Source organism: Vallitalea maricola (genome assembly GCF_036985595.1).
Taxonomy (GTDB): Bacteria; Bacillota; Clostridia; order Lachnospirales; family Vallitaleaceae; genus Vallitalea; species Vallitalea maricola.
Genome location: NZ_BTPU01000036.1, coordinates 57,672 through 103,220, shown reverse-complemented (window position 1 = coordinate 103,220; position 45,549 = coordinate 57,672). Strand labels below are relative to the sequence as shown.

General features: G+C 29.9%; 44 protein-coding genes (1 of these 44 cut by a window edge). 5 read left to right on the top strand and 39 right to left on the bottom strand.

Translation table 11 applies throughout. The annotated features are described in order from the left end of the window. Positions 1-12: 12 nt before the first annotated feature. The 24 genes from AACQ14_RS12480 to AACQ14_RS12365 all read right to left on the bottom strand — a co-directional run bounded on the left by AACQ14_RS12480 (position 13) and on the right by AACQ14_RS12365 (position 23,026). Positions 13-582: a type I restriction-modification system subunit M N-terminal domain-containing protein gene (locus tag AACQ14_RS12480; RefSeq protein ID WP_339363924.1), complete on the bottom strand. Its 570-nt coding sequence runs from the start codon at positions 580-582 to the stop codon at positions 13-15. A gap of 588 nt (positions 583-1,170) precedes the next feature. Next, positions 1,171-1,497: a hypothetical protein gene (locus AACQ14_RS12475; protein ID WP_339363923.1), complete on the bottom strand. Its 327-nt coding sequence runs from the start codon at positions 1,495-1,497 to the stop codon at positions 1,171-1,173. Positions 1,498-1,937: 440 nt separating this feature from the next. Beyond that, positions 1,938-2,222 carry a hypothetical protein gene (locus AACQ14_RS12470; protein ID WP_339363922.1) on the bottom strand — a complete coding sequence of 95 codons (285 nt, stop codon included), beginning with the start codon at positions 2,220-2,222 and terminating at the stop codon, positions 1,938-1,940. Next, on the bottom strand, positions 2,212-2,838 hold the full coding sequence (locus AACQ14_RS12465; protein WP_339363921.1) for a hypothetical protein: 627 nt from the start codon (positions 2,836-2,838) through the stop codon (positions 2,212-2,214). The genes AACQ14_RS12470 and AACQ14_RS12465 overlap by 11 nt, the downstream gene beginning before the upstream one ends. A 677-nt stretch (positions 2,839-3,515) precedes the next feature. Further along, positions 3,516-5,348, bottom strand: a complete 1,833-nt coding sequence (glmS, locus tag AACQ14_RS12460) for a glutamine--fructose-6-phosphate transaminase (isomerizing) (RefSeq protein ID WP_339363920.1) — start codon at positions 5,346-5,348, stop codon at positions 3,516-3,518. 12 nt (positions 5,349-5,360) lie between these two features. Next, positions 5,361-6,713 carry a phosphoglucosamine mutase gene (gene glmM, locus AACQ14_RS12455; protein WP_339363919.1) on the bottom strand — a complete coding sequence of 451 codons (1,353 nt, stop codon included), beginning with the start codon at positions 6,711-6,713 and terminating at the stop codon, positions 5,361-5,363. A 352-nt stretch (positions 6,714-7,065) separates the two neighbouring features. Further along, the gene (locus AACQ14_RS12450) at positions 7,066-8,373 is read right to left on the bottom strand and encodes a CdaR family protein (RefSeq protein ID WP_339363918.1); all 1,308 of its coding nucleotides are present in this window, start codon (positions 8,371-8,373) and stop codon (positions 7,066-7,068) included. Next, on the bottom strand, positions 8,366-9,232 hold the full coding sequence (gene cdaA / locus AACQ14_RS12445) for a diadenylate cyclase CdaA (protein WP_339363917.1): 867 nt from the start codon (positions 9,230-9,232) through the stop codon (positions 8,366-8,368). Before cdaA ends, AACQ14_RS12450 begins: the two co-directional genes overlap by 8 nt. A 336-nt stretch (positions 9,233-9,568) precedes the next feature. Continuing rightward, entirely contained in the window at positions 9,569-10,510 is a 942-nt protein-coding gene (locus AACQ14_RS12440) for a hypothetical protein (RefSeq protein WP_339363916.1), read from the bottom strand. Between the two features lie 32 nt (positions 10,511-10,542). Next, positions 10,543-10,920, bottom strand: a complete 378-nt coding sequence (locus AACQ14_RS12435; RefSeq protein WP_339363915.1) for a hypothetical protein — start codon at positions 10,918-10,920, stop codon at positions 10,543-10,545. 41 nt (positions 10,921-10,961) lie between these two features. Then, positions 10,962-12,206, bottom strand: coding sequence for a putative glycoside hydrolase (locus AACQ14_RS12430; RefSeq protein ID WP_339363914.1), 1,245 nt, complete (start codon positions 12,204-12,206; stop codon positions 10,962-10,964). A gap of 377 nt (positions 12,207-12,583) precedes the next feature. Further along, a complete protein-coding gene (gene lysS / locus AACQ14_RS12425) occupies positions 12,584-14,080 on the bottom strand; it encodes a lysine--tRNA ligase (protein ID WP_339363913.1) in 1,497 nt (498 codons plus the stop codon). A 73-nt stretch (positions 14,081-14,153) separates the two neighbouring features. Continuing rightward, positions 14,154-14,630 (bottom strand): transcription elongation factor GreA, encoded by a 477-nt coding sequence (greA, locus tag AACQ14_RS12420; protein ID WP_339363912.1) that lies wholly within the window; start codon positions 14,628-14,630, stop codon positions 14,154-14,156. Between the two features lie 295 nt (positions 14,631-14,925). Beyond that, positions 14,926-15,870 carry a hypothetical protein gene (locus AACQ14_RS12415; RefSeq protein WP_339363911.1) on the bottom strand — a complete coding sequence of 315 codons (945 nt, stop codon included), beginning with the start codon at positions 15,868-15,870 and terminating at the stop codon, positions 14,926-14,928. A gap of 72 nt (positions 15,871-15,942) precedes the next feature. Next, positions 15,943-16,914: a tRNA dihydrouridine synthase DusB gene (gene dusB, locus AACQ14_RS12410; RefSeq protein ID WP_339363910.1), complete on the bottom strand. Its 972-nt coding sequence runs from the start codon at positions 16,912-16,914 to the stop codon at positions 15,943-15,945. Positions 16,915-16,922: 8 nt separating this feature from the next. Next, positions 16,923-17,693 (bottom strand): type III pantothenate kinase, encoded by a 771-nt coding sequence (locus AACQ14_RS12405; protein ID WP_339363909.1) that lies wholly within the window; start codon positions 17,691-17,693, stop codon positions 16,923-16,925. Between the two features lie 159 nt (positions 17,694-17,852). Beyond that, a complete protein-coding gene (locus tag AACQ14_RS12400) occupies positions 17,853-18,440 on the bottom strand; it encodes an ECF transporter S component (protein WP_339363908.1) in 588 nt (195 codons plus the stop codon). Positions 18,441-18,676: 236 nt separating this feature from the next. Continuing rightward, positions 18,677-19,438 carry a CPBP family intramembrane glutamic endopeptidase gene (locus AACQ14_RS12395; protein ID WP_339363907.1) on the bottom strand — a complete coding sequence of 254 codons (762 nt, stop codon included), beginning with the start codon at positions 19,436-19,438 and terminating at the stop codon, positions 18,677-18,679. 22 nt (positions 19,439-19,460) lie between these two features. Continuing rightward, the gene (locus AACQ14_RS12390) at positions 19,461-19,766 is read right to left on the bottom strand and encodes a Dabb family protein (protein ID WP_339363906.1); all 306 of its coding nucleotides are present in this window, start codon (positions 19,764-19,766) and stop codon (positions 19,461-19,463) included. A gap of 34 nt (positions 19,767-19,800) precedes the next feature. Continuing rightward, positions 19,801-20,127 carry a DUF6145 family protein gene (locus AACQ14_RS12385; RefSeq protein ID WP_339363905.1) on the bottom strand — a complete coding sequence of 109 codons (327 nt, stop codon included), beginning with the start codon at positions 20,125-20,127 and terminating at the stop codon, positions 19,801-19,803. A gap of 28 nt (positions 20,128-20,155) precedes the next feature. Further along, entirely contained in the window at positions 20,156-21,136 is a 981-nt protein-coding gene (locus AACQ14_RS12380) for a biotin--[acetyl-CoA-carboxylase] ligase (protein ID WP_339363904.1), read from the bottom strand. 103 nt (positions 21,137-21,239) lie between these two features. Then, positions 21,240-22,175 carry an ornithine carbamoyltransferase gene (gene argF, locus AACQ14_RS12375; protein ID WP_339363903.1) on the bottom strand — a complete coding sequence of 312 codons (936 nt, stop codon included), beginning with the start codon at positions 22,173-22,175 and terminating at the stop codon, positions 21,240-21,242. Between the two features lie 240 nt (positions 22,176-22,415). Next, a complete protein-coding gene (locus tag AACQ14_RS12370) occupies positions 22,416-22,703 on the bottom strand; it encodes a DUF6809 family protein (protein WP_339363902.1) in 288 nt (95 codons plus the stop codon). A 140-nt stretch (positions 22,704-22,843) separates the two neighbouring features. Further along, a complete protein-coding gene (locus AACQ14_RS12365) occupies positions 22,844-23,026 on the bottom strand; it encodes a ribbon-helix-helix protein, CopG family (RefSeq protein WP_339363901.1) in 183 nt (60 codons plus the stop codon). Between the two features lie 420 nt (positions 23,027-23,446). On the opposite strand from AACQ14_RS12365, the gene AACQ14_RS12360 reads away from it, so the two are divergent. Then, entirely contained in the window at positions 23,447-24,292 is an 846-nt protein-coding gene (locus AACQ14_RS12360) for a hypothetical protein (RefSeq protein ID WP_339363900.1), read from the top strand. Between the two features lie 63 nt (positions 24,293-24,355). On the opposite strand, the gene AACQ14_RS12355 is transcribed toward AACQ14_RS12360, so the two are convergent. Together AACQ14_RS12355 and AACQ14_RS12350 are read right to left on the bottom strand one after the other, a co-directional pair. Next, on the bottom strand, positions 24,356-24,955 hold the full coding sequence (locus AACQ14_RS12355; protein WP_339363899.1) for a TetR/AcrR family transcriptional regulator: 600 nt from the start codon (positions 24,953-24,955) through the stop codon (positions 24,356-24,358). Between the two features lie 14 nt (positions 24,956-24,969). Further along, entirely contained in the window at positions 24,970-26,346 is a 1,377-nt protein-coding gene (locus AACQ14_RS12350) for an MATE family efflux transporter (protein WP_339363898.1), read from the bottom strand. A gap of 334 nt (positions 26,347-26,680) precedes the next feature. Here AACQ14_RS12350 and AACQ14_RS12345 point away from each other — a divergent pair, with 334 nt between their 5' ends. Continuing rightward, entirely contained in the window at positions 26,681-27,376 is a 696-nt protein-coding gene (locus tag AACQ14_RS12345) for an ABC transporter ATP-binding protein (protein ID WP_339363897.1), read from the top strand. A gap of 2 nt (positions 27,377-27,378) precedes the next feature. Continuing rightward, the gene (locus tag AACQ14_RS12340) at positions 27,379-28,944 is read left to right on the top strand and encodes a putative ABC exporter domain-containing protein (protein WP_339363896.1); all 1,566 of its coding nucleotides are present in this window, start codon (positions 27,379-27,381) and stop codon (positions 28,942-28,944) included. Positions 28,945-29,114: 170 nt separating this feature from the next. On the opposite strand, the gene AACQ14_RS12335 is transcribed toward AACQ14_RS12340, so the two are convergent. Next, positions 29,115-31,232 carry an RNA degradosome polyphosphate kinase gene (locus AACQ14_RS12335; RefSeq protein WP_339363895.1) on the bottom strand — a complete coding sequence of 706 codons (2,118 nt, stop codon included), beginning with the start codon at positions 31,230-31,232 and terminating at the stop codon, positions 29,115-29,117. Between the two features lie 360 nt (positions 31,233-31,592). Between AACQ14_RS12335 and AACQ14_RS12330 the strand changes: the two genes are divergently transcribed. Next, a complete protein-coding gene (locus AACQ14_RS12330; protein WP_339363894.1) occupies positions 31,593-33,416 on the top strand; it encodes a sensor domain-containing diguanylate cyclase/phosphohydrolase in 1,824 nt (607 codons plus the stop codon). On the opposite strand, the gene AACQ14_RS12325 is transcribed toward AACQ14_RS12330, so the two are convergent. The 9 genes from AACQ14_RS12325 to AACQ14_RS12285 all read right to left on the bottom strand — a co-directional run bounded on the left by AACQ14_RS12325 (position 33,411) and on the right by AACQ14_RS12285 (position 42,692). After that, positions 33,411-34,592, bottom strand: coding sequence for a patatin-like phospholipase family protein (locus AACQ14_RS12325; protein WP_339363893.1), 1,182 nt, complete (start codon positions 34,590-34,592; stop codon positions 33,411-33,413). The genes AACQ14_RS12330 and AACQ14_RS12325 overlap by 6 nt on opposite strands. A 12-nt stretch (positions 34,593-34,604) precedes the next feature. Continuing rightward, positions 34,605-35,630, bottom strand: a complete 1,026-nt coding sequence (locus AACQ14_RS12320; protein WP_339363892.1) for a lysylphosphatidylglycerol synthase transmembrane domain-containing protein — start codon at positions 35,628-35,630, stop codon at positions 34,605-34,607. A gap of 2 nt (positions 35,631-35,632) precedes the next feature. Further along, a complete protein-coding gene (locus tag AACQ14_RS12315) occupies positions 35,633-36,157 on the bottom strand; it encodes a YkoP family protein (protein WP_339363891.1) in 525 nt (174 codons plus the stop codon). A gap of 32 nt (positions 36,158-36,189) precedes the next feature. Continuing rightward, entirely contained in the window at positions 36,190-36,891 is a 702-nt protein-coding gene (locus tag AACQ14_RS12310; protein WP_339363890.1) for a polysaccharide deacetylase family protein, read from the bottom strand. A gap of 37 nt (positions 36,892-36,928) precedes the next feature. Next, positions 36,929-38,053, bottom strand: coding sequence for an MGDG synthase family glycosyltransferase (locus AACQ14_RS12305; RefSeq protein WP_339363889.1), 1,125 nt, complete (start codon positions 38,051-38,053; stop codon positions 36,929-36,931). Further along, positions 38,043-39,179: an MGDG synthase family glycosyltransferase gene (locus AACQ14_RS12300; RefSeq protein ID WP_339363888.1), complete on the bottom strand. Its 1,137-nt coding sequence runs from the start codon at positions 39,177-39,179 to the stop codon at positions 38,043-38,045. Before AACQ14_RS12300 ends, AACQ14_RS12305 begins: the two co-directional genes overlap by 11 nt. A 126-nt stretch (positions 39,180-39,305) precedes the next feature. Next, positions 39,306-41,141: an LTA synthase family protein gene (locus AACQ14_RS12295; RefSeq protein ID WP_339363887.1), complete on the bottom strand. Its 1,836-nt coding sequence runs from the start codon at positions 41,139-41,141 to the stop codon at positions 39,306-39,308. A 154-nt stretch (positions 41,142-41,295) separates the two neighbouring features. Next, the gene (locus AACQ14_RS12290) at positions 41,296-42,225 is read right to left on the bottom strand and encodes an SPFH domain-containing protein (protein WP_339363886.1); all 930 of its coding nucleotides are present in this window, start codon (positions 42,223-42,225) and stop codon (positions 41,296-41,298) included. Positions 42,226-42,257: 32 nt separating this feature from the next. Next, positions 42,258-42,692: an NfeD family protein gene (locus AACQ14_RS12285; protein ID WP_339363885.1), complete on the bottom strand. Its 435-nt coding sequence runs from the start codon at positions 42,690-42,692 to the stop codon at positions 42,258-42,260. A 475-nt stretch (positions 42,693-43,167) separates the two neighbouring features. Between AACQ14_RS12285 and AACQ14_RS12280 the strand changes: the two genes are divergently transcribed. After that, positions 43,168-44,091, top strand: coding sequence for a tetratricopeptide repeat protein (locus AACQ14_RS12280; RefSeq protein ID WP_339363884.1), 924 nt, complete (start codon positions 43,168-43,170; stop codon positions 44,089-44,091). A 177-nt stretch (positions 44,092-44,268) separates the two neighbouring features. Here the strand turns inward: AACQ14_RS12280 and AACQ14_RS12275 are convergent, their stop codons facing one another. The 3 genes from AACQ14_RS12275 to AACQ14_RS12265 all read right to left on the bottom strand — a co-directional run. After that, positions 44,269-44,700 (bottom strand): flavodoxin, encoded by a 432-nt coding sequence (locus tag AACQ14_RS12275; protein ID WP_339363883.1) that lies wholly within the window; start codon positions 44,698-44,700, stop codon positions 44,269-44,271. A 16-nt stretch (positions 44,701-44,716) separates the two neighbouring features. After that, positions 44,717-45,322, bottom strand: a complete 606-nt coding sequence (locus tag AACQ14_RS12270; protein ID WP_339363882.1) for a DUF3793 family protein — start codon at positions 45,320-45,322, stop codon at positions 44,717-44,719. A 135-nt stretch (positions 45,323-45,457) separates the two neighbouring features. After that, a protein-coding gene (locus AACQ14_RS12265; protein WP_339363881.1) for a TrmH family RNA methyltransferase crosses the window boundary here: on the bottom strand, positions 45,458-45,549 show its end. It continues 694 nt past the right edge of the window; the window shows 92 of its 786 coding nt (coding positions 695-786); its start codon lies off the right edge, out of view; its stop codon occupies positions 45,458-45,460.

Sequence of the window (45,549 nt, the reverse complement as noted above, 5' to 3'; positions counted from 1 at the left end):
ACTAAGAATTTACTATATATAGAACTCTCCTGCTTTTTTTCCTGCATTTGCAGCAAACATGCCTATTAGATATTCATAAATAAAACCAATTACGTCATAATCCTGTTTGCCATCCATAGGTATATCTTTAATCAAATGAATCAATCCACTAATAGCCTTTGTCTGTGAAGAAGCACTATCTCCCAATTTGCTTAAACCAGTCTGCAATGTATCAAAAATACCTTCGTAGACATTTTTATGTGCAGAACTAATTAGTCGACTAAAGGCAGATAATGCATCTCTAACATTAGAAACATCAAAGTCTCTGCCCATATTAATCCATGTAGAAAACAAATCGTCATAAGCTATAAAGTAACCTAGCTCGTCTTTAATGTAGTCCATCGTTTCACTATCATCTTCTGAAAGTTTTTTTATATTTTCATCAGAAAAATCATTATTTTTTGCATATTGTATTTCTTTATCCGATAGATATTTATAAAAAATAAATCCTAAGATATAATCCTTATATTCATTCGCTTCTATTTTGGAACGCATTTGATTAGCAGATTCCCATATTTTTGATGCCAATTGTTGTTTGTTCATTAATCTTCTACCTTTCCTTTTCTATCTTTTCTATATAGTAGATATAATTTTCTAAAACTTATTGTTGTTTTACTTAACTTTTTTACTATTATATATTTATCACTCACAACCCGCTCGTCTTTCGGCTTTTGAGCATTTTTATGTATTGTGGAATCTGAAGCATGTTATCCTGCATACTTTTTGCTTCTTAATAACTATTTTATTCGTTTATACACAATTAGTCAACGTAATTTGTAGTTAGTCTATTTTATTGTTGTGATGATTTTCAAAATCTATTTTTCACCAGCCAGCTTTATCAATATATGGTAAAAACTCTAAATGAACGCAAAAAATACCCATCTACTGAGATAGTAACTGGATATTTTTTGATAAAAGTTCTTGTGATATTTTCTGATTTAATATATTTTTTTAAGCTCTAACTATAAATCTGTGAAATGGAAATTTCATCAAAATTCTCACAGGTATTCCTTTTATAGTAATTTAACTCTATTACTAGTATGCATAGTTGTTAACTATGCAAAAAATAAACATCATCTTCACCACTCCATGCATCAAAACCGACAAACTTCTGATGCCTATATTGAAATTTTAGTTTTTAGCTTTCCATTCATCAATAGTCTCATTTATCATCAGTTTCATAAGTTCTCTATTTTCCGATGAAAAGGGAAGGCTTGCTACAAATTTTATAAAAAATCCTAATTGTTCTGGGTGAGTGAACACGGAGTAGATACCTTCTATTGTATCATATATACCTTTGATAGGTGAAGTGACACCACCAAAAAATAATCCTGCTCTAAATTCTTGATCTTGTTCTTTTTTACTGGAACCATAGACTAATTTTGCCCATTCCATAAAAGCTGTTTTTTTTAACTGTTCAAAATCACCTTTTTGAAATTGGTATATGAAAACCATCATCTAATTGATTAGCTAATGAAAAAAGTTCATTTAATTAATCATTTCATTAATAGCTTGTCTGCATTTCACATCATAATCAAGATTATCTGTAATATTCCTAAACTCATATTTTATTTATTTATAATTATTTTATACTTTCTATATAATTTATTTATTTTGATAATTAAATCAATGTTTATGTTTATTCTTAATATTTGATAGCTGTTTTTAAGGATGAACATATTAATTTAACGTTAAACTAAATAAGTCATTTATAATTTCAAGTAATCTATTTAATAAGTGAATTAGTTTTATTGCATTAAAAAAGAAGTCAATATGGATTATCATATCAACTTCTTTTAGTATAATCACTATTCACTTAGAATTGTACTCTATTTACATCATGATATATTATGTAATCCTAGTTTTTAAATGAGTTTAGTAGCAATACTATATTATTTTTAAATCTTTTTTTTGTTTTTAAAAAACATACTTATAAAAAAACATATACCAAGTATTAAAAAAGCTATTGATATTTTGTTATCTAAAAAAGTAGGACTAGTTTTAAAATCAACTATTTTACTAAATATAGGTGGAAAATTAGCTGGTCCATCTCCTAAATTAATTAATGCTTGGCATCTTGTTTCCCAAATTTGAACATACAGAAATCTTTCAAATTCATAAATCATTCCACTAATTACTATAGATATAAATCCTAAAATTAATTTAATATTTTTATCGCACACTTACAATAGCCTCTCCCTCTTCATTTATATAAAAAGTTGCTTCAAGATTATCAGAATAAGAACCATCTAATGTATAGGTAAATGTAACCATTGATTCTTCTTCTGCAGATGCCATAAGTTCAGCCTTTGTATTTACAGAACCAAAAATACTTTTGAAACCTACCTCACCACTTATAACTAAGGTTTGAGCTGCTTTTACTGTCATTTTTTGCTCAATACCTGTACTACCAGTATTTCCTTTGTAATCTATTGATATACGATGTTTTCTATTATTAACTTCTTCAAAGGTATATGATGTAATTGTACAATTTCTTGAACCAGGTGCTACTTCATCTATACCTACAACACTTACTTTACCAGTTCTATCTTTGTAAAGATCAGCCATTAATTGAGGTTTTACATATACACCCTCTAATTCTACTCCATCAATTTTTAATGGTATTTTCTTACTAAATCTCATACGATAATGAGTTCCAAATGTATCCCCATAAGGAACAACTATATCATTTGAAACAAATTGTGAATCAGCTTTATTTAAATTATATTCTGTCGCAAAGCATAAGTTACTACTGAGTAATACTAATGAAATTGTTAAAATACTTATTATTTTTTTCATAAAAATTCTCCTTTCATTTTTAAATATTTCGAACTATTTGATTATATCACTAAATTTCTAAAAAATTTGTAGAATTTTGTGGTTAAAAAACACTTTTATTTTATTACTACACATTATATGAAATCTATTTATATGGAACAACAAATTTCATAGGAATATATCTTGTAAAATAGTAACATTAAAATCCTTCTTAATTTTATATAAAAAGGGCAGAAAAATAGCTAACAGTAAGATGCCTTCGCACTTATCTATTAGCTTATACTTTCTACCTAATCTTAAACGTTAATTATTACCTTATACTTTAAATCTCTTTTCTCATACACTTCTAAATAATTTTGTAGTCGTTAAATATAGTTGGTAACTATTACCCCCTTATAAACTGCATAAATGCGTTTACAATTATTTACTGTTGTTAAATATAGTTGGTAACTTTCTAATCTTTTTAAATATGGTATATACAATATTTTAAATTAATGATATTATAAAGTATATTATCACCTTTTAATCATAAACAATATACATACGTCATCTCTTAATTATTTTTTTTCATTCACGTAATTATTTCTAATGGACTGTTAATATTTTAGTTACCAACTATATTTAACAGTTACCGATTTTATTTAACAATTACCAACTTTATTTAACAACTACAAATTTTCGTATTTATTTCAATCTCCCTACTCCACCGTAACACTCTTAGCCAAATTCCTAGGCTTATCAACATCATTCCCAAGCCCCACAGAAATATAATAAGCAAATATCTGTTGTGGAATATTTTCAAGTAGTGATGTAAACATCCAATGAGTTCTTGGAACATATATTACATCATCTGCAATTTTACCAATCTCATCATTACCTTCTAGAGCTATTGCTAATACCTTAGCTCCTCTAGCTTTTACTTCTTTTATATTACTTACTGTCTTTTCAAAAAGCTCTTCGTGACCTGTTAGTCCAACTAGTAATGAATTATCTTCTATAAGTGCTATTGGACCATGCTTCAACTCACCAGCAGCATAAGGCTCTGCATGAAGGTAAGCTATCTCTTTTAACTTCAATGCACCTTCCATTGACACAGCATAATCAAGACCTCTACCAATGTAGAATACATTCTTGGAATTAATATATTTATCAGCTAATTCTTTAATTGTATCTGCCTGTTCTAATACCGTACCTACTTTATCAGGTAGTTCATATAACTCTTCTCTTAACTCTAGGAATTCATCCTTAGATATCTTTCCAAGTTCCATAGCTATCTTAATTGATAGTAGATACATAGCACATAATTGAGCCGAATATGCTTTCGTAGATGCTACAGCAATTTCTGGTCCTGCAAGAGTATATAACACATCATCAGCATCTCTTGATATTGTTGAACCAACTGCATTAACTATACCAATAACATATGCCCCTGCTTTCTTAGCAAGTCTAAGAGCCGCAAGTGTATCAGCTGTTTCACCTGATTGTGAGACAACAATCATCAAGGTGTTTTCATCTAGTATTGGTTCTCTATAACGAAATTCTGATGCTACCTCTGCTACTACTGGTATTCTAGCTACTCTCTCAATTAGATATTTTCCTACTAAGCCTGTATAGGAAGCTGTTCCACAGGCAACTATATATATCTTGTTAATTTTCTCAAGAACCTCTTTTGACATGTTAATGTCATCTAGGACTATATCATTAACGTCAAGAGGTAATCTTGGAGTCAAAGTGTCTTTTACTACTCTTGGCTGTTCAAATATCTCTTTTAACATGAAATGGTCAAAGCCTTCTTTTCTAGCAGCTTTCAAATCCCATGTAACATTGTATATCTCTTTTGTTACTTCATTTTTATCTATATCTATTATCTTTACATTATCTTTAGTTACAATTGCGATTTCCTTGTCTTCTAATAAATATACGTCTCTTGTATGTTCTAGAATGGCAGGAATATCAGATGCTATATAGTTCTCACCTTTACCTATTCCAATAATCAATGGACTATCTTTTCTGACAGCAATTATTTTATCTGGTTCGTCATTGCAGATGACACCAAATGCATAAGAACCTTCTATTTTATCCATAGCTTTCAAAACAGCATCTAAAAGATTATGGTTTTTGCTATAATAATAGTCTATCAACTGTACTGCTACTTCAGTATCTGTTTCTGATACAAACTTTTGCCCTTTTGATTCTAGTTTTTCTTTTATTGTCATGTAGTTTTCTATAATCCCGTTATGAACCAATGATATAGTATTAGTACTATTCATATGTGGATGAGAATTAATGTCTGAAGGTTCACCATGAGTAGCCCAACGGGTATGACCTATACCTAAGTTACCATGTAACATGTTATTGTTCAATCTCTCTTCTAGATTGATTAATCTTCCTTTTGTCTTGACACATTTAATTTTATGATCGTAAATGGATACACCTGCTGAGTCGTATCCTCTATATTCTAAGCTTTTCAACCCATCAATCAAAATGGGGGCAGCTTCTTTATCTCCAATATAACCAACAATTCCACACAAAATATTTACCTCCTAATTATTAAGTCTACTCTCGATCAAGCTAGCTAATGCTTCTGCTTCATCAGCTAATACCTCTTTGTCTTTTCCTTCAATCATTACTCTAACTAATGGTTCAGTACCAGAAGGTCTTATCAATACTCTTCCTTCACCATCAAATTTTGCTTCTAGTTTCTCTATTTCACTTTTTATTACTTCATCTTCTAAATAACTGTATTTGTTACCATTGCTTACTTTTGCATTTACTAGTACTTGTGGTAATACTTCCATGACATTAGCTAATTGGGATAATTTTTTATCTGAGTGCTTGAGTGCTTCTAATAGATGAATTGCTGTTAAAAGTCCATCACCTGTTGTATTTTCTTCTAAGAATATAATATGTCCTGACTGTTCTCCACCTAGATTGTAGCCTTGTTCTATCATTTTCTCTAATACGTATCTATCGCCAACTTTTGTTTGCTCTATATGTATGTTCTTTTCTTTTCCCATAATAAACAATCCTAGGTTACTCATTACAGTTGCAACAACGGTATCTTTTTTCAATAATCCTTTGTTTTTCATGTATAGACCACAGATAGCCATAATCCTATCTCCATCTACCATATTTCCAAGTTCATCTACTGCAAGACATCTGTCAGCATCACCATCAAAAGCAAGACCTATATCAGCACCTACTTGTTTCACAAAATGTTGTAAGTCTTCCATATGAGTTGAACCACATTTCTTGTTTATGTTAGTTCCATCAGGCTCATTATGAATGATGAATACTTCTGCACCTAGTTGTCTTAGTGTTTCTGGTGCAGATACATATGATGCACCATTAGCACAATCAATAACTATCTTGATTCCTTCTAAGTCAATGTCTATTACACTCTTAGCATAATCAATATAATCTGTTATGCTTTCTCTCTTATGCTTTACTCTTCCTATCTTAGTTCCTGTAGGGAATTCTAGTTTCTCACTGTTATTCAAAATAATATCTTCTATTTCTTCTTCTAGTGCATCTGATAGTTTGTATCCTTTACTATTGAAGAATTTTATTCCATTGTATTCTACAGGATTATGAGAAGCGGATATTACTACTCCTGCATCTGCATTATATAATCTTGTTAAATATGCTACCGCTGGTGTAGGCACTACGCCGATAGTCACTGCGTTGGCTCCAACTGAACATATACCTGAGATAAGAGCTGCTTCCAGCATTTCTCCTGATATACGTGTATCTCTTCCTATTAATATAGTTGGCTTGTGTTTTTTCTCTTTAGTAAGTACGCAAGCACCTGCCTGCCCTAATTTGTATGCCATCTCTATAGTAAGTTCTTTGTTAGCAATTCCTCTCACACCGTCGGTTCCAAATAATTTACCCATTATTATATTCCTTTCATATGATATATGTTTTATCTATTCTTTAGTTTATCTGATTACAAAATTTTAATTAGGAAAATATTAGTATTATTTTGCCTCTTTACACTTTTACAATTATATCACTCCCTATATTTGCCTTCAATAAATTATGTAATAAATAGCTTTTTGTTTTAGGTCTGGTATATACCACTCTCTAAAGTGGTATATATTATAGTAATATGTAATAATCATTATTTTTGTTACTTGGCTTAATGTAAAAACTTTTCCTGTAATACAGAAAAGGGACTGTCTAATAATACATCTTAACAAGCTTGTAGCCATAAAAATGTATTATTAGACAGCCCCATATAAAATATTAATTGTTAACTGTTGTATCATCTACAGGTTCATTGATTTCAGTATCTTCTCCCATGTCAGCCGCATTATCCTGGATGTTTTCAGTTAAATCACCTTGATCTTGTTTAGTTAATTCTATTACGACTTTTGGTATTTCAGTAACAAGTTCAACAGTTCTTGGGTATGTAAGAGTCAAAGTGACTTCATGTCGCCCTTCCTCCAAGTTATTAAGATTTATCGTAGGATTAAGATTGTATACTGTAATTCTGTTCAGATCATCTTGGATTCCTCGAAACTTAACCTTAATGTCTTCTGTATTAACTATAGATATATTTAGATTCTCTGGTAATCTTTCTATACTTATATCATGAGTTAATATCACTACCTCTTTTTCTTCAACTTTGTCTACATTCAATTTAACTGTAACCATGTTGGTGTTTTGATACCTTGATACTCCTACTGGCAGTACTGTAGCTAAATCAATTTCTTTGTTAACATCAGCAGTAACATTATTAAGTGGCACTTCTAAAACTAGATTATTTATTTTATCAATAGCCGATTCTGTTCCAACAAGAGTTACCTTATTAGGAATAACTTCACTTCCAGTCAATTTGTATCCAGAAGGTAAACTACCAGTGGTCTTAACAAGAACATTGACTTCTTTCAATTTCCTGATAGGAACCTGATAACTAACTTCTTCTATACTCTTCTCTATGTTACTAACTTCATTACCTTCTTTGTCCAATAGTCTTATTTTACCAACAGATGTAACGTCATTAGTAGCACCATCAATGCCAAGGGTTACTTTAACTTCTTTTACTTGAGCCATCTTAGATTCTGGCCCTTCTATTTCAACAGTATTTGGAGTAATGATAGGATCTAGATGAATATATGATTCCTTAGGATTACCCTCAAATTCATACGTTATCTTTCTACTTTCTGATTTAACATTTTCTCTTGATATTCTCATATCGTTAGGACTTTTCTTAACAACTGTAATTCCTTCAATAGGTTTTATATCAATAACTAATGAATCAGTAAATGATAAGTATTGCATATCAACTGTAGCTATTATATCTTCTTTATGAAAACGTTCAATTATTGTACGTTTCCCTCCTAGGGTAACATCCACATATTGACCTTCTATAAAATTGATATATTGATTTTTGGACGTGATTATCTCTTCATTAAGAACTTTTACAGGAATATGCTTAAAATCCTTAGTTATATATGGATCTTCTACTCTTACAATAGCAAACCAAACAAAGAAGGCTATTACAATTGATGCAATTTTCCATCCTACGTTTCTTGTAAATACATTACCCATTTCTTTGTCTACCTTTCCAAATTTTAAATTTCTTTATGTCAGCTGTCTTCTTTTGATAGACTAATTTATTTTTCAAATAATCACTATCTACATTTCTAATTATATTACCACCTAATGCCATTGATACATTTCCTGTTTCTTCTGAAATTATGATAACTATACAGTCAGAAACTTCAGTTATACCAACTGCTGCTCTATGCCTTGTGCCTAACTCTTTACTTAGACTCATATTATCTGAAAGAGGTAAGTAGCATGTTGCAGCAACTATCTTATTATTACGAATTATAATTGCCCCATCATGAAGCGGAGTATTGTGTTCAAATATATTTATAAGTAATTGACTTGTTATAGTTGCATTCAATGGAATTCCAGTTCGTTCATATTCTCCAAGTTTTACTTCTCTTTCAACAACTATTAATGCTCCTGTTTTGAATTTTGCCATCTCTTCTGTTGCTGTTACAATTTCTTCTATTGCTTTTAATGAAATCTTCTCTTTTTTATCTTTCTGCTCTTCAAATATTAAGAAAGTAGAGAAAAAATTTCTTCTACCAAGCTGTTCTAATGCACTTCTAAGTTCTGGTTGAAATACAATTAGCAAGGCTATGATTCCAGTATTTATGGTTTTAACAAATATAAAAGTTATAGTATTAAGTTCGAGAATCATTGATATGAATGCAATAATAGATATTATTAATAAACCTTTAAAAAGTGTCCAAGCTCTAGTACCTCTAACCCATTTTAAAAGTTGATATATCACAAATGCAATCAAAGCTATTTCAATTACATCTTTTACGCCTATTATAGGTAAATCAAATCGTATCATTTTTAAATTTTGCCAAAAGTTATTCAAATCTTCCAATATTACACCCTCTTTAACCATGCTTCTATCAATCTTAGACTATTCATTCTACCAATATTAACCTATACCTTATTTTAAAAATAAATTCATTAAATTATTTTAATATTATAAGGCCAATGGGCGTATATAATTGATACTTCTTCTAGTTACAAAAGATTAACTTATATGTAACTTATTATATCATTATTTATACTTTATAAAAATAGATTTTATAAAATTTTTTCAAAAATATATTCTATAACTTGCTTTTAGAAAAATGTTATATTTTTAGAAAAAAACGAAGAGTCATAAGACCGCTTCGTCATGTTAATTCATTATTTATTAATAGATTTCATATTATTTTGTTATATTATTTATACGCTTAACTTTCTTAATCTGTTTTCCAATCTTAATCTTAGGTATAGCTTTCACGTAATAGATGTAATCATCATCTTCAAACTGCACTTTCTCAGCTCTTGTATAGTTTAAACATACTTTTAAGAATTGACAAGCAGAAACAAAAACTATCGATAATATAGAACCCAATACAACTCCTATTATGCTGATATCAGTCTTCAATATAATAGTTCCAATGGTAAATCCTAACAAGTTAGTAATACTACCTGCTACAATGGCAATGTACCATACATAATCTATTTCTAAACGGCTTACAAAATATGTAATCAACATAACTGCAATAAATATAATAATTGTTAACATCATAGCTTTGTCATTAAGCAGTGAATCTGTAATTGATTTGTACATACTCATAAGTGAATCTGGTAAATCTGTTAGATCTGCTGCTTTTATTGATAAAATAGTTGGCATGTGACTTGAAAAAAAGTAGACACCAACCCCAATGCAAACTGGTACTATTGCTATTGGACCAACAAATAATCCTGCAAAAATAGGTACTACATATGGCATTCCTAGTGAAAAGAGCAGTGGAACTGCAACTATGAAATAACCCATTCTAGGGAATATCCTAATATACATCAAGTATATTATTATCATCATTACAAAAATTATTGCTAAAGCTTCAATTGAAACATAGAATAAATGAGTACTAATTATAAATATTAATAAGAGTACTAACCAATTGCCAGGAATAAAACTAGCTACTGCCGCTAGTAATATATTCACTACTGGTTTATTAAGTACCTTTGCAAAATTCAAAAACCCATTTAATCTAATAAATACCATTAATGCCAATATAAATCTAGTTATAGGCACTATAAATCTTTCATATCGTTTGTACAGTGTTATGAGCACTTCCCTTATCTCATAAAGCTTAGTCATAACTAAAATTTCCTCCTTGAATAAAATCTACACTACTTATACTCATCCAGCTTGCTAAGTAGCTTTTTATATTTTCCAATTCTTATTTCAGCGCTTCTATATCTTTTCCTATAAATGATTGTTGAAATGATTGTGTAAATTGCTAGTACAACAACTAATATTACAAGATACTTAATACCTATACCAATATAATTTATATCTCCTATACTATTGAGATCTCTAGAGACTCTTCTCATTAAGTCCCCGCCGAATATAATGCACATTGCTACCAAAACGCCTAATCGTGTTTTAAAGTTATTGTAGGATATATAATTTGACTTAAAATGCCCATTTACAGAGAAATCTTCTTTTCCTACATTTTTTTCGTATATAGCAAGATTAGTCATAATCTTTACTTTTTCTTTATTCACAAGTACTCACCCCGTTTCAATAAAGTAGCTGTTATGAAGCACTATTGCTCTTTTAATAATGCATCTTTATTATATTTTGAACCAGCATGCCATAAAATCCATTCTTCAAGACCTGCATCATATGTTGCTTGTATCTGAGCACGTATTTCTTCTGGACCATAAGACTTATAATTTGGTTTTCTTAGATAAGATGCTGTAAAGGCTTGAAGCCAAGGTCTTACTATAGCTGCTTTCTTACCATTTAATTCTTTATATTTTTCATTTGATGCTGTCATTGAACCTAGTATTGTCTCATATGGATATAAGTCTGAATGTTTATCTCTTGGTATTCCAAAGAAACCTTTTCCATAATGTGAAGGATATACCATTGGGCAGATGACATCTAATTTTTCTGCCATATCTAAGTAATCTTGTCCTATAGCTTTTGCATCTACTTTACTTGTAATAATAGTACCAAATACATCAGCTGATACTTTGACATTATATGGTTCTAATTCTTTCATTGCATATGCTACAAACTCAGAGATTACTTCCATCCTTGTTTTATTTTCAGCATCCACGCCAAAATCTGCATTATTCAAGCTTCTTGTAGCTTCAAATCTTATATAGTCAAATTGAATTTCTTTGAATCCAACTTCTGCAGCTTTTTTAGCAACATTAAGGACATAATCCCAAGTATCTTTATTATAAGGATTAAGCCATGATACTTTATCGTACATCCAAAGACTGCCGTCTTTATTCTTAATAGCAAGATCTGTTATTTTTTTTGATGACCAAGGATCTTTAAATGCTACGATACGTGCTATTGGATAGATATCATTTTCATATAGTCTATCCATGACAACATTAATGTCTTTCATATATTTTACTTCTGCATTAATTTCATCTGATTGTGGATTATCCATATCAAATGTAATTCTACCTGAATCATTTTTAACATCTATAACAAACGCATTTACCTCTGTAGTATTAGCTATATCTATTAAGGTATTGAATCTTTCCTTACTGCTTACTGCAGATGCATTTACATATAGCCCCTTTACTTTTGGCGCTTCGCTATACAAATTATAGCTGACCCCAGGACTTTCTAGATAATCGTTGAATCCAACTTCCAGAGTTTCTACTGTTGATTCTCCTGGTTTAATAATACTACTGATAAAGTTATTTACATCACCATCTTTATTAGTTAAGTATTTATATACAAATGGAGCACAAATTATCAACGCTATTAATAAAATCAAGAACCAATATTTTCTTGTATTACGTTGTCTCTTACGATAAGCCATTCATTCATTCCCTCTTTTCAATTGATTTATTATTTTCCTCAGTTAAATATCTCAGTCATGAATATAGTATTATTTAGATTATAGCACATAAAAAAGTTATTTTCGACACTTTTTTAGTAGATAAATTACTTTATTTATATTATAACACTCATTAGATTTCTTAATCATATTTATTGCTAACTTATTCCAAATAATGATATTATTCTTCTGATTCATATAAATATTACGTAATTTATAACTTCTATCACTATATTATTAAATACAAAGCTTATGTAAATAACTTATACAGTATACCATAACATGATTAGGTATGTAAACAAACCATGTTTATTACAGGACAATAAAAAAACCTCATAATAGAGGCTTTTTATTTATATCTACTCTTTATTTTTCATTGTTGGGAATAATAATACGTCTCTGATTGAATATGAATTAGTTAATAACATAACCAATCTGTCGATACCTATTCCAAGTCCTCCTGTTGGAGGCATTCCATATTCTAATGCAGTAAGGAAATCTTCATCGATCATGCTGGCTTCTTCATCTCCAGCTGCACGAAGTTCTTCTTGTCTCTCAAATCTTTGTCTTTGATCGATTGGATCATTCAACTCTGAGAAGGCATTAGCAAATTCTCTTTTTGTAATAAATAATTCAAATCTCTCAGTATAATCTGGTTTCTCAGGCTTTCTCTTAGCAAGAGGTGAGATTTCTACTGGGTGATCAATTATGAATGTTGGTTGAACAAGATGTTCTTCAACATATTCCTCAAAGAAAAGATTGAGGATATCACCTTTTTTATGGTGTTTTTCAAATTCTATATGATGCTTTTTAGCTAATTCTTTTGCTTGTTCATCTGTTTCTATTTCATCAAAATCAACATTAGCATATTGCTTAACTGCATCTAACATTGATAGTCTTGCAAATGGTTTACCAAGATCTATTTCTACCTCATCATATGTAACAGTAGTAGTTCCTAATACATTCTTAGCTACTGTACGAATAAGTTCTTCGGTTAAATCCATCATGCCATGATAATCTGTATATGCTTCATATAATTCAAGTAATGTGAATTCAGGGTTATGTCTTACTGATAATCCTTCATTTCTGAATACTCTACCGATTTCATATACTCTCTCAAATCCACCTACAATTAATCTCTTTAATGGTAATTCAAGAGCAATTCTCATGTACAATTCCATATCAAGAGCATTATGATGTGTAATGAATGGTCTTGCGGATGCTCCTCCTGATATTGTATTAAGTACTGGTGTTTCTACTTCTAAGTATCCTCTATTATCAAGTACATTCCTAATTTCTTTTATAATCTTGGATCTAGTTATGAAAGTATCCTTTACTTCTGGATTAACAATTAAATCTAGATATCTTTGACGATATCTTGTATCAGTATCTTTTAATCCATGATATTTTTCAGGTAAAATCTGTAAACTCTTTGATAGTAAAGTTACTTCATGAGCTTTTATTGATATTTCACCTTTTTGAGTTCTGAATACTTCACCTTTTATACCAACAATATCACCTAAGTCATAATGTTTGAATTCGGCATATTCTTCTTCACCAATTGCATCTTTTCTCACATATGATTGGATTTGTCCATTTCTATCAGCTATGTGACAGAAAGAAGCCTTTCCCATAACACGTTTAGTCATGATTCTACCTGCAATTGTAACTTCTTTGCCTTCTAACTCCTCAAAACCATTGATAATTTCATTACTATGATAATCCACACTAAATTTAGTGAGTTCAAAAGGATTTTTTCCTTTTTCTTGTAACCCAGCTAGTTTATCTCTTCTAATTTTTAGGAGTTCATTAAGGTCCTGTTCTTTGCCTTGGTTGTTACTATTATTATCTGACACTTACAAGTCCTCCTTGTATATTATTGTTTACTCTTTTGTTTATATAATTTTTTATTATATTCATGTTTATATTTTATCTATGAATGTCTAACACTTTTAGTTTTACAACCCCATAAGGAGTTTCAGCTTCTACTAAATCACCTATTTTTGAACCAATTAAGGCACTTCCCACTGGTGATTCATTCGATATTTTATATTTTAATGGATCTGCCTCTGTTGAACCTACAATTGCATAGTCAATTTCTTCTTCAAATTCTAGATCATATATCTTCACTTTGCAACCTACACTAATGGTATCTAATGATATTTCTTCTTCGTCAATTACTTCAGCGTTTTTAAGTATTTTTTCAAGTTCTATTATTCTAGATTCAATTTCGCCTTGTTCTTCTTTTGCCGCATCATATTCTGCATTTTCAGATAAATCACCTTGAGCTCTGGCTTCTTTTATCTTTTCTGCAACATCTTTTCTTCTTACTACTTTTAGATTCTGTAATTCGTCTTCTAATTCCCTTAATCCACTATATGTTAGTATTACTTTTTTGTCAGGCATCTTGCTACACCCTTCCTCTTAATATATTTTATATAATAATAAAACTAGTAATATATGAACTATCTTTATATGTCTAGTTCAATATGATTACCTTGTTTATCAAGATAAAACATTTAATTAATATATATTAATAAATTAATTAATTAAACGTATATATCAATTTATTAATACAACATACAATCTTAATGACTCCCCAATACAATATTTCTAATTTTTGTAATGTTATATTATTCATATTCAAGGTATTATAACTTAATAATAACAAGTTGTCAATATAAAAATAGTTCAGAAAAGCTTAAGACTGCAATTCTTCCCCCCTCTGATATATATTACCAATTGTAACATGATATTTGCTCTTGATCTTATCCAGTCTTTCATACATATTTGTTTTATAGCCATATAAGAACATGCTTCTTAACATTCTATTCTCATTAAGTAAAATACCATGTAGTAATTCTTTGCTCATCAAATGATTATCAACATACATATCAACACCGGTTATTATATTAATATCATTTCTTTTTATTAGTATATTCTTGACTTTATCATCATCTGATACGAAATCAATAATATATGAACCTTCATCAAAGGAGTAGAATATTTTATCCTTATCGCCATTGCAATTAATAATTATATCACTTGATATTTCTTGATTTACATTATAATTGGTTATCCCAACAGCTAGACCTGTTTCATCATATATTTCATCAACTCTTTCTTCAAATATCTCGGGCTTCGAAGTTACTATAGTCAATGAATTAATTCCTTGATATATATTATCAATAATAAATCTTGTTTTACTATTATCTCCATCTATTATAACAAAATTCATATCTTTTAATTCTTTATTAATCAAATTTATTATTTTTTTTATCACTTTATCAATGTACAACAACTGAACAGCTTTTTCGTCACCTATAATTGATTCAAAGTAATCCCTATAGTCCTTAAGCTCTTTTGATATGACTAAGGTATTGATATTATAGATTAAATGCCTTCTGTTAAATTCGTCAATAATTACTTTCGTGTACTCTTCTTCAATCAATTCTTCTTCTGTAATAGGTAATTTTATGTCTAGTCCTAAATTACCCAAATAATCAATTTCTGTTATATTAAGGGGAAGCTTTTTTATTATATAATTCCTTATCATTTTTTTGGGAAAGAATCTAATGAATGGGTTACGAAAATTAATGTCTCCGATTTCTTTATTACAACTTATGATTGCATATTTTTTATACATATAACTCACTTCAAATTATGTTTTAGTATAACTTATTAACATAATCGAGTTTTTATACATGTTTTTTTATAATCAGATAAATTTTATTTCTGCTATTTTTTCTTTTAGTTCCTCCATAGATTGGGTACTATTGATTTCTCTTCTTATATGGGCAGAACCATGTAATCCTTTTGTATACCACGAAATATGCTTTCTCATTTCTCTAATAGCTGTGTAGGTGCCTTTATATTCTGACAGCATTTCTAAGTGTCTGTTGATGGTATCTACAATTTCATCTATTGTGGGATTAGGTAGTACCTCTCCAGTTTCTAGATAATGTATTATCCTGCTGAATATCCAAGGGTTACCTTGTGCTCCTCTTCCAATAAGTATACCATCGCAACCAGTTTCGTCTAATAATCTCTTAGCATCCTCTGGGGCAAAAACATCTCCATTGCCTAATACCGGTATTGATACTGTATCTTTAACTTGTTTTATTATATCCCAATCAGCTTTTCCACTATAATATTGTTCTCTGGTTCTTCCATGTACTCCAATAGCAGCAGCTCCGTTTTCTTCAGCTATCTTAGCTACTTCTACAGCATTGATATTACTTTCATCAAAACCTTTTCGAATCTTGATTGTTAATGGTTTATCGATGGCTGTAGAAACCTTCTTCACTATTTCTCCAATTAATCTGGGATTTTTCATGAGCGCTGAACCTTCACTATTATTAACCACTTTTGGTACTGGACATCCCATATTGATATCAATTATGTCTATAAGAGGATTATCTTCAGTAATTCTTTTTGCCATATCAGCCATAAGATCTGGTTCTGATCCAAAAAGCTGTACTGCTACTGGTCGCTCTCTTTCATCTATCTGCATCAATAGTTTTGTATTCTTATTATTATAGTATATAGCTTTTGCGCTTACCATTTCTGTATATACTAATCCGCATCCTTGTTCTTTGCATAATAGTCTGTATGGCAAATCAGTTACACCTGCCATAGGCGCTAATATTACATTATTCTCAAGCTCTATATTTCCAATTTTCATTTTCATAGCATCACTCAGTTTTTATTTTTATCATGTATTATTTTAAGTCCCTTCAATGTTAACATTGGATCATATACATCTATAGCATCTGTTTCTTTGTAGATGATCTTGGCAAGTCCGCCAGTTGCAACTACTTTCATATCAGGTAAGTTCATTTCTTGTTTTACCTTCTTAACAATATATTCAACTTGTCCTATATAACCATAAACCAATCCAGCCTGCATACTAGTAATAGTATTCTTTGCAAGAATAGTCTTTGGTTTCTTGATTTCTATTTCTGGAAGTTTAGCTGCCTTTTGCCATAAAGCATTAGCACTTATCTTAAGCCCAGGTGATGTTATTGCTGCATTAAATATTCCATCTTCTGTAACTATATCGTAAGTAGTGGCAGTTCCAAAATCAATAACTATAGCAGGTCCTCCATAAGTATAATAAGTACTTACTATATTAACAATTCTATCTGCCCCAACTTCTTTTGGATTGTCTGTTCGTATATTGATACCTGTTTTTACCCCGGGTCCAACTATTATAGGATTAGTTTTAAAATATTTTATTATACCATTAACCAGTGAATACATAATATTAGGAACTACCGAAGCGATGATTACATCTTTTACTTCATTTACATCTATTCCTTTATGTAAAAATAAATTATACATGAATAATCCATATTCATCTGATGTTCTAGGTGTTTTTGTTGTCATTCTCCAATTTGCCACTAGTTTATCTTCTTCATAAGCTCCTAACACTATGTTAGTATTGCCAATATCAATAACTAATAACATTCAATCACTTCCTTTGATAATCTATTACTTCTTTATTAAATAAGAAACTGTGGGAAAATATATTTTTAAACATTAATATTAAGGAATCTAAACCTAGTCTATCTTCCAAAACTTATAGTCAACTCGAAAAATGAATTATCCAACAGCTCCTTCATCTATTTATTTTCTATAAAAAGCTTTCTTGAGGGAATAAACTACTAAAATAGATACTGCTGCTGCAAGAACAGCTTCTGCTATACCGCTTGTAGTAGCAACAGAATATACTAGCGCTTTTGCCTCTACGCCCAATTTGTCTTTTATAAAGTCAGAATATACTATAAATATCATACCAAGTACACCTATAGTATTAGTAAAACTACCTATTACAGCACCAAAACCAACAGCTAGTGATTCATATTTCTTTGTTTTACCTAATAGGTGCTTAATCATTGCATATGCATAATAAGATGTAATCCCTATCAATATTCTAGGCAATACTGAAATAAGTGGATTCATAAATAACGGATCTAATGGTGACGCCGGCATAATAAATGCTTTAATTAACGTTGCTACACCAAATCCTAAACCGACTACCAACCCCATGATAGGCCCCTCAACAATAGCTATTATTATTGTAGGTATATGTAATATCGTTGGGTTAATTGGTGGCAAAGGAATCAATCCTAGTGGTGTATATGCTAAAATAATAGTTATAGCCACCATTACTGAAGCTAATACGAGCTTCCTAGTACTTATTCTTTTTTTCATTGTTCCAACCTCCTGTTCTCATTCCCTAAGGATACAAGACATTTTCATTTTGTATTTAATAAAACCTTTAATTAAAAGGTTTTATTAACTAAATCACATTAAAACATATATAGCTATAAAATACAATCATATTATATCATAATATTATCAAATAACAACTAGTTCCTAGATTATTGAAATTAATTAATCGTTTTTGTTATTTCAAATTATATCTAAATAGTACTGAATTCTTCTATTTATATTGAGTCTAATAGTGCATGTAAAATAATACAAGGTGTTAATGATTTTGTATTTATATAGATTTTGCCTATTAAATAACCTATGTATATTTGTGGTACAATTAACAAGATAATATTAATAGAAAATTGTTCATAGTTTAAAATATGTATAAGTCCAAAGACTATAGCTTGTATTATATTAGATTTATCTTCACTTAAACCAATTGCTAATAAACCACTAAAGCACAATCCTCTGAAAATTACTTCTTCAACTAAGCTCGGATAGTAAATTTTTATAGGTATATTAATAATTATCAATTTAATTAAGTCTGTTATACTGTTCAATCTTACATATCTAATAATTGGTAATATTTCAATAGATAACCATACCAATAAAACCAGTAATAAACTTGTTAAACTAATTCTCCAATTAAAATTCTTAATCTTTATTCCAAAAATATATGCCGCAAACACTGTCATTGTTATAGGCAATTGAATTAGTAGCGCTTTAAACAATGAATAATTATTTTTGCTAACATTAGTATAGTCATAGTACCCTTGAATACTCATATAAAGAAAAAATACAAGAATAAATGCATATATAAATTCTCTATTTTTCTTTATTTCCAAGTTGCTTTTACAAAATAGATTACCAAATAGTATAATTATAATAAGGGGTAAGAGTAGTCTTTCTAAACCCATACCATTTTTGAATAGATTAATAGTTATACATACTATAATAAAAATGATTTCATAAATAGTAAGTTTTATAACTCTCATTATTTATACTCCTCTAATATTATTATATTTTATAGTCAACACAAGCTCTTGCCATTGCAACTTTTTTGATGAACTTACCTACTTCTACATGGTCTGGATTAATCTGATAAGCATTAAGGTCTGTGATTGATTCCACATCTACAGTAAGAACTAAATCATAATTACTGTTATCAGCTTCATCATCATTTAATCCTACATGTAGATATTTTATTTCTTCTACTTTTCCTTGTAATTTTTCTAATAACTCTTTTGTCTTGTTTAGATTATATTTCTTATAATTACCTTCTGCTTCTTCTTGATATTTGAACATTACCACGTGACGAATCATAATTATTTTCTCCTTTTCTATATTATTTAATTTTTTATTCTTCTCCTAAATAAAATACTTTGAAAAACATTTCTAAGGATTCCCATAATTCCTGCTTATCAGTTTGCAACTGCTTAATCTTAAGACCACTGCCAATATCATCAAATAACAAATCATTTTCATCAGCTTCTACTTCTAAGAACAAGTCACCATTTTCTTCAAATCCTATAGTCAGGATTCCACCTACATCCTCAGTATATAAAACTGATAATATCTTCAATTCATCCTTTATCTGTTGTGGAAGCTGTTCAAAATCTTCATTCAAATAATATTTTTTATTATAAGCATTAGAAACACATAATATTACTCTTTCATCAAACATATATATCAAACCCTTTCATTTTCATATTCTATACGTATCCATATATTCCTCTTACAGAAACTTCTCCTGAAGTAACTACTATATCTTCTCCTTGTTGGTTAGTTACTATGAGTTCACCTTTATTGGTAACACATTTCACATTACCAGTTATACCCTGCTTTCTCCCTGTAACTGTTACTTTTCTGCCTATATTTATACAGTGTTCATTATATTCTTTAATCATTTTAGTTAAGTCTTCTGTTTCAAGATATTTTTTATAATAGTCTTCAAAAATCTCTAGAGTCCTTTTTACAAGTCTTTTCCTTTGATAGGATTGATTTCCTTCTATCATCAATGAAGTTGCAATATTATCTAGTTCTGCTGGGAATTTTTCTATATTAACATTTATTCCTATTCCTACTACCACGAAATTTATAAAGTCTATTTCAGAGTTCATTTCTGTTAATAATCCGCATATTTTTTTACCATTCACAACAATGTCATTAGGCCATTTGATTGCTGCTTCTAAACTGGTTATCTCTCTTACAGCCTTGCATACTGCTAGGCCTGCCACCAAAGTTAACATTGAAGCATTCTCCGGCATTATGCTAGGTCTTAATATAATAGACATCCATATGCCTGTACCAGGTGGAGAAACCCACATCTTACCTCTTCTGCCCTTACCTGCTGTTTGTTCTTCAGCAATAACGACCGTTCCGCTCTTGGAGCCTTCCAAAGCTAATTTTTTAGCCTGTTGATTGGTAGAGTCTAGTTTATCAAAATTAATTATTTTATTACCGATAATTTCTGTATTAAGATTATAATGTAATTCTTCGCTGTTCAATATATCAGGAGAAGATAGAAGTCTATAACCTTTCCTTGTAACGGATTCAATTTCATAACCTTCTTCTTTTAAACGATTAATAACTTTCCATATAGCGGTTCTGGAGACTCCTAGTTGTTTGCTTATTTCTTCACCTGAAATGTAATCATCAGCTTCATTCAACAATTGTATTATTTTCTCTTTCATAGTGTATTCCCTACTCACATTCTTTTTTATGTATTATATCAGAATGAAATAAATAGTGTCAATTGTAAAGGGACAGTGAATTTTTCATCTGTCCCTTTAATCATTATATTGTTCCAACCATTACAGCTTTTATGGTGTGCATTCTATTTTCAGCTTCGTCGAATATTACTTGTGAGTACTGTTCAAAAACTTCTTCTGTTATTTCGTTGCCTTTTACTGCTGGTAGACAATGCATGCATATTGTGTCGTTTTTATTGGTTTTAGTTAGCAGCTCTTTATTTACTTGATATGGCTTTAATAATTTGATTCTCTCGGCTGCTTTGGTCTCTTCACCCATTGAACACCATACATCTGTATATATGATATCTGCTTGTGCTACTTCCTCGGTATCGTCTGATATGTTTATTATACTTCCTGATTCTTTTGCAAAAGTTTTACATTCATCAACTAACTCTTTTATAGGCCATAACTGTTTAGGAGCGATTAATGTGAAATTCATTCCCATCTTACTGCATCCAATCATTAGACTGTTAGCCATATTATTACGTCCATCACCTACATAGACAAAATTAAGCCCTTCCATCTTTCCAAATTTCTCTTTTATAGTCAATAAATCGGCTAATATCTGAGTTGGATGGTAATCATCAGTCAATCCATTCCATACTGGAACACCACTGTACTTGGCTAATTTTTCAACATGTTCTTGTGAAAAACCTCTGAATTCTATTCCATCAAATAATCTTCCTAATACTCTTGCAGTATCTTCAACGGATTCTTTATAACCTAATTGTATATCGTTCTTACCTAGATACTCAGGATGCCCTCCTTCATCTGTACAAGCTACAGTAAAAGCACATCTTGTTCTTGTAGAAGGCTTCTCGAATATTAAAGCTATATTTTTCCCTTTTAAATCTTCTCCGATAATACCCATTCTCTTCTTTTGCTTCAAATCTCCTGCTAGATTTAATAAATATTCAATTTCAGCTTTGTTAAAATCCTTCAAAGTTAATAAGCTTTTTCCTTTTAGGTTAACTGCCATAGCCATCTCTCCTTTATGTATATTTATTCATATTTATTAATTATTATTCTATAAATATTAATCCATTTTGTCAAGTATTAAAAAAACCGACTACATTATTGCAGTCGGTTAAGCTTATCTAGAATCTATATGTAGTTCTTTTTCAGGCTCTTTCATACATTCATCTATAGTCGTTAAAATCAGTCATTGCTATATCTCCTTTCAATACTGCCAGTGTTTTATTCATAGCAATATAGTAAGTTACAGCTTATATTTTGTTGTTTTATTTTCACTACATAACTCAAAAGCCAGCTTAAATCCTATCTTGAAACCATATACAAAATGAATTTTAGACCCAATTACAGAGCGTTCAGATTTTATATCCAATAGTCTTTCGTAAATATCTCTTTGCTCTTGGTTTATTAGTTCTAAAAATTCACTCTCTACTTTAATAACTTCTGAAGTTGCTTTTATGTACTCATCTGTTCGACAGAAATTTTCGAATGAATCAATTTCTCCATTAAATAGTTGTTCTATTATTGATTCCATATGTTCCTCCTTAATATTTATAAATATCTTAGATTACATTGAATTCCACAACAAACAGATGTATAATATATTTACCTCTGTTTGTTGTGGAGGCAAGTTAGAAGCAGTGTTCTTGTTCAGAGATTTTGGCACTGCTTCTTTTATTTTGCCTTGAGGTCATCAGCAATTTTCTTTATACCTTTACGAACTACATCAGAACGGTTACTATTAAGCTGTTTGGCACATTCATCAAGCATATCCATAGTTTCCTTATCCACTCTAATTTGTAATTTTATGTTCTTGGGATTATCAGAAGGTGGACGACCCATCTTTTTTGACGCCATTGTTTTCACCTCACTTTACGCCATGACAATAATATTATATATTAGCCATGACAAAAAGTCAATCACTACCATAAAGATTATAACTAATCCGTCAAAGTAAATAACTCATTAGTCTGTTAAAGGTATCTTCTTTATATTTTAACGTATAATTAGAAATAAGGCTGTAAGTGTGCCATAGTACAATATCATTAAGTTAAGCTTTTTGCATATATTAAACTAATTTTACTGATAGCCAATAGGTAAGTTTTTATATTATATTTTGCTAAATAGTATAATTTTTTACACTATTAATAACCATAGATATCTCATAATTCTAAAATATATTGAAAAATTATCTTGTTATGTTATTCTATATAGGAAGCTAATTACAGTAGCTTATTTTTGAATTTTTGAGGGTCATTTAATTGGAGGGATTAATTTATGAAAAGATTGCTTTTACCATTATTAATTATTTTATGCCTTTCGGGTTGCATGAAATTTACTCAAGTACAAGATAAAGCTAATAAAGATGAAAAATCAGATAATCTTTTAAGTAGCAATTCAGAACAAGAATCAGATTCTTTATATCCAGTAATAAAGGATAATATACATGAAATAGATAATACTCTTCTTAAAGAAATTGTAACGAGTTATTTTCTTGTGTTTGATTTTGATATGTCTTTTAATGAGGATGATTTAGTAGATTATGAAAGAGCTTTTCAATACATAAGGAGTGCGGGTACATATCCAATAGAACCTTTTGAATATTGGAAGTTCTTTGAGGACTATTATGATTCAGAATCAGATAATTATACCATTCCGGTCAAATTAGTTGATAAGCTTATATCAGAAAAAAAAATAAAATCCTCACAGTTTGCGGGACTAACTGTAGTTGATGATAATTATATAGTTGATAGTTTATTTTGGACTGTACGGTCAGAACTTCATCAGTATTTTAATAAAGGCAAATGGATACTTACAGTACCATCAGAAATTGTTGACGAATATATATTAAGCAAGTTTAATACCAAAATAGACCACTCACAAATAAAAGAATATGATGAAAACAGCCAAATATATACTTATGAATCGTTTACGGGATCGTTTCATTACGCTATAACAATTGAAGAAGTTATAGTTGATGATGAAATATTAACATGTAAGTGTATATTAACTAATGAGATACAGGAAAGTCAACTTATTTCATATAAGGTAACTTTTGTAATAAAGTTAGTAGATGGTGAGTATAAATTTTTATCTGTTGATATTAAATATAATAATATATAGTTTTACATTTAAAAGACTTCACCACAAATTTGGACTGATTGTCAAGTGTTTTTAGCTATCTACCTAATTACACAACCTATCCCTATAGTCCCTTACATAACTACTAACCATATCCCTAATAAACATAACATAATCAACATCCGCACCTTTATTAGTTATAATCAAAGTAGCAACAGTATTTATCAGATTTTCAAACTCCTTATTATCATCCCCAGCATCACTAAGTCCATAGCTCTTTATCAACATTTTTTCTATCTGCTCAGCATGCCTCTTATGAAACTTAGAATGAGCAAGAAAATTCCCCTCTTCAACCTTGTCATCCTTTGACTCAATTATTTCCATCCTGAATAAATACAATCCTATTCCTTTTTTCTTTTCCATTTCCTTATATAAACTCAATATATAATCAGCAAATAAATCCTCATTCCCATCAGATGAATCAATCAACTCATCCAATTTATTCATAGACTCATACCAGAGTTCATTAAAAACTTCATACACAACTTCTTTCTTGTTAGGAAAATAATTATAAAGGGTTCCTACTGCAACATTACACTCCTTAGCAATTTTTCTTATATCTATAGCATCAAACCCTTGCTCATAAAAAATTGTAGTTGCAGTTTTTATTATTTTCTCTCTTAGATCTTTAATTATTTTTGGCACTGATTCCATCCCTTTCAAGCTACATTAGGCAGCCCATTGCTTCCATCTCGTAATTGATATATCTCTTTATTAACCATTATACCAAGAATTCCTGTTAAAATAAAGGTAAGTACATCAGCTACAGGTTGTGCAAGTAAAACTCCATTCAAATTGAAAAATGAAGGTAATATGAGAATTAATGGTATCAACATGATTCCCTGCCTTGAAATAGATAGAATAGCTGCTTCCTTTGCTTTACCAATAGCTTGAAATAACATATTGATAACCATTGAATACCCTAATAACGGTAATGAAATGGACCATATCCTTAATCCTTTAATTGCTATCCTAGCCACTTCTGCTTCTGGTCTGAAAATCATTACAATAGGCTCAGCAAAAATCATGAATACTGCGAAAACAATTATACAATATATTGTGCTTACTTTCGTGCTTACTTTTGTTGAATCCAATACCCTCTGATATTTTTTAGCTCCAAAATTATATCCTGCTACAGGTAAGAATCCTTGTGTATATCCTAGTAAAGCATAAAACCCTAACATAAATACTTTTGACACAATACCTATAGCTGCTACTGCTTCAGTACCATAACCAGTTGCAGCTTTATTCATTAAACCTATAGAAAAACTAGCAAGTAATTGTCTTATTAAAGTCGGTAACCCAATCTTAAATATTTCATTATATATTTTCTTAGAAGGTTTAAACATACTTAATTTCATTCTTATCAAGCTTTTTTTCCTGATATAGTAACTTAGTAAAAATACAGTTGTGATTGCTTGAGCAATTATTGTTGCCAATGCAGCTCCTCCAATACCCATATCAAATGCAAATATAAATATTGGGTCTAATATAATATTAAGTATGGCTCCAAGCATAAGACCAAACATTGAAATTATCGCACTACCTTCAGCCCTTAATAGATTGTTAAGTGCCATATTTCCAAGAATAAAAGGTGCTCCAATGAATAAAATTGATGTATAAGCTAAAGTATAACTAATATTATCACTATTGGCTCCGAACATATTAACTAACGGCTCTAATAACAATAGACCACATATCCCTAGAATAACTCCTGTTATTATTGTTGTTATATAAACAACCGTAATAGTTTTACTTGCTTCTTTTTTATTATTTTCTCCTAACAATCGTGAAGTATATGAAGAACCTCCAATACCAAACAACTGCCCAAATGCTACTAAAACCATAAATACAGGAAAACCAACTTGAGCCGCTGACATTGCATTAGTTCCTATCCAACTTACAAACATTGTATCAACAAAATTATATACTGCATTTACCAACATACCAATTATGGCTGGTATAGCTAATTTTGTAATTACCTTTGATACCTTCTCCTGTCCCAATAATTTACTTCTATCATCTAATTGCTCCATATTATATCTGTCCTTTCCAACTAAAATGTATGTTAAAATTTATTATGAACTTGTTCATTTAATTCATAATATTATTATATGAACACGTTCATTAAAAGTCAAGTAAAATTTTTATTTTTTCTCTTGACTTTTTTATAAGAAGTGTGTATTCTGTTTATATTGCATATATACAGTTGTAAAATAACTATTTATTAATAACTTTCAAGCATTTTAACTATCGCTACTCTTTAGGAGTTGTATAAAAGTATAAATTAGAGATAGAATTTTAATATTATCCTTAATTTTTATATGTGTCGGCAATAGTGTAAAGAAAAAATATAAGAGGTGAATAATAATGTTAGAAGTAAAAAATTTAACTAAACATTTTGATAAAGTTAAAGCAGTAGATGATATCAGTTTTAGTGTAAATGATGGTGAGATAGCAGTATTATTAGGACCTAATGGTGCTGGTAAAAGTACAACTATCAAATCTATTGCAGGTCTTCTCAGATATAAAGGAGATATAACAATCAATAACATGAATAATAAAACTGTAGAAGCAAAAAGAGTTTTTGGATATGTACCAGAAGCCCCTGCTGTATATGACATGTTGACCATATATGAGCACATAAAATTTATTGCTACAGCATACAAATTAAAAAATTATGAAGAAAAAGCAAAAGAACTACTAATGACTTTTGATTTATGGGATAAAAAAGATAAATTAGGTGCTAGTTTATCAAAAGGAATGAAACAAAAAGTTAGTATCTGCTGTTCCTTACTACTAGACCCCAAAGTTATCCTATTCGACGAACCTATGATTGGTCTTGACCCAAAAGCTATAAAAGAATTAAAAGAAACTTTTCTAAAACTTAAAAAAATGAATCGAAGTGTATTAATCAGTACACATATCATTGATAGCGTAGAAGAAGTATGGGACAAAGCATTAATCATGAAAAATGGACAAATCGTTTTATCTAGAACAAGAAAAGAGATAGCAGCTAATAATGAAACTCTTGAAGAAATATTCTTTGATGTTACGGAGGCATAATTATGAAACCATTATTTTATATCATGAAAAGAAGTTTTGTAAATAGAGTAAAAGAAATTATAAAAAAACCTGCATACTTGATATTTTATCTATTTCTAATAGTTTTTATAGGTGGATTTTTTGTTATTAGCTTTATCATGCCTGCTCAGAATACTTCAACAATCCCCAAAATCTCTTTTGAACTAATTTCTGCTGCAAGTGTTTTGATAATAACATATTTTCAACTTAATCAAGGTATAGAAAAAGGTAATAGTTTTTTTAGGCAGTCAGACGTGAATTTCGTATTTACTGCTCCTATTTCCAGAAAAAAAGTTCTGATATACGGATTTATAAAAGAAATGCTAACAACCCTATTGATAATATTTTTCCTGATATTCCAAATACCTAACCTAAAAAATCATTATCCAATATCTAATGTAGGTATCATTGTATTAATTTTATCTGTTGTAGCTTTATTCTTTTGTATGTCATTGATATCACTAATACTCTATTCCATAACATCTCAAAAAAATAGCTATAGAGTATTAGCCAAACGAATAATCAACGGTATTTATATTGTTTTTATTTCATGGTTTACAATAACTTTAGTCAATGTAAAAGACTTGTTGACTGCTACCAATAATGTATTTGAAAGTAAAATTTTCAACTCAATCCCTGTAGTAGGCTGGTTTAAGATAGTCCTATCCTATTCAACTAAAGAACTAGATAGTACCTTCTATATGAATCTTATCTTCATAGTGATAACCATAGTCATACTAATGCTATTACTATATAATCTTAATTCCGATTATTACGAAGATGTTCTTGGAGCCACTCTAAGAAAAGAAAAACAACTAGCAGCTAAGAGAGCAGGTAAATCAGTCAGAGAAATTAAAGCCGACAAAGTAAAAAAAGTAAAAGGCAACTTTGGTTCCGGAGGAGCAAAAGCAATCTTTTACAAACATATGATGGAATATAGAAAAAATGGCTTCTTCTTTATCAGCAAAGAAACCATAGGAATCGTTGCTTTTGGTATCGCATCAAAATTTTTTATGGAACATTCAAGCTTAAGAACCGTCCTGTACTTCAGCATCTATATGCTGTTAATCTACTCTATGCAAGGCAAATGGATGGAAGAAATGAAAATGCACTATATATATTTAATACCAGCAGGTTCCATAGAAAAAATATTCTTTGGAACACTAGCCAACCATCTTAAAAATTTTGTAGATGGACTAATATTATTCTCAATATCAGGATTCATGTTCAAAGCCGACATAATCACTATATTACTAAGTGCCATAACATATACTACCTTCGGTGCATTATTCGTTTACAACGATGTCCTAGCACGAAGAGTATTCGGCTCAGCACACAGTAAAGTATTTAGACTAATCATGAAACTACTAATAGTCCTAGTCTTCATTGTACCTGGTATAGCAGGAGGGTCTATCATTGAATTCATAGTCCTAAAAGGAAGCCCATATGCAGCATTCTTCAACTACCTAATAATGATAGCCTACAACATAACTTTATCCTTCCTACTCCTCCTATCAGGCAGAAAAATATTTGAAATCTCCGAACTCTAAAAAAGGACGTATAAGTCCTTTTTTATTGTCTTTAAAATGTTAAATGAGTTATAGACAACGGTCATATATTGAAACCAGATAAAGCAACAAATGTAACGGGAGTGATTATCAATATATATGTTCTTCTCTTATTACCGTTGTCCATAAAAATATAAACTTATATCTTTAACCTATTTATGATTCTTCTTTATAGGAATAAATATATCATGCTCCTTCTCCACCGTATACTCTTTCATAATATTCTGAGCAAACCTTGAAAAATATTCTTGTGAGTTAATAACCTTCTTCCCCTTCTTATTAATCTTAAGATATTCTCCCTCTCCATTCTTAATCTTAGCCTTCACATTATCCTTTAACATAATCCCTAGAATATCAATAATCCTTTGCTTTATCCTCTGATCCTCAATAGGAAACATCAATTCCACTCTTCTATTAAGATTCCTAGGCATCCAATCTGCACTAGATAAATAAATTTCCTCATCCTTATCATTATAAAAATAAAATATCCTGCTATGCTCCAAATATCTACCAACTATACTTCTAACAGTAATATTATCACTAACACCCTCTATACAAGGAATTACTCCACAAATTCCCCTAACTATCAGTTCAATCTCTACTCCAGCAGATGACGCTTTGTATAGAGTTTTCATAATACCCGGGTCACATATAGAATTCATCTTAACTATAATCTTAGCCTTTTTACCTAATATAGCATTACTCTCTTCCCTCTCAATAAGCATCATAAATTTTTTCCTAAGTCCAATGGGTGCCATTGTCAATTTATTAAGCTTTGGAGGTTCAGAATAACCTGACAATGTATTAAAAACAGCAGAAGTATCCGCACCTATTTTTTCATTACATGTCAGTATTCCCATGTCTGTATATAACTTAGCAGTGATATCATTGTAATTACCTGTACCAAGATGTACATATCTTCTTATTCCATCCTCTTCCATCCTGACAATAAGAGTAATCTTACAATGAGTCTTCAAACCAACCAATCCATATATAACATGGCATCCAGATTTTTCTAATCTTCTCGCCCATTGGATATTATTCTCTTCATCGAATCTAGCTTTCAGCTCAACCAATACAGTTACCTGCTTGCCAGATTCAGCTGCTTCAGCTAATGCTTTAATTATTGGAGATTCTCCACTTACTCTATAAAGTGTTTGTTTTATCGCCAATACTTTATCATCTCTAGCAGCCCTTTTCACCAACGAAACAACTGGTGCAAAAGATTCATAAGGATGATGGAGAAATACATCTTTTCTTCTTATAACCTCAAATATATCTTCCTCTCCCAATAAATCCAAAGGGGTACTTGGATTATACTTATCATATTTCAGATGGTTGAATCCTTTCAAATCATATAATTTCATCAAGAATGTCAGGTCTAAAGGACCATTAATATAATATATATCCTTATTATTGATTGACAGAGATTCTTTCAAGATATTAACTAGTCTTTCATCCATGTCATAAGCTACTTCTAATCTTATAGCTTCTCCCCATTTTCTTTTCTTGACGGATTTTTCAATTTCTATCAATAGATCTTGTGTATCCTCTTCATCTATTGTCAAGTCAGCATTTCTTGTAATTCTATAAGGATAAGTGCATATCACCTTAAAGCCTACAAATAATCGCTGCATAAATAATTTCATTACATCTTCTAATAGAATGAAATCAGTATGCTTACTACCATTATTAGGTATTTCTATGAATCTTGACAACACAGCTGGTACCTGAACAGTAGCAAATACCTCTTCTCCATTTCTTTTTATTAGAATAGCCAAATTCAAACTCTTATTAAGAATCAATGGAAATGGCCTACTCGAATCAACTGCCAACGGCGTAAGTACTGGATATATAACCTCTGTAAAATATTCTTCAAGATAGTTCTTCTGTTTTTCGTTTAAATCTTTTGTATGTATAAGATTTATACCTTTTGTTTTCAATAGAGGAACAATCGATCTTTTATAATGGCTGTATTGCTCATCAACCAGTTTATGCGTTCTTGCAGAAATCTTTTTTATCTGTTGTTTTTGTGTAAGACCAGCTATATCAGGTTTATTGATTCCCACATTCAATTGCTCCTTTAGTGAAGCCAATCTCACCATTATAAACTCATCTAGATTAGAGCTGACTATAGACATGAATTTTAACCTTTCGAATAGTGGATTATCTGAATTTTTAGCTTCATCAAGTACTCTTTGGTTGAATTCCAACCAACTTAGTTCTCTATTTTCAAAATATAAAGGATTATTAAATGTATTTTCTACCATACTACTTACATCCCTTTCAAAATATATATTTAATAACTATACCTTTTTACACAAAAAAATGTTAATACATCAATACATAGATATTATCTCCAAATAGTTAATTAAATATCTATATATATCGAACTTAAACATCTATACACCCATTTCAATAAATTTAATATATTTTCCTTAATTCAACTTATCTATTATATTTTATTGCTATAGGATATTATTTGTTATCCATTATACCACATTATTTTCCTTTGTAAGTTCTGTAATTTATATTTATTTTTCTTTATTATATGATATAATGAATTTATAATATTTTTTAATGGGTTAAAAAATATTTTATCTATAATATAATCTTAAGGGGACTTTATTATGAATACCGCAAATATAAATGAATTTATATCTTTTATATTATCTCACACCCAGAAATTGAATAGGGAAAAACCCTATAAGAAATCTGAGGATAGTTTTTTTGATAATCCTTTATTAGTAGAAACTATTCAGCAAATAGATTACGGAGTACTAATTGTAAATAGTTCAAATTATCTGCTGTTTATGAATAAGGAAGCTATGCGGGCACTGAACTTACATAAAGAAGATTATAATATTAAAGATGTGTCATTACTGTTTCAACATCAAAACATAACTTCTATCAAGAAAATTGATGATTGTGATTATCATTTTACATATTCTAATAACAAAACCTCTACATATAATGTTGCACTTAATACTCTTTCTGAAAATAATTACTTAATGATAACTCTAAAAAATATAACCCATGTCAAAAATCTCCAACAAGAATTAGAAGTTTCAAAACTTAAATACGATATACTTGTTAATAATACTCCCGACGTATTAATAAGGCTTAATAAAAAAGGTGATATTACATACTTTAACTGTGGATTGACCAAAGAAATTAATATTGAACCTCATAAAGTAATTAATCAAAATATATTTGAAGTATTTCCTGTTGATACTGCTAAGCTAATAAAAACTACTTCAGATAAAGTTTTATATACGAATAATCCTAGCTCCTTTAAAACAAATATCCTGATAAATGATAAAAACTATTATTTCATCATTAGAATCTATCCAGATATTGATGACCATGTTATGTGCCTTGCTAGAGATATATCCGAAAAAATATCCATAGAAAATAAACTCGAGTATCTTAACATATACGACCCTTTGACAGGTCTTTTCAATAGAGCTTATTTTGAGAATAAATTAGAGTATTATAATGATCCTGCGTTTTTACCAATGGGGCTGGTTATATGCGACCTTAACAGTCTAAAACTAGTTAATGATACCCTTGGTCATTCATTCGGTGATACTATAATAAAAGAATCTGCCAATATTATTCAATCCCCTCTTAGCAGTTATGAAGAAGCCTGTAGAATTGGTGGAGATGAATTTGCTATATTCTTTCCTAATTGCAGTAAATCTTTACTTGAAAAATACAAAACAACGTTACTTCAACGATTAGACAGCTATAACTTATCCAATCCTAAATTACCTCTTAGTTTTTCAATTGGTTATAGCCTAAGAGAAACTGTAGATACAGATATGGAAACCATATTCATTGCAGCTGACAATAATATGTATCACGAAAAATTGTTACAAGGGATAAAAAACAGGAATAATATTGTTCAAGGACTAATAAAATCTTTATCCAGCAAAGAATATAAGAATGAAGATACCAAGCAGTTCCTACTAGATAATGTTGTAAAACTTGCCAAAGCCGTTAATTATCCAGAACATAACCTTGACAATCTCAAATTATTTGTTAACTTTCATGACCTAGGTCAAGTGAGTATACCTAATAATATTTTATATAAAACAGAACCTTTGACAGCAGAGGAATTGAATATCATCAAAAGACATAGCGAAGTGGGGTATAAGATATCATTATCAATACCTAACCTTTTTCATATCGCTGATTTAATATTGAAGCATCATGAGTGGTGGAATGGTGAGGGATATCCCCTTAATATCAAAGGCAATAGCATACCTTTGGAATGCCGTATATTCTCCATTGTAGAAAGTTATACAGCGATGATTACTAAAAAGCCTTATAAAGATGCAATCTCCAGAAAAGCTGCTGTAGAAGAATTAAAACGATGCGCAGGAAAACAATTTGATCCTTTTATAGTTGATAAATTCATAGAAATCGTTGAAGAGGAGTTAGACTCATGATATTAGAGCTAACTCCTCTATTAAGTTTTTAAACATTCTTTCATCCTCTTCCATCTCGAATCTAGTTCTTCTTAGTCTATTCCTTATCAATGTGAAGAACTGTTCAAAAGTATATATCCTGAATCTTTCCACCTTTAATTTTTTACCAAAATACTCAAGTAATTCTATAATAAAATCACAGTAATCCCATTTTTCTCTAATACCTAATTTCTTGGCTAATCTAGGTATTACATCCTCTAGAATTGCACGATTTAGTGATTTATTCCTAAGGTTATTAGTCCTGCAATACTTAGCTTTATTTTTACTGTCCATTTGTATAAGTGTGCTTATAAAGTATTCTTCCTCTTTGTCCGTATCTATATAGTAATGTCTTCCTCTTAATCCTTTAATCCTTCTTATAGCATCATAATAACCTAGATTAAGGTTATAATTCGCTTTGTTAGTATCAAATTCCAATATACCTCCTAGATTCTCAGATGGAGCTATTTCAAAGACATTAACATCTTCCAGATTTGATTTTTTATCAAATCCTATTCCTTTTATCTTAATAACAATCAGATTCTTGTAACCTCTATCCACCAGCATACTCATTGGTGAATTATTATAAAAACCTCCATCCAGATATCTTGTACCATGGAGTTTTTCATTTTTAAATACAGGTAAATATGAACTTGCTAGTAGAAAATCGTTTAATCTTCCTTCTTCAATATCTTCTATAAATAACTCTAAAGGTTTTCTATCTGATAAAGAAATGGTAACTAAACCAAATTCTATATCTGAATTCCTGACTTTTTCTTCGTCAACCACTTCCGCAATCATTTTTTTCAAAGGAGTTACATCCACTCCCCTATCTATTATTACTTGGATTATTTTATTAAATATTTTCTTGAAATCCAAGTCTTTGAAGTCTAGTTTTGTTATTCTTTCTAGAATATCATCTTCAACATTTATCACTTGAGAGTATCTGATATTCTGCCAAAGTTCAACTGCTTTGTCCAAGTTATCTTGTGCAACTAAAACACCATTGAGAGCTCCTACAGATGTACCTACAACTGCTTTTATATTGACATCTAATTCTTTGAGAGCTCTTAAAACACCAATCTGATAAGCACCTTTAGCTCCTCCACCTTCAAGTACGACTCCGTATTCCTTACTCATGTCTATTCTTAGGTCCATAAAGTTCACCCTCTAAGCATATTTCTTTTTCTTATTGAAGTATCCAAATATTCTAACCAACAGCAGTATCAAACCACTGAAAATCATGTTTCCGTAATAGGTAATAATCCTCCAAAGTGCCATAGCGTATAATAATACGTCTCTTGAGAAAAATACTTTGAACAACAAATAAAAGCTTCCTTCTGATGCGCCAGCTCCACCTGGAGTAGGTATAAAACTAACTACTACATATACAATAGTTTGTATACCCAATATATCAATATAATTAGCACCTGTTGAGCCTAATGACAGATATACAAAATAGGTTATGGAAAAATAAATAGTTAATTGTATGAAAGTCATAACAATCAATGTAAGCATGGTTTTCTTATTATTCTTTATCTCTTCTATATTCTTTACATAGTCATCAATATGTTCAATTATTGAATCTCTCTTGATACGTTTTCCTAGATGAAGTTTATTTGCAATCAATATAACAAAATCAAGTATCTTAACAACTATAGTCTTAGAATAGGATAATAAAATAATTAGTACTCCACCAATAAGGTTGACACTAAGACCTATAACTATAAAAACTATTAAGCCGCTGTACTTATCCATTATGAAATGAATCTTAGTAAAAAACATACTAATTGCATATAGAGAAACTACAACTTGAAATATCAAAAATTTCTTAACTGTAATTGTTGTACCCACAGAAATAGGAATATTATATCTACTCTTCATGGCTATTATTTGAGCAGGTTGTCCACCAGCTGCAAATGGAGTAATCAGACTATAGTATTGTCCCACAAATGATAGATATACTGATTTCATAAATGTTATTTCTTTACTTATTTCTTTGCCTATTATATAGATTATTGTTGAATTAATTACTAAATATAGTAGCATCAATGATATTGCTATATACAAAAATTTTATTTCTAACCTTTTTACTAGTTCAGGAAACTCAGCAATTTCTTTACTATTTGCTAGTAAATATACTGTTATTACAGTAAAAACAACTACTATAATAATCCCTATTATCTTTTTCTTCATAATTATTTTTCTCCCAAATTCTTAATGATAGCCTCTCTAGACATCCATACTTCTCTTGGTTCTCTGAATTTTACATTTTCCTTTTCCTTTGAAGAAAATAAAACTCTTATTAGATTATCCCATATTTTAATAAACTTTTTCATATAGCCTCTTTTCATTTCAAACACATCAAAACCTAATCTTTTAGTAAGAGGATATAAGACAGTTCTTCCAAATACTGCCTTTACATCTTTATAATCTTCATTATTTTTTAGTACATTCGCCATAGCTACTACTTCAGATTGGAACACTCTTATAACCTTTTTAACTGGAACCTCTTTGATAGTATCATTATTAATGTGTATCTCAGCTACCGTATCACCTTTCTTGATGACTGTACCATCAGATAAACTTACATCTTTCCCTTTATATTGTAAAATATCAATGTAAACATAGTTATATTCCGAGCCGGGTATAAAAATCAGATTATGGGTTTTTATATATCTTTTATTCATGAAAGTAAAAAACTTTTTCAATAATTTTTTCATAGCGTTCTCCTATATAGTTTATTATAACCAACTTAACCTTTAATCATTTCATCAATTGTTATGAAATCAAATCCTGAATCCAACAATTTTGGTATGGTAGATTCTAATGCACCAAGTGTGTTATTTGGAGCGCCTTTGGCACCTCCACTATCATGTAGAACAATGATATCCTTATCTTTTATCCTATTTAGTAGGATTCTTTCTATGTTAGACGAAGAATTGTTTTTTCTCCAATCAAAAGCTTCCACAGTCCATAGTATTATTTTCAAATTATTCTTTATTGCATTTTTTAAAGTCAATGCATTAAACGTTCCCCATGGAGGTCTGTAATATGTAATATCTAGTCCTAGTCTATGAAATATGGCTAAGCCTTTTTTAAATTCATTAATTGTTTCATGTGGCAGACTCAACCAAGCTGATTTGTGATATAGAGTATGCATCCCTATTCCATGACCTTCCCTGACCATTCGTTTTACAATATCTTTATTTTGGTCTGCTTTATCAGCTACTAAGAAAAATGTTGCTTTTATATTATTCTGTTTAAGTATATCTAGTAATCTATTTGTATACAGTGGGTCTGGTCCATCATCAAATGTTAATGCTATAGTTTTTCCATTAATTTTATTAATAGTTTTTATTACTTCTTTTGATCTATTTCTTGCAATGTAATTAGGTATAACCATGTAAAACATGAATACAAGCAATAATACCAATAAAATGTATAATGCTATCATAGTAAATCACCTTACCTTACTAAATGATGGTTAATCTCTACTTGTTCAGATTATAAACAGACATAATATGATCTGCCAAAGACTTCATGTCAATGGTCTTTTTTTCTTCTTTTATACTCTTTATCATTTTATTTCTAATATCTTCGTCATTCATAACTAGACTAATCTTATCTATTAATTCTTTTTCACTTTGAACAACATATCCTAATTCTTTTTCCTCTATATAACGGCAATTTTCTAGTTCTTGTCCCAAAACAGGTTTATAAATAATGAATGGCAGATTACTTGCTATTGCTTCAAATAAAGTAATGCCTCCAGGTTTGGTTATCAACAAGTCAGTTACAGCCATTATATCAGCTACTTTATGAGTGTATTTTAGGATATTAATATTGCCATATTCATTATACTTGCTTATTTTATTATATAATTCTTTGTTATTACCAGTAATAATATATAGTTTTATTCGCTTATGAGCAGCTATCCATTTATAGAATGACACTTCTTTTGGTATCAGCCCTAATCCTCCACCCATCATTAGCACTACAAAATCCTTCTGGGATATACTGTATTGTTGTCTAAGTTCTGGTAGGTTTTTATCCTCTAAAAACTCTCTACGAATAGGAATTCCTGTTGTTATTACAGACTCTTCACTTATACCTCTTTTTACTATACTCTTCTTTACAGTATCTGTAGCAACTAAATACATATCATTTCCTTTATGAAGCCATTCTGCCCCTTTTACAATGTCAGTTATGCATGTAATCAATGGTATGCTAACGTTTTTATCTTTTTTATGTTTTGTCACATAAGCAGAGCATGTAGGAAAAGTCGATATAATAATGGAAGGTTGCACATCTTCCAGATATCTAGCTAATCGTTTGGAACTAGATTTATAGCAAGAGTGCAACTTACCAAATTTATCGTTATTATTTTTTTTATAATAATCAAAGTTATAGATAGTTGTTCCGTACTTAATTAATATTCCAAAAAACTTATAGATGTATTTATACAGTTTTGGTCTAATAATCTTATACATATCAACGATTTCAATATTTACACTACTATCTACATCATTTATATAACTTTTGATTGCATTTGAAACAGATTTATGTCCACTTCCAAAATCAGCAGTAAGGATTAGAATATCACAGTTAGTTTGCATCTTTTATTGTCTCCCTAAATGGTTTATATTCTTCCATTAATTCTAGACAGAGATTAATTGTTTTTTCTATAGAATGCTCCTTAGACATCTCTTTCATATTTTGCTTCAACCATTTTATTTTACTAGGGTCATTCATTAAAACTCCTACGACTTCGTCTAATTCTTTTACACTATCTACCTTAATTGCTGCTCCCGCATTAACAAGAACTTCTGCATTTTCTTCTTCCTGCCCTGGAATGAAATAAGGTATAATCATTGGTATATTCTTAGTAAGCGCCTCTGTTACTGTAAGACCACCTGGCTTAGTTATAATTACATCTGACAGCTCCATAAGCTCAGGTATTTTATCAGTAAATCCAAGTATCTCTATATACTTATTAGGGATATACTCACCATATTTTTCATCTAAAGAATTTTTTAGAGTATCGTTATTACCACAGACAACAATAATCTTAAGCTTATCCTCGATATTAAGCAAATTTTTAAGCGCCTTCTTAATAGAGCTTACTCCCATACTTCCACCCATTAACAGAATAGTAAATATGTCCTCTTTTTTCTCTGTTACAACATCTTCTCTAAAAATTCTCTTAATAGGTATACCGTAGCAATAAACTTTATCAGGAGATATTCCTCTAGCTACTATACCGTTTTTCGTATAACTGCTACCTACTAAATAAGCATCTACATTTTCACTTATATAGCTTTGATGCGGAAGAAAATCAGTTACTATTGATAGAAATGGTATCTCAAGAACACCGTCACCTTTTAGTGAAGAGATTACATCTACCAATAAAGGGTGTGTACTTATTATCATACTCGCATTTTCAAAATTAACTATTTCTTCTATTTTATCTTTTAATGCTTTTATAAATATTTTAGCAACAGGTTTGTTCATGGTTTCATTATTGCTGATCTTGTATATTGTTCCATACATTTTAGGCATTAAAGTTGCAAGTATCTTGTAACCATCTGATACTAACATATCTAATGATTTACTTACTTCCTTTAACGGCTCTACAATAACAGCCTTATATCCTTTTTCTTCAAATTCTAATTTTAATGCACCAGCTACCTGATTATGTCCATAACCTGTTGATGCTGATACTATTACTATTGTTTTTTTCATAATTATCCCCCTAAATTAATTAAAGCTAAAAGTCAGTCTAATAATTAGAGCTGCTTTTTTCTTATAATTTAGATGCTTATAAGTTTTTTACTATCAAGATTAATTTACATATCTTGCAAATCATTATTATCTTGTTATTAGATTATTTTCAAGTATATACTTGGATGTATCTAATAATTGTAATGCTCTATTATAGTAATCTTCTAAATAAATGTTATTCTTAATTACCTCATTCGTCTCTAAGTCCTTTGCTGTACTAGTACTGAATAGTGATTCTCTTGACATTTCAAATATAACATCATCTGTTATAAAAGATCCTCTCAACATATATGTCACGGATGCAACATATCCTTTTTTAGCATTTACCAAATCTTGTCCTAATATATATTTATTTTTGATAGGTACTCCCAATAGGTTAGTTATGGTAGGTAAGAAATCAACTTGCCCTCCTGTAGTAGATATGGTCTCATTAATATCAGCACCGGGTATGTTAATTATTAAAGGTATATTAAGCATCTCATTATAGTCATATTCTTTGCCTAAATATCTTGTCATACATTCATAATTACTTGCATCCTTGCAATTAAGTCCATGATGGTCACCATATATAGCTATGATTGTATCATCATACAAACCCTTTTCTTTTAGTGTACTGATAAACTCTCCTATAGCCATATCTGAATAATGTACTCCTTGTAGATAGTTACCAAATACTGTACCTTCATCTTCTGAATTCAATTGTATAGTATTGTATTTATCAGGTAGTATATAAGGATGGTGACATGATAATGTTATTAAAAAAGAATAGAATGGTTTTTCCATTTTTTCTATATGTTCAGCTGCTTGTTCAAACATGCTAACATCTGATAATCCAAATCCAATCTTTTCATCAAGTTTCATATCCTCAAGACTTACATAATCCTCAAATCCTTGGTTAGGATATGCTGCTTCTCTATTCCAGAAACTTGCTTCATAACCATGAAATACTTTAGTACTATATCCATGTTCTCTCATAATCCAAGGCAAACCATAAAATGTATTATCCTCGTATAATCTATAGCATTCTCCATCAATTACTGGGTAGATAGAATTCTGTGTTGAAAACTCTGCATCTGATGTATTTCCTCTCCCAATATTCTGATAGTAATTTTCAAAGTATAATGAATCCCCTTTAATTAATTTGTTAAGATTAGGTGTAAGCTCCTGACCTTCATAATAAGCATTAATAGGGAAATTCTGTAATGATTCAACTTGAATAACAATTAAGTTCTTATCTTTTGCTACCCCAAGATATTTTGTATCTATAGATCTGTTTTTCTGCAATTCATCAATCACTTTATCAACATTCTCATTTGACTTGATTTGATTATCTTTGTATCCAAATACTTTTGTGTAGATATCATTTATATGATATGTTAAAAACTCAGTATTACTAACTGCTTTTATTGCATCTGCATTCATTGGATTCCATGACATCAATAGTAGCAAACCTAATAGTAGTGATGTAAGTACTTTTTTATAAGGTTTGAATTTTACAGTATCATTACCTGTTATTTGTGCTCTCTTCTTCTTGAAATAAATATAGTATATAGGTATATCAATGAACAATAGAATACTTATAGGTGGTGTAGTAAATTTGATACTTTCATCAACAACAATCAAATTATTCATCTGTGCTACTTGATTTACTGATGGTAATTGATTGAAATAGCTGTAATACAAACAATCTGCAAACATTAATAATGTAAGCAAAGAATATACAATTAAAAATGATCTATTACAGTGCTTACTATTGCTAAATAAATATGATACAAAAATTACTACAAAAAACAAAAATGTTATGCTTCCTATAATTATACTTGATTTTGTAAATCCTATTAACAAATAAAAACATGTTACTTTAGCTAACAGTATAGCTAACATAATAAAATCTTTATACGATACTTTTTTTAATTCTTTCATTTGAATATTTCTCCCTTATTCGACACACTAAAATTATACATTTAATGGGCTAACTATAATATAGAACATCTAAATAAGCTAGCCCATTATATTATTTAACTTATATTAAATTTTGCATAATTCAATGCATCCACTAAGTTAAATAGTATATATCTTAGTCAACTTTATCATCCTTTGCGATTTCCACAACTGATTTAGCTAACCCTGCTAAACCTTGTATCTCTGATGGAATAATTATCTTGGTTGCTTTTCCATCAGCTGCTTTAGCAAAAGCTTCTAGGCTCTTAATAGATATTACTTGGCTTGAAGGTTTGGATTCATTAATCTTCTTAATACCTTCAGCAGTAGCTGTTTGAACTTTTAAGATAGCTTCAGCTTCACCTTCTGCTTCTCTTATAGCTGCTTCTTTCTTAGCTTCAGCTCTAAGGATAGCTGCTGCCTTTTGTGCTTCTGCTTCTAGTATAGCTGATTCTTTTCTACCTTCTGCTACTAAGATAGCTGATTTCTTCTCACCTTCAGCTCTAAGGATAGCTTCTCTCCTACCTCTTTCTGCTTTCATTTGACGCTCCATAGCATCTTGTATTTCAGCAGGTGGTATAATATTTTTTAGTTCAACACGATTGACTTTTATTCCCCATGGGTCTGTTGCTTCGTCAAGAATACTTCTCATTTTTGTATTGATAAGCTCTCTAGATGTTAATGTTTCATCAAGTTCCAGATCACCAATTATATTTCTAAGTGTAGTTGCTGTCAAGTTTTCAATTGCTGATAATGGATTAACTATTCCATATGCATAAGCTTTTGGGTCAGTTATTTGGTAGTATACAACTGTATCTATTCTCATAGTAACGTTATCTTTGGTAATAACTGGTTGTGGTGGAAAGTCTAAAACTTGTTCTTTTAATGATACTCTTCTTGCTACTTTATCAATTAGTGGTATTTTAATATGTAATCCCACTGACCAAGACGTCTGGAATGCACCAAGTCTTTCAATTACATACGAATGTGCTTGTGGTACCACCTTGATACTACTTATTATTAAAATAACTACGATAGCAATAATTCCAATTCCTACATATTCCATAATGTATTCCTCCTCATAATTTATACAAAATGTTATTTTACTTTTTCAACAATCAATTTTACACCTTTTACTTCAGCGACTTTAACTTTCATACCTTTTTCTATAGAACTACCATGTAAAGAACGGGAGCTCCATATTTGTCCATCAACTTTTACTTGACCTTTTGCAGAAAGATTATCAATATCTTCTATAACTATTCCCACTTTGCCTATTATTGATTCATAGTTGGTTTTTGCATGACCAATTTTGAGTACTTTCAATGCTATTGGTCTTGTAAAATACAATAAGCACAAGGAAACAATTATAAAAACTAATACTTGAATAATAATTTCTGCTCCAAATAAAGATACTAATAGCGAAGCCAAAGCTCCAAATGCAAACCAGATTGTTGTTAATCCGAGAGTAGCCGCTTCAAGTATTATACATATAATTAATACTCCAAGCCAAATTAAATATGGTTCTGGCATATCTTACTTCCTCCTTTTAATAAAGAGTTGATATGTTATATCATAATCTTATGCTAATATATTTATGCTATTTATTATGATTCTACCTTATTATATTTTACAAAAAAAACTTACATAATGCAACTTTATTATTTTTGTGCTACTACTTGATTAAATTATTATCATAGATATAGTTTTTATAAGTTAAAACTTAACTTTTTGATAAATTTTGAGGTTAATTTATATGATAATGATAATTTTAATATATATAGATTAATATTTAATTAAAAATTGTTTAATTTATAATTATGTTTTTGTATATAATTTATTTATTTTTACAAAGTATTTGATAATCAACTCAATTTTCTACCTTCAATTCAGATGGGATATTGGTTTTTATAGTGAAAAAGTTGAAGAATTTACTATTATTCATATTGAAAACCTTATATTAATGTAGTATCATTTATAAATAGCTATGTATAGGAGATGAAAAAGCATGGAATTTTTAGGAAAGAAATGGAAATTAGTTGCAATAGTTTATTTTATAGTTTGTTACATCTTTGTTATGGTTATAAAACACATGCCATTAAGTACATTATTACTCTTTTATGCAGGTTTTATACTTTTAACAATACTTCTGTTCTTAGGAACTTCAATAGGTTTCATAGGAATATTGGTTCAATCAGCCTTCAAGAATGATAATAAGGCATATAAATATTATAGGTTGGCATATAAACTACATACCAATAATATTAGTATCATAACTTCTTATGGACTAGTCCTTCTAAAAAAAGATAATATCAATGAGGCAATTGAAATTTTTAAAAAGGCTCTAAGCCTCAAACCTCAGTTTCTTGCCGATAAAATTATAAAATGTAATATTGCCATATGTCATTGGAAACTAGGTAATATTGATGAAGCTATCAATATGTATGAAAAAGTATTCAAAGACTTTGAAAAAGTAACAGACACAGATGATGAACCAAAAGAATTAGAAGAATCAATCAATGAAGACGAGCCAACTGACGAATATGTAATAAAAACGAATTCATATGTATATGCTCAGGACTATACTACTCTAGGATACTTGTATTTGCTGAAGAAAGATTATGATAAAGCTATTGAAAACAGTAAAAAAGCTTTGATTTTAAACGCTACTCATGCTCCTGCACTTGATAATCTTGGACAGATATATTATGAATTGAACGATTACGGTGAAGCAATCAAATATCTAAAGTCTGCATTAGAGATTAATCCTAATATGGCTGATAGCAACTATTATATGGGATTGATTTTTGAAAAGAAAAATGATATAGAAGAAGCAAGGAAATATTACAAGAAAACTGCTTCTTGTAATATTAATGCGCTTAATACTGTTACACGTGAGGATGTTGAGAGGAAATTGGAGAAATACAATTAAGTATAAGCTAACAGTCGCAGAGATAGTATAGGGAAATATTCCGTCAGCAAATTTTCCCCTATACTACCTCCGCTCTGTAGTTCAATATTAATTTCATACATTATTATTAAAAAATTTTAAAGGAGCTTATTACATTTTAATTAATGTAGTAATTGCTCCTTTTAGTATTATATAGAATTAAGCAGTTACAAGTGTTTTACCTAGATCTATGCATTTTTCTAATTCTTCTCCTTCAGGTTCTAGATTAACAGCAAGACCATCTTTGACTAAAGTGGCACCACATGATTCCATTCTTTCCTGCCAGTTTCTCATCCATTCGCCGTCTCCCCAGTCATAAGAACCGAATAGGGCTAATTTTTTATTTGACCAATCAATGTCTTCTAAGCTTTCAACAAAAGGTTCCATTTCATCTTCTTCCAATACCTCTGCTCCCATGGCTGAGCATCCAAGAGCTATATGTGTTGCTTCTTTCACCATATCCTTGTTAGCCGCATCAACAGGAATTATCTGTACTTCTTTTCCCTCTGATTCTATACCTTTTGCAATACCATTAGCCATTGCCTCTGTATTTCCTGTGCCACTCCAATAAATAATTAATGCTTTATCCATTTTATTTACCTCCATATTAACTTATTAGTAATTCAAAAACTTGTTGAGGTGTTTTATGTACAAGTAATTTTTCTGTATGATGTTTTACTTTTTGAATATTATCGTATAGTCTATCTGATATATTGGCATCACCATAAATCCTCCAATAATTAACTTTTGTCAATGGTAAATTAACAACTCCCATGAATCCCATCACATCTTTTAATGGATACCCTAAAAATATTCCTATTTCATCAGGTATCTTCCCCATGCTTATTTTACGAAACAGTTTATCTAAGCAATCTTCTAAGGAATAACTAGGACTATACCCCCATGTTGCTAAAAAGTTGCGAATATTTTTTTTATGTAATATTTTTTGTAGAGCATCTTCATTATATATAAATATTTTTATGCTCTTACTAGAGTAATTAATGATTTCACCTTTTATTTTGTTGCATTTGTTATACATGGTAGTTAATAATTTTAATTTGCCCCTAACATTTTCTTCACTTTTCGGTAGACTTATTATTTCTGCTGGCTTTATTCCTTTTATTACTGGACTTATGGTTTTCAATAATCTCTTTTCATAATCGTTGCACACATGATTAAGTATACATTCTTTGTTATTTTGACAAGTTCTCATAAAGACACCTCCATCATGATAATGACATTCATTATCAATTACATGATAACATAAAAATAAGAAGTTGTGAAGAGATATTTTAAAATCTTTACAACTTCTTTTTCTGACTATAATAATATGTAAGGCATCTACTATCTACATGTAATTTCTTTGCCTCAACACTTCATATGCTATTATACTAGTAGCCACACCTGCATTCAAGGATTCGGACCTTCCTATCATTGGAA

Bases quoted from the DNA above. Each gene is read 5' to 3' on its own strand.
- AACQ14_RS12450 (WP_339363918.1), bottom strand. From the start codon at position 8,373: ATGGGTAATGTATTTACAAGAAACGTAGGATGGAAAATTGCATCAATT.
- AACQ14_RS12405 (WP_339363909.1), bottom strand. From the start codon at position 17,693: ATGTTATTAGTTATTGATATTGGCAATACTAACATAGTGTTAGGAGCT.
- AACQ14_RS12465 (WP_339363921.1), bottom strand. From the start codon at position 2,838: ATGAAAAAAATAATAAGTATTTTAACAATTTCATTAGTATTACTCAGT.
- greA (WP_339363912.1), bottom strand. From the start codon at position 14,630: ATGCCTGACAAAAAAGTAATACTAACATATAGTGGATTAAGGGAATTA.
- AACQ14_RS12475 (WP_339363923.1), bottom strand. From the start codon at position 1,497: ATGATGGTTTTCATATACCAATTTCAAAAAGGTGATTTTGAACAGTTA.
- AACQ14_RS12415 (WP_339363911.1), bottom strand. From the start codon at position 15,870: ATGTATAAAAAATATGCAATCATAAGTTGTAATAAAGAAATCGGAGAC.
- AACQ14_RS12335 (WP_339363895.1), bottom strand. From the start codon at position 31,232: ATGGTAGAAAATACATTTAATAATCCTTTATATTTTGAAAATAGAGAA.
- AACQ14_RS12310 (WP_339363890.1), bottom strand. From the start codon at position 36,891: ATGATAGCATTATACATTTTATTGGTATTATTGCTTGTATTCATGTTT.
- AACQ14_RS12400 (WP_339363908.1), bottom strand. From the start codon at position 18,440: ATGAAAAAAAGAATAAGTACTAGGAAGCTCGTATTAGCTTCAGTAATG.
- AACQ14_RS12385 (WP_339363905.1), bottom strand. From the start codon at position 20,127: ATGTTTGATGAAAGAGTAATATTATGTGTTTCTAATGCTTATAATAAA.
- AACQ14_RS12295 (WP_339363887.1), bottom strand. From the start codon at position 41,141: ATGAAAGAATTAAAAAAAGTATCGTATAAAGATTTTATTATGTTAGCT.
- AACQ14_RS12440 (WP_339363916.1), bottom strand. From the start codon at position 10,510: ATGACTAAGCTTTATGAGATAAGGGAAGTGCTCATAACACTGTACAAA.
- dusB (WP_339363910.1), bottom strand. From the start codon at position 16,914: ATGAAAATGAAAATTGGAAATATAGAGCTTGAGAATAATGTAATATTA.
- AACQ14_RS12325 (WP_339363893.1), bottom strand. From the start codon at position 34,592: ATGGACCTAAGAATAGACATGAGTAAGGAATACGGAGTCGTACTTGAA.
- AACQ14_RS12315 (WP_339363891.1), bottom strand. From the start codon at position 36,157: ATGAAAAAATTATTGAAAAAGTTTTTTACTTTCATGAATAAAAGATAT.
- AACQ14_RS12320 (WP_339363892.1), bottom strand. From the start codon at position 35,630: ATGAAGAAAAAGATAATAGGGATTATTATAGTAGTTGTTTTTACTGTA.
- AACQ14_RS12340 (WP_339363896.1), top strand. From the start codon at position 27,379: ATGAAACCATTATTTTATATCATGAAAAGAAGTTTTGTAAATAGAGTA.
- AACQ14_RS12390 (WP_339363906.1), bottom strand. From the start codon at position 19,766: ATGATTCGTCACGTGGTAATGTTCAAATATCAAGAAGAAGCAGAAGGT.
- AACQ14_RS12370 (WP_339363902.1), bottom strand. From the start codon at position 22,703: ATGGAATCAATAATAGAACAACTATTTAATGGAGAAATTGATTCATTC.
- AACQ14_RS12480 (WP_339363924.1), bottom strand. From the start codon at position 582: ATGAACAAACAACAATTGGCATCAAAAATATGGGAATCTGCTAATCAA.
- AACQ14_RS12345 (WP_339363897.1), top strand. From the start codon at position 26,681: ATGTTAGAAGTAAAAAATTTAACTAAACATTTTGATAAAGTTAAAGCA.
- AACQ14_RS12280 (WP_339363884.1), top strand. From the start codon at position 43,168: ATGGAATTTTTAGGAAAGAAATGGAAATTAGTTGCAATAGTTTATTTT.
- AACQ14_RS12360 (WP_339363900.1), top strand. From the start codon at position 23,447: ATGAAAAGATTGCTTTTACCATTATTAATTATTTTATGCCTTTCGGGT.
- AACQ14_RS12365 (WP_339363901.1), bottom strand. From the start codon at position 23,026: ATGGCGTCAAAAAAGATGGGTCGTCCACCTTCTGATAATCCCAAGAAC.
- AACQ14_RS12305 (WP_339363889.1), bottom strand. From the start codon at position 38,053: ATGCAAACTAACTGTGATATTCTAATCCTTACTGCTGATTTTGGAAGT.
- glmM (WP_339363919.1), bottom strand. From the start codon at position 6,713: ATGGGTAAATTATTTGGAACCGACGGTGTGAGAGGAATTGCTAACAAA.
- AACQ14_RS12270 (WP_339363882.1), bottom strand. From the start codon at position 45,322: ATGAGAACTTGTCAAAATAACAAAGAATGTATACTTAATCATGTGTGC.
- AACQ14_RS12350 (WP_339363898.1), bottom strand. From the start codon at position 26,346: ATGGAGCAATTAGATGATAGAAGTAAATTATTGGGACAGGAGAAGGTA.
- AACQ14_RS12300 (WP_339363888.1), bottom strand. From the start codon at position 39,179: ATGAAAAAAACAATAGTAATAGTATCAGCATCAACAGGTTATGGACAT.
- AACQ14_RS12285 (WP_339363885.1), bottom strand. From the start codon at position 42,692: ATGCCAGAACCATATTTAATTTGGCTTGGAGTATTAATTATATGTATA.
- AACQ14_RS12330 (WP_339363894.1), top strand. From the start codon at position 31,593: ATGAATACCGCAAATATAAATGAATTTATATCTTTTATATTATCTCAC.
- AACQ14_RS12380 (WP_339363904.1), bottom strand. From the start codon at position 21,136: ATGAAAGAGAAAATAATACAATTGTTGAATGAAGCTGATGATTACATT.
- AACQ14_RS12430 (WP_339363914.1), bottom strand. From the start codon at position 12,206: ATGGCTTATCGTAAGAGACAACGTAATACAAGAAAATATTGGTTCTTG.
- AACQ14_RS12275 (WP_339363883.1), bottom strand. From the start codon at position 44,700: ATGGATAAAGCATTAATTATTTATTGGAGTGGCACAGGAAATACAGAG.
- AACQ14_RS12290 (WP_339363886.1), bottom strand. From the start codon at position 42,225: ATGGAATATGTAGGAATTGGAATTATTGCTATCGTAGTTATTTTAATA.
- AACQ14_RS12395 (WP_339363907.1), bottom strand. From the start codon at position 19,438: ATGAGAGTTATAAAACTTACTATTTATGAAATCATTTTTATTATAGTA.
- argF (WP_339363903.1), bottom strand. From the start codon at position 22,175: ATGGCAGTTAACCTAAAAGGAAAAAGCTTATTAACTTTGAAGGATTTT.